Genomic DNA, 57191 nt, shown 5'->3' with positions numbered 1-57191 from the left:
CAACTGCTCAAAGCGCACATCGGCCCGCAGAGACACCTGGCCGTGCACATGGATTTCAAAGGGAGCGTTGTAACTTGACATGATTTTCACCCTGGTGCCCCGAGCCGGGATCGAACCGGCACGCCCCTTATGCAGGTAAGCGGCGGATTTTAAGTCCGCTGTGTCTACCAATTTCACCATCGGGGCTCAGGCCGACAGCCACTGGCCATGGCCCAAGAAAAAAGGGAAGCCTGGGCTTCCCTTGCGATATTGGAGCGGGAAACGAGGCTCGAACTCGCGACCTCAACCTTGGCAAGGTTGCGCTCTACCAACTGAGCTATTCCCGCATGGTTTCCGGTGCACTCCGCCTGATCTTCTTTGCACACCTGGAACTCAAAATTATACTGCCATTTTCACGCCCTTGGACGCTGAAGTCCCTGGTCAGGCATCTTTCCGAACACCAATACCAGTGGAGGCGCGGGCCGGAGTCGAACCGACCTACACGGATTTGCAATCCGGTGCATAACCGCTTTGCTACCGCGCCCTGGGCTTTTGTGCAAAGAAACCCTGTCTCTTTTGCAGCATCTGGAGCGGGAAACGAGGCTCGAACTCGCGACCTCAACCTTGGCAAGGTTGCGCTCTACCAACTGAGCTATTCCCGCATTTAACCGAAGCCCGCCATTATATGCCGTTTGCTCCGTTGCGCCAGATTCTAACGTATTTGATGCTCAAAAAAGAAAAGGGCCGCACTCTCGCGGCCCTTTTCTATGCTTGACAACGCTGCAGACTCAATGCTTCAAGGCATCAGCCGTTCCCGTCACTGCTGCCGTTCCTGCCGCTGGCGCAATCAACGCGGCCTCCTCTTCGGGCAGAGGGCTGGGCTTGCGCTCCAAGGCCACCTCGAGCACCTTGTCAATCCAGCGCACCGGAACGATTTCCAGGCCGCTCTTGACGTTGTCTGGAATTTCCTGCAAGTCCTTCACGTTTTCTTCGGGAATCAGCACCGTCTTGATGCCCCCGCGCAAGGCTGCGAGCAGCTTTTCCTTGAGGCCACCAATGGCCGTGACTTCGCCGCGCAGGGTGATTTCCCCCGTCATGGCCACGTCACCGCGCACAGGAATCCCCGTGAGCGCCGAGACGAGCGCCGTGGTCATGGCGATGCCTGCACTCGGGCCGTCCTTGGGCGTGGCGCCATCGGGCACGTGGATGTGCACATCGCGCTTTTCGAAGGCTTCGTCACTGATTCCGAGCTTGCGCGCGCGGCTGCGCACCACGGTGCGCGCGGCTTCGACGGACTCCTTCATGACGTCCCCGAGCGAACCGGTACGGATGATGTTGCCTTTGCCCCGCATGGTCGCTGCCTCTATGGTCAGCAGATCGCCGCCGACCTCCGTCCAGGCCAACCCCACGACCTGCCCCACCTGGTTTTGCTCCTCGGCACGGCCATACGTGTATTTGCGCACGCCAAGATATTCGGGCAACTCATCGGGGCCGACCACGACCTGCGGCGTCAGCTTCTTGAGCAGCAAGCCCTTGACCACCTTGCGGCAGATTTTCGAGAGCTCGCGCTCGAGCGAGCGCACACCGGCCTCGCGTGTGTAGTACCGCACGATGTCGCGCACGGCCGCCTCGGTGATGAGCAACTCCTCTTCCTTGAGGCCATTGTTCTTGAGCTGCTTGGGCAGCAGGTAGCGCATCGCGATGTTGACCTTTTCGTCTTCGGTGTAGCCCGACAGGCGAATCACCTCCATGCGGTCGAGCAAAGCGGGCGGGATGTTCATGGAGTTGGAAGTCGCCACGAACATCACGTCACTCAGGTCGAAGTCGACCTCTACATAGTGGTCGGAGAACGCGTGGTTCTGCTCGGGGTCGAGCACCTCGAGCAACGCACTCGATGGGTCACCGCGGAAGTCCATGCCGAGCTTGTCGATCTCGTCGAGCAGGAACAACGGATTGCGCGTTTTCACCTTGGAAAGGTTTTGCAGCACTTTGCCCGGCAGCGCGCCGATGTAAGTGCGGCGGTGGCCACGGATCTCGGCCTCGTCGCGCATGCCACCCAGGGCCATGCGCACGTATTTGCGCCCCGTCGCCTTGGCGATCGATTGACCGAGCGAGGTCTTGCCCACGCCCGGTGGGCCGACGAGGCACAGAATGGGTGCCTTGACCTTGTCCACGCGCTGCTGCACGGCAAGGTACTCGAGGATGCGATCCTTGACCTTGTCGAGACCATAATGGTCTTGGTTGAGCACATCTTCTGCATACCCGAGATCGTGCTTGATCTTGGTCTTTTTGCTCCAGGGCATGCCTATGAGCACGTCGATGTAGTTGCGCACCACCGTGGCCTCGGCGGACATGGGCGACATGAGCTTGAGCTTCTTGAGCTCGCCCTCGGCCTTTTTGCGTGCCTCGGCAGGCATCTTGGCGCCCTTGATCTTTTTCTCGAGTTCTTCGAGGTCTGCGCCCTCTTCGCCTTCGCCGAGTTCTTTCTGGATGGCCTTGACCTGCTCGTTGAGGTAGAAATCGCGCTGGTTTTTCTCCATCTGGCGCTTGACGCGGCCACGGATGCGCTTGTCCACGTTCAGGATTTCGACCTCGCGGTGCAACTGCTCGAACAGGTTTTCGAGCCGCTCCTTGACGTCGGCAAGGTCAAGCACCGCCTGCTTGTTTTCGAGCTTGAGCGGCAGGTGGGCGGCAATCGTGTCGGCGAGGCGACCAGCATCGTCAATGCTCGCGATGGACGTCAAAATCTCCGGCGGAATCTTCTTGTTGAGCTTGACGTACTGATCGAACTCTTGCAGCAAGGCGCGCCGCAGGGCCTCAAGTTCGCTCGAATCCAGCGTCTCTTGCAGCTCGACTGGGGACACGGTAGCGACGAAATGGGTTTGCTCATCCGCGATGGAGTCAACCCTTGCCCGCTGCTGCCCTTCGACGAGCACTTTGACGGTGCCATCGGGCAGTTTGAGCATTTGCAAAATGGTGGAAACGGCGCCCATGTCGAACATGTCGCCCACCGCAGGCTCATCCTTGGCTGCGGCCTTTTGCGCGACCAGCATGATGCGCCGGTCGGACTCCATGGCCAGCTCGAGTGCTTTGATGCTCTTGGGGCGGCCCACGAAGAGCGGGATCACCATGTGAGGAAAAACCACCACGTCACGCAAGGGCAGAAGTGGCAGGTCCAGGGGTGTGGCGGGGAGCTGTTTGTATCCGGACATATGAATCCTTATCGAATGTGATCGAATATGGCCTGGGCCTGGGGATTTTCAATCCCCTGCGCAACCTGCCACTGAACGCAAACCAGCCCAAAGAACCAAGGTCGCCTGCTTGTCAGCGGCCAGGGCCGCTCTCAGGCCTTTTTCGCAGCCTCGCGATAAACGAGCAGAGGCGGCTTGTTTTCTTCGATCGTGTTCTCATCAACCACTACCTTCTCGACATTGCTCATGTTGGGCAATTCGAACATGGTGTTCATGAGCGCCTGCTCGAGAATGGAGCGCAGGCCACGTGCGCCGGTCTTGCGCGCGAGGGCCTTGCGGGCGATGGCCTTCAGGGCGGTGGGGCGCACCTCGAGCTCCACCCCCTCCATGGAGAGCAATTGGCTGTATTGCTTGACCAGCGCATTCTTGGGCTCGGTCAGGATGCGCACGAGCGCGTCTTCGTTGAGTTCGGCGAGCGCGGCCACTACGGGCATGCGGCCCACGAGTTCGGGGATCAGGCCGAACTTGATCAGGTCTTCAGGCTCGATTTCGGTGAACACCTCGCTCAGGGAGCGCTGCTTCTTGCTCTTGACCGTGGCACCAAAGCCTATGCCGGAAGCCTCGGTGCGGCTTTCGATGACTTTTTCCAGCCCGGCAAACGCGCCACCGCAGATGAACAGGATATTGGTCGTGTCGATCTGCAAAAAATCCTGGTTCGGATGCTTGCGCCCGCCTTGCGGAGGCACGCTCGCCATCGTGCCCTCGATGAGCTTGAGCAGTGCCTGCTGCACGCCCTCGCCCGAAACGTCGCGTGTGATGGAAGGATTGTCGGATTTGCGCGAAATTTTGTCGATTTCGTCGATATAGACGATGCCGCGCTGGGCGCGCTCGACGTCGTAGTTGCAGCTTTGCAAAAGCTTTTGGATGATGTTTTCCACATCTTCGCCGACGTAGCCCGCCTCGGTGAGCGTGGTCGCGTCGGCCATCACGAAGGGAACGTCGAGCACGCGCGCCAACGTCTGCGCCAGCAGCGTCTTGCCCGAGCCCGTGGGGCCGATCAGCAGGATGTTGCTCTTGGCCAGCTCCACCGCATCCTTGCGCGCTTTGTCCTTGTGGCGCAGGCGCTTGTAGTGGTTGTAAACGGCCACGGCCAGGGTGCGCTTGGCGATGTCCTGGTCGATGACGTACTGGTCCAGGTTGGCCTTGATTTCGGCCGGCGTGGGCAAGTCCTTGCGCCCTTCGCGCGCAAGCTCGTCCACGGGCAGTTCATCGCGAATGATCTCGTTGCACAGGTCTATGCACTCGTCGCAGATGAAGACCGACGGGCCGGCAATGAGCTTTTTCACTTCATGCTGACTCTTGCCGCAGAAAGAGCAGTAAAGCGTTTTTTCGCTGGAAACGCCTTTTTTATCGGCCATGGAACGATGCCTTGTAACAAAATCTTGGAATGATGATAACCAAAACGAAGCGGCTACTCCCAAGGGAAATGCCGCAGTTCAAGCTTAGCCGCGCTTGCTGATGACCTGGTCCACAAGCCCATAGTCCTTGGCCTCATCGGCCGTGAGGAAATAGTCGCGCTCGGTGTCGCGCTCGATTTTTTCGAGCGGCTGGCCGGTGCGCTCGGCCAGGATGTTGTTGAGTTGCTCGCGCGTCTTGAGGATTTCGCGGGCGTGGATCTCGATCTCGGTCGCCTGGCCTTGCATGCCACCCAAGGGCTGGTGGATCATGACCTTGGAATTCGGGAGCGTGAAGCGCTTTCCCTTGGCACCAGCAGTCAGCAAAAAGGCCCCCATGCTTGCCGCAAGGCCTATGCACAGCGTGGAAACATCCGGCTTGATGAAATTCATGGTGTCGAAAATTGCCAAACCGGCACTCACCGAGCCGCCCGGGGAATTGATGTAGAGGGAAATGTCCTTTTCCGGGTTTTCGCTCTCGAGGAACAGCAGCTGCGCCACCACCAGATTGGCCGTCTGGTCATTCACCGGACCCACCAAAAAAATGACGCGCTCCTTGAGCAGACGAGAATAAATATCGTAGGCGCGCTCGCCCCGGCCAGATTGCTCTATGACCATGGGGACCATGCCCAAACCTTGTGTGTCCAACGCGCTCATGTGTTCTCCTGTGATAGAGGCATACTGTACCCAGAAAATGAATTGGGGCTTGTGCCAGCTTGCACAAGCCCCACGCAAAAATCAAACCAGGATCAGCCCTGCTGCCCCATCAGGTCGTCGAAGGACAGCGTTTTTTCCGTGACCTGCGCCTTGCCGAGCACGAAATCCGTCACGTTGTTTTCGAGCACCAAAGCCTCGACGGTGGTCATACGCTCAGGATTCGAGTAATACCAGCGCACGACCTCTTCGGGGTGCTCGTAGCTCGAGGCCAGCTCTTCGACATGGGCCTTGACCTGCTCGGGCTTGGGATCGAGCTGGTTGGCTCGCACCAGTTCAACCACGATCAGCCCGAGGCGCACGCGGCGCTCGGCTTGCTCACGAAAGATGTCGTCGGGCAGTTGGGCCTGGAACTTTTCGACGTCCTTCATGCCGCGCTGTTTGAGGTCGGCCAGCATGTCTTCGCGCAGGCGGGCGATTTCGGCATCTACGCTGGCTTTGGGCAAGTCGAGCTCGGCCTGCGTCACCAGCAGGTCCATCACGGCCTGCTTGTTGCGCGCCTGCAGCCGCGCCTTGACTTCGCGCTCGAGATTTTTGCGGATGTCGGCGCGCAGACCCTCGATACTGCCGTCGGCAATGCCCAGCGAACGCACGAAGGCTTCATCGATCTCGGGCAGGTGCCCGGCCTCCATCTTTTTGACCGTGACCAGGAAGTCGGCCGTCTTGCCGGCCACGTCCTTGCCGTGGTAGTCCTCGGGGAAGGCAAGCGGGAAGGTCTTGCTTTCGCCGACCTTCATGCCGCGCACGGCGTCTTCGAATTCCTTGAGCATCTGGCCTTCGCCGATGATGAATTGGAAGTCTTCGGCCTTGCCACCTTCGAAGGGTTCGCCGTCGATCTTGCCTTCGAAGTCGACCGTGACGCGGTCGCCATCCTGCGCTACAGCATCGAGTGCGCGCTCGGCAAAGCTGCGCCGCTGCTTGCGCAGAATGTCTATGGTGCGGTCGATCGCGGCTTCGTCCACTGCGGCGGTGAACTTCTCGAGCTGCGCTGCGGACAGGTCGGCGATTTGAACTTCAGGGAACACTTCGAACACGGCGTCGAACGCAACTTCGCCCTCAGGGGCGCCTTCTTTTTCGGTGATGCGCGGCTGGCCGGCGACGCGCAGGTTGGCCTCGTTGGCGGCGCTGGTGAAGGCCTCGCCGACCTTGTCGTTGATGACTTCGTACTGCACCGAGTAGCCGTAGCGCTGCGACACCACGCTCAGCGGCACCTTGCCGGGGCGAAAGCCGTCCATCTTCACGGTGCGCGCCAAGCGCTTGAGGCGGTTTTCGACTTCGGACTGGATGCTGCTCATGGGCAGGCTGAGCGTGATCTTGCGCTCGAGCTTTTCAAGGGTTTCGACGGTGACGGCCATTTTTATTCCTCGTGGGGCTGTGCAAGTGCAGCGGCTTCGCAGTGCATGGAAAATGCCGCAGATCACACATGGATGGTGCGCGGGGGGGGACTCGAACCCCCACACCATTGCTGGCGTCAGGACCTAAACCTGGTGCGTCTACCAATTTCGCCACCCGCGCGGTTTACAAACGAACAGGCGGCAGGCAATGCCAGCCGCCTCTCTGTGAATCGGTCAACTGGATATTTTAGCCTGAGCGCGCATGCAGCTTATCCCTCAGCGCAGGCCCCCGATGCTTTGGCGGACAATCGCCGCGTGCCTCCCCCTTCAGCGCCCATCACCCACTACGAGAACTTCCCCGTCGCCTCGCTGCTGTGCCCGCCGCGGCTGCGACCGGCGATTGCGGCGATCTACCACTTCGCGCGCACGGCCGACGATATTGCCGATGAAGGCCACACCTCGGCCGCCGAGCGCCTTGCCGACCTGTCCGCCTATGCCGCCGAGCTGCACGCCGTGGCTGCGGGCCAGCCGCCGGCGCCGCGCTGGGCGGCGGTGTTCGGCCCGCTGCAGTGGGCATTGCAACGCCACCAGCTGCCCGTGCCCCTGCTGGCGGACTTGCTCGACGCCTTTCGCCAGGACGTGGAAAAAACCCGTGCCGGCACCGGCTACGCCAACCGCGCCGAACTGCTCGATTACTGCCGCCGCTCGGCCAACCCGATTGGGCGGCTGCTGCTGCACCTCTACGACGTGCACGACGCCGCGGCCCAGCAAGAGAGCGACGCCATCTGCACGGCGCTGCAGCTCATCAACTTCTGGCAGGACTTGAGCGTCGATATTCCGCGCGGGCGCTACTACCTTTGCGCCGCAGACTGCGCGCGCCACAGCGTGCAGCAGGCGGATGTGCTGGCCCTGCGCCTGACGCCGGAAATATCGAATTTGATAGCTGATTACGCAGACTGGACGGGCGCTATCATGCAAAAAGGCATGAAACTCGTGCACCGTGTGCCGGGGCGCATGGGCTGGGAGCTGCGCCTGGTGGTGCAAGGCGGCCTGCGCGTGCTGGGCAAGGTGCAGGCGCTGCGCGGCGCAAGCTTGCACACCCGCCCGCGCCTGCGTGCCTGGGATGCCGCGCCGCTGGCGTGGCGCGCGCTGCGCATGTGAACCGCGCCGCGCCGCACTTTGCGCTTGGCGGCTTATTGCAAGCGCGGATGCTCGGTCGCAGCGTGCAGTGCCGCAGGAGCCGGGGAGGCGGCACGGGGAATGGATCCTGCAGAAAGCCGGCCAGTTGCCCGGGCCGCCATACCCTCGGCCCAGCCCCCGCCTTGCGCTTCGAGCTTGAACGCCGCCGCGAGCGCCGCGAGCTGGCGCGCCTGTTCCTGCAGAGCGTTCGACGCGGCCGAAGTCTGCTCGACCAGCGCGGCGTTTTGCTGCGTCACGCTGTCGAGGTGCGTCACGGCCTGGTTGATCTGCGCGATGCCACCCGATTGCTCGCGGCTCGCCGCGGCGATCTCGCCCACGATGTCGGACACGCGCTGTATGCCCGCGACGATCTCCTGCATGGTCTGGCCGGCCACGCTGACCTGCTCATTGCCGGCGCCGACCTTTTCGACCGATTCGGAAATGAGCGCGCGCACCTCTTTGGCCGCTTCGGCGCTGCGGCCTGCCAGATTGCGCACCTCACTGGCCACCACGGCAAAGCCGCGCCCCTGCTCACCCGCGCGTGCGGCCTCGACCGCGGCGTTGAGCGCGAGGATGTTGGTCTGGAACGCGATGCCGTCGATCACGCCGATGATGTCGGCGATCTTGCGCGAGGAATCACTGATGGCTTCCATGGTGTCCACCACCTGCGCCACGACCTGGCCGCCGCGCCGGGCCGCGTCGGTGGCCGAGGCGGCGAGCTGGCTCGCCTGCTGCGCGTTGTCGGCGTTGTGCTGCACGGTGCTCGCGAGCTCTTCGGTCGCGGCGGCCGTTTGTTCGAGCGAGCTCGCCTGCGCTTCGGTGCGGCTGGACAAGTCCTGCGTGCCCGCCGCGACCTGCGACGCGGCGCTTGCCACCGCGTCCGAGCCAACGCGCACCTGGCCGATCACACCGCCAAGGTTGCGGCGCATGGTCTCTATGTGGCGCAAAAGCACGCCGATTTCGTCCTTGCTGTCGTCATCCACCGCATGCGTGAGGTCGTTACGCGCAATCGCACCGGCCACGTCGCCCGCCTGGCGAAAGCCCGAGCGCAGACGACCAAGTGTCGTCAGCGACAGGTAGGAGGCAGCGCTACCACCCAACACCGTGGCCAGAGCAAAAAAGATCAGTGAGAATTCAAACCGATCCTGTGCGCGCTGGGCCGCCTTTTGCGCGCGCGCTGTCTGGTAATCGCGCAAGGCCCTCAGAGTTTGCCCCACCGCCTCACCCTCGTTGCGTCCCGCTGCAAGAAACTTCGCCATGACCTGCGGACTGAAGTCACCCGCGGCGATGGCGCGTATGGCTTCATCGAGTTTGTCTCGCCAAGCCGCGCGCGGGCCTTGCGTGGCCGCAAAAAGCTGTTGTTCCTGCGGGTCGCTGATACCTGCCTCCAGCGCCTTGATCTCCTCATTGGCCTTGGCGCGCGTCGCCGCGATCGCATCAAGGTGCTCATTCACGGGATGGTCATGCACGGCGGCCAAAGGACTGTCGGGTGCATGCTGGAAGGCAAGCAGCACCTGCAGGCGGTTTTGCACCGTGTAGGCAATCGATCCCTCAGCCAGCAAGGCCCGTCGCATGGCCTGCTCGTGCACCTCCTTGAGGCTGTCGCGTGCATTTATTAACCCCCAAAGACTCACAGCCAAAACCAGAACGAAAGAGACCCAATAAATGGCAATGAAGGAAGCAAACCTGGTGGTGATGCGGATGTTATTGAGCATGGTTCCTCACAAGAAATATTCATGACACATTTTTTTACCAACACCACATCCTAGCCCACTGGGGCGGCCTGCGCCATAGGACTATCCCAAAAAAACATATCCGTGATGGTTCATGAAGACGCGGCACGATGGCGCGGCAACTGGCGCGGCCGTTAGGCTGCTGCTGAGAGCGCATGGGACAATCCCCAGCCCATGACGCCGCAGCAATACGTCCAACAGCAGGCCCTGGCCTCGGGCAGCAGTTTTTACTACGCTTTTTTGTTTCTACCCCGCCCGCGGCGCGCGGCGATCACGGCGTTTTATGCGTTTTGCCGCGCGGTCGATGACGTGGTCGATGAGGTTTCGGACGCGGGTGTGGCGCAGACCAAGCTCGCGTGGTGGGAGGGCGAGGTCGCGCGCACTTTTGCGGGCCAGCCCAGCCACCCGGTGATGCAGGCGCTGCTACCCCACTGCAGCGTGTACGGCATAGAACCGCGCCACCTGCAGGCCGTGATCGAGGGCTGCCGCATGGACCTGGAGCAAACGCGCTACCTCGACTTTGCGGGCCTGGCGCGCTACTGCCACCTCGTGGCCGGCGTGGTGGGCGAGGTGGCGGCGCGCATCTTCGGCCAGACCGAAGCGCGCACCACCGAATATGCGCACCAGCTGGGGCTGGCGCTGCAGCTCACGAACATCATCCGCGACGTGGGCGAGGACGCGCGGCGCGGGCGCATCTACCTGCCCGTGGCCGAGTTGCAGCAGTTCGACGTGAAGGCGCACGAGATTTTGCAGGGCCGGTACTCGGAGCGCTTCACGGCGCTGATGCGCTTTCAGGCCGAGCGCGCCGAGCGCTGCTACGCCGAGGCGCTGGCGCTGCTGCCCGCGGCCGACCGCGCCACGCAAAAGCCCGGCCTGATGATGGCCAGCATCTACCGCACGCTGCTGCGCGAGATCGCCCATGAAAACTTTCAGGTGCTGCACCAGCGCATCCAGCTCACGCCGCTGCGCAAGTTCTGGCTCGCCTGGAAGGTGCAGGCGCTCGGGCGCATGTGAGCCCGATGGCAAAGCCTGTGGGTCCGATCGCAAAGCCCGTGCGCCGCAAGATTGCCATCGTCGGCGCCGGCTGGGCCGGCATGGCCGCGGCCCTGGCCGTGGCGCAGGCCGGGCATGAAGCTATCGTTCTGGAAGCTGCTCAGGCAATCGGTGGAAGGGCTAGATCCCTATTTGACCCCAAAAACCCAGGCTGGCCGCTGGACAACGGCCAGCACATTCTGATCGGCGCCTACGGCGAGTGCCTGCGCCTCATGCGCCTCGTGGGCGTGGCGCCCGAATCCGCACTGCTGCGCCTGCCGCTCGCGCTGCGCTTTGCCGACGGCAGCGGCCTGCAGCTGCCCGACCTGCCGCCGCCCTGGGACGCGCTCGCGGGCATCGCCACGGCGCGCGGCTGGCGCTGGCGCGACAAGTGGGCGCTGCTGCGCCTGGCCGCCGCGTGGCAGCGCCGCGGTTTTGCCTGCGCGCCGCACGCCACGGTGGCGCAGCTGTGCGCAGGGCTGCCGCAGCAGCTGCGGGAAGACTTCATCGCACCGCTGTGCGTGTCGGCGCTCAACACGCCCGTGCACGAAGCCAGCGGCGCAGTGTTTTTGCGCGTGCTGCACGACAGCCTGCTGGGCGGCCGCGGCGGCTCGCACCTGCTGCTGCCGCGCACCGACCTCGGCAGCCTGTTCCCCGAGCCCGCGGCGCGCTGGCTGCGCGCGCACGGCGGCGCGCTGCACACGGGGCGGCGCGTGCAGCGGCTCGTGCGCGAGGATGCAAGCGGCATGGGTGCCAGCGTGGCCGCAGGCTGGCTGCTCGACGGCGAACGCTTCGACGCCGTGGTGCTGGCCACCTCGGCGGGCGCGGCGGCGCGGCTCGTGCATGCTTGTGCGGACACGGCCCCCGCCGCCGAGCGCCCCGCGCTGCACGCCTGGGCAGCCTGCGCGCAGGCGCTGCGCCACACCGCCATCGCTACCGTGTATGCGCAATGCACCGCGCCGGACGGCAAATTTGTATCCACCGCATCCGCGCGCACCACCGGCCGGGGCGTGCTGCCGCAGCCGCTGCTCGCCCTGCGCAGCAGCGCCGCGCAGCCCGCGCAGTTCGTGTTCGACCGCGGCGCGCTCGGCGGGCCGCCGGGCTTGCTGGCTTTCGTCGTGAGCGCGGCGGACACGTCCGACACCACGCGCGTTGAAATGGAACGGCAAGTGCTCGCACAGGCGCAGGCGCAACTCGCACACCTCCTGCCGGGCCCGCTGCACGCCGTGCAGACTGTGGTCGAAAAACGCGCCACCTTCGCCTGCACGCCCGCCTTGCAGCGCCCGCCCGCGTGCGTGCTGCCGGGCTTGTGGGCCTGCGGGGACTACGTTGCAGGCCCCTACCCCGCCACGCTCGAAGGGGCTGTGCGCAGCGGCACGGCGGCGGGGCGGCAAGCCGTTGCGTGCTTGCATGGAGTTAGCGCTGAAACCACCACTGAATGATGAACTTGGCCACAAAGCCGACGAAACCCAGGCCCAGCCCCAGAAACAGCACGAACGTGCCAAAGCGCCCGGCCTTGGACTCCCAGGCCAGGTGGCCGATGATGAACAGCATGAACAGGATGAACGCCCCCACCCCGTAGGTGAGGAAGAAGCTCGCGAGCTGCTCCTCGGTATAGCCAAAGATCACGCGCGCACCTCCTGCCCGCCGTTTGCGGGAGCGTTCAAGGAAGCGCGCGGCGGCAGGCTGGACGCATCCACCAAATCGCGGTACGCATGCCAGCTCGCATGTCCGAGCATCGGAATGACCGCGATCAGGCCCAGCATCAGCGAGCCCATCCCAAGCAAGGTGAAGCCCACGATCAGCACCGCCCAAAACGCCATGGGGCCGGGGTTCGCGACCACCACCTGCCAGCTCGTGAGCACGGCCTGCGGCAGGCTCGCGCGGCGGTCGAGCAGCAGCGGCATGGACACCACGCTGGAGGCAAAAATCGGCGCCGCGAGCAGGCTGCCGAGCGCAAGCCAGAGCGCAAACAGCGTGCCATCGGGTGCGAGCACCACGTGGCGCATGAAGTCCATGGGCGTGTGTATGGGCACAGGCGCCAGCAAAGTGATGAGCGCCGCCGAAACCAGCACCCAGCCCGTAGCCGCGAGCGACAGCAAAATACCGAAGCGCACCAGGCACCAGTAACTGCCATCCCACACGCCGCGGTGGCTGCGCTGCCAGCTCAGCCAGATCGCGCGCACGGTGGCAAAGTGGGCCGGCTCGCCCCGCTCGAGCGCGCGGCTCAGCGCATAAAGGCTGGTTGCCAGCATGGGCGCGACGAGCAAGAAGCCCGACAAGGCCCCGGCCAGCAGCCAAAAACGGTCGTGCGCCACGGCCACGATGAGCGCGCCGAACAAAGCCAGCGCCAGCCCGTGCGCAAAGCTCACCCAGCCCGCACGCGCCATGTCGCGCCAGCCGAGCGCGAGCCACTGCAATGGCTGCATCCAGCCAATGGTGCGCACGGCGGGCAAAGGAGGCGGGTGGAACAAAGGCATGGCGACCTCATTGCAAACGGGGCAAAAATAAACACGACTTACGCAAATCGGGCTCAGGCAAGGCGCTCGCCCCATGGCAAAACACTTTATTGCATCCTTGTTTGCGTAAGTCCAGAAATCAGGACGAAACACCGTGGAGCGCTGGCACCGCCACGGGCACCCCCGCGAGCAGCCGGCACAGCGCCGTCAGGTCGGGCACGCTGGCGTGCGGCGCGTGCTCGGGGCCGTGCGGCCAGGGTGCGCCGCTGCGGTTGAGCCACACCGCCTGCATGCCCGCGCGCAAGGCGCCGAGTGCGTCCAGCGTGGCGTCGTCGCCCACGTGCAGCACGGCGGCGGGCGGCACGTCCAGCGCCTGCGCGGCGGCGTGGAAGATGCGCGCATCGGGCTTGGCCACGCCCACCGTTCCCGCGGCGATGGCTGCACGAAAGTGCCGGCCCACGCCCGTGCGGTGCACGTCGGCGTTGCCGTTCGACACCGCAACGACGGCAAAGCGCGCCGACAAGAATTCCAGCGCCGCATGCGCATCGTCGTAAAGCTGCACGCGCTGGCGCGCCAGGTAAAACACCTCGAAGGCCGGCTCGGCCAGGGCCGAGTCATCGCCCGCGGCCAGAAAAGCGCGGCGCAAAGTCTCGCGCCGCAGGCCGCCGAGGTCGTGGCGCAGGTCGGGGCGATCCTGCTCCACCTGCGCGCGCAAGGCTTGCGCGGCCGCAGGGCGCGCGTGCAGCGCGGCGGTGGCCGGCGCATGTTCGGCGAGCCAGGCGCGCAGCGCCGCCTCGGCCCCCGCGATGGTGGGCGCCACGGGCCAGAGGGTGTCGTCGAGGTCGAGCGAGACGGCGCGGATGCGGGAAGGGTCGAGGGCGGCAGGCATGGGCGGACAGGCTGGGGCAGGCGGAGGATAACGCAGCCGCCGGCGCAGCAACAGCGCCTTTGCCCTTGCCGGCGCCATAGCGACGGACGCCGGGACTGCACCAACGCGAGCCGCGGCGCTACCGCAATGGAAGCAGCCATTTCTTTGCCGCAGCTTCAGATTCGCTTCATGCCCACGGCGTATCCTTTGCCTTGCCATCAAGGAGTTGCCATGAAGAACATCCAACGCCTGTACGCCGCCGTGCTGCTGATTTTGCTGGCGCTGTGGCTCATTGCCGACCCGCTGCTCGTGCAGCCTTACAGCTTTTTCGGCCTGCGCGGCTCGCTCGTGCAGGGCACGGGCATCGTGGCCCTGGGCGTGATGAGCGTGGGCATGATGCTTGCACTGCGGCCCGTGCGCATAGAGCCCTTTCTGGGCGGGCTGGACAAAACCTACCGGCTGCACAAGTGGCTGGGCATCACCGCGCTGGTGGTGGCCGTGCTGCACTGGCTCTGGGCCAAGGCGCCGAAGTGGCTGGTCGGCTGGGGCCTGCTGGAGCGGCCCGCACGCCAGCCGCGGCCTGAGCCGGCCAGCGAGTTGCTGCGCTGGATGCAGGCACAGCGCCACCTGGCCGAGTCGCTGGGCGAATGGGCGTTTTACGCGGCCGTGATCCTGATCGGGCTGGCGCTGGTCAAGCGCTTTCCGTACCGCTATTTCTACCAAACGCACCGGCTGATGGCCGTGGTCTATCTGGTGCTGGTGTTCCACGGCCTCATCTTGCTCGACACGGGCTTTTGGCGCTCGCCGCTCGGGCCCGTGATGGCGCTGCTCATGGCGGGCGGCACGGTGGCCGCCTGCGTCTCGCTGCTGCGCCGCGTGGGGCTACGCCGCCGGGCCGTGGGCGAGGTGGCGCAGCTCGTGCGCCACACCGACAACCAGGTGCTGCAGGTGGCCATCCAGCTCAAAGACCGCTGGGCCGGGCACGAGGCCGGGCAGTTTGCCTTCGTGACCTTCGACGACGCCGAAGGCGCGCACCCCTTCACCATCTCCTCGAGCTGGCGCGGCGACGGCCGGCTGGTGTTCCTCATCAAAGGTCTGGGTGACTACACCAGCAAGCTGCCAGACACCGTGAAAGTGGGCGACGTGGTCAAGGTCGAAGGGCCTTACGGACGCTTCAAATTCGAGTGCAGCCACCCGCGCCAGATCTGGGTCGCGGGCGGCATAGGCGTCACGCCCTTCATCGCCCGGCTGCTGGCGCTGGCCGACGCGCCCGCGCTGCGCACCAAGACCGTGGACCTTTTTTACAGCACCAGCGCGCCCGATGAGAACTTTTTGGCCAAACTGCGCCAGGCCGCAGCAGCCGCCCAGGTGCAGCTGCACATCCTGATCAGCCCGCGCGACGGCCGGCTGGACGCCGAGCGCATCTGCCAAACCGTGCCCGACTGGCAAAACGCCAGCATCTGGTTCTGCGGCCCGGCGGGCTTCGGTGCAGCGCTGCGCAGCGGCTTCACGGAGCGCGGGCTTGCGCCCGACGACTTTCACCAGGAATTGTTCGAGATGCGCTGAGCGCAGCCTGCTCCCCGCACCACACCGGCCCTGCCCGCCCAAACCCAGGCAGCGCAAGGCCATTACCCGCCCCGCGGCTGGGCCCGGCGCGCCATGCCACAAAATACCCGCATGGCACGCTTTCAACCCGAACCTGCTTACACCCACGGCCAGGCTGCGCGCACGGCCGTTTTGCTGTGCAACCTGGGCACGCCCGACGCGCCCACGGCGCCCGCGGTGCGGCGCTACCTTGCGCAATTCTTGAGCGACCCGCGCGTGGTCGAGATTCCGCGCTTCGTCTGGTGGCCCATCCTGCACAGCATCATCCTGCGCACGCGGCCGGCCAAGTCGGCCGCCAAATACGCGAGCATCTGGACGCCCGAGGGCTCGCCACTGCGCGTGTGGTCAGACAAGCAGGCCACGCTGCTGCGCGGCTGGCTGGGCGAGCGCAGCAGCCAGGTACTGGTGCGCGCGGCGATGCGCTACGGCAACCCCTCGATTGCCAGCCAGCTCGACGCACTCAAGGCCGAAGGCGCCACGCGCATCCTGATCTTGCCGCTGTACCCGCAGTACGCGGGCAGCACCACGGCCAGCGTGTTCGACGCCGTGCACGCCTGGGCCGCGCGCACGCGCTGGGTGCCCGAGCTGCGCCTGGTGCAGCACTACCACGACCACCCTGCCTACATCGAAGCGCTCGCGCGCCAGGTCGAAGCGCACTGGAAAAGAGAAGGCCGCGGCGAAAAACTCGTGTTGAGCTTTCACGGCGTGCCCGAGCGCACGCTGCACCTGGGCGACCCCTACCACTGCGAAGCGCGCAAGACCGCGCGGCTGCTGGCCGAGCGCCTCGCGCTGCGCGCCGAGCAGTACCAAGTCACCTTCCAATCGCGCTTTGGCCGCGCGCGCTGGCTCGAACCCGCCACCGAGCCCACGCTGATCGCACTCGCGCAAGGCGGCGTGCGCCGCGTCGATGTGCTGTGCCCCGGCTTCACCAGCGACTGCCTCGAGACGCTCGAAGAAATCAACCAGGAAGCGCGCGCCGCCTTCCTGCAGGCCGGCGGCCAGGAATTCCACTACATCCCCTGCCTCAACGACAGCCCGCCCTGGATCGCCGCCCTCGGCCAGATCGCCGAGCAGCACCTGAGCGGCTGGCCCACGCAAGCGCCAGACGCCGAACACCAAGCCCAGTCCCGCGCGCACGCCCGCGCCGGAGGCGCCCCCGAAGGGCCTTGCGCTGGCAAGCCTTGAAAAACGGCCTTCTCGCTAATGTATTGATAGCTGCTAGCGCTTGACAGATAAGGGCAAAGTGCCAATTTGACTCAAAATTTACGGCAAGCGCCCAAGCGGCGCCGGCCACGCGGGACAATGCGGGCCTGTGCGCAGGATTACGCCATGACCGCCCATGACCACTGAACAGCAAATCGAGCAAGCGTTCATCGCCACGCTCGGCGACCTCAAATACACCTATCGCCCCGACATCCGCGACCGCGCCGCGCTGGAAGCCAACTTTCGCGCCAAATTCGAGGCGCTCAACCGCGTCAAACTCAGCGACGGCGAATTCGCCCGCCTGCTCGATAGCATCGTCACCCCCGACGTCTACAGCGCCTCCCAGACCCTGCGCAGCATCAACAGCTTCGAGCGCGACGACGGCACGCCGCTCAACTACACGCTGGTCAATATCAAGGACTGGTGCAAGAACGACTTCGAAGTCATCCACCAGCTGCGCATCAACACCCACAGCAGCCACCACCGCTACGACGTGATCCTGCTCATCAACGGCGTGCCGGTGGTGCAGATCGAGCTGAAGACGCTGGCCGTCAGCCCGCGCCGCGCCATAGAGCAAATCGTCGATTACAAAAACGACCCCGGCAACGGCTACGCCAATACGCTGCTCGCCTTCATCCAGCTCTTCATCGTCAGCAACCGCGCGGATACCTGGTACTTCGCCAACAACAACGCCCGGCACTTCAGCTTCAACGCCGACGAGCGCTTTTTGCCCATCTACCAGTTTGCCGCCCCCGACAACAAAAAGATCACCCAGCTCGACGCCTTCGCCGCCAAATTCCTCGCCAAATGCACGCTCGGCGAAATGATCAGCCGCTACATGGTGCTGGTGGCCAGCGAGCAAAAGCTCCTGATGATGCGGCCCTACCAGATCTATGCCGTCAAGGCCATCGTGGACTGCATCCACCAGAACTGCGGCAACGGCTACATCTGGCACACCACCGGCTCGGGCAAGACGCTCACCTCGTTCAAGGCGTCCACGCTGCTCAAAGACAACCCCGACATCGACAAATGCCTGTTCGTGGTCGACCGCAAAGACCTCGACCGCCAGACGCGCGAGGAATTCAACCGCTTTCAGGAAGGCTGCGTCGAAGAGAACACCAACACCGAAACCCTGGTGCGCCGCCTGCTCTCGGACGACTACGCCGACAAGGTCATCGTCACCACCATCCAGAAGCTCGGCCTCGCGCTCGACCCCTCATCTGCCAACAATGCCAAGCGCAACTACAAAGCGCGGCTCGAACCGCTGCGCAAGCGGCGCATGGTGTTCATCTTCGACGAATGCCACCGCTCGCAGTTTGGCGAGAACCACAAGGCCATCAAGGAATTCTTCCCCAACGCGCAGCTCTTCGGCTTCACCGGCACGCCCATCTTCGAGCAGAACGCCAGTTATCAGCAGATCGAAGGCCAGGAGGCCCGCTACCGCACCACCGAGGATATCTTCCAGCGCTGCCTGCACCAATACACCATCACACACGCCATCGAAGACCACAACGTCCTCAGGTTTCACGTCGATTACTACAAGCCCGAGGGCCAGCATGCGCCCAAGCCCGGCGAGGCGCTGACCAAGCAAAAGGTGGTCGAAACCATCCTCGCCAAGCACGACGCCGCCACCAATGGCCGCAAGTTCAACGCCGTGCTCGCCACCGCCAGCATCAACGACGCCATCGAATACTTCGAGACCTTCGGGCGCATCCAGGCCGAACGGCAGGCGCAAGACCCCGACTTCAAACCGCTCCACATCGCCTGCGTGTTCTCGCCGCCTGCCGAAGGCAACAAAGACGTGGCGCAGATTCAGGAAGACCTGCCGCAAGAAAAGGCCGACAACCAGCAAGACCCCGAAGGCAAAAAAGCCGCGCTCACGCGCATCATCGCCGACTACAACGCGCGCTTTGGCACCAACCACCGCCTGGCCGACTTCGATCTCTACTATCAGGACGTGCAAAAGCGCATCAAAGACCAGCAGTGGCCCAACGCCGACCTGCCGGCCGCGCAAAAGATCGACATCACCCTCGTCGTGGACATGCTGCTCACCGGTTTCGACTCCAAGTACCTCAACACCCTGTACGTGGACAAAAACCTCAAGTACCACGGCCTGATCCAGGCGTTTTCGCGCACCAACCGCGTCTTGAACGACAGCAAGCCCTACGGCAACATCCTCGACTTTCGCCAGCAGCAGGGGCCGGTCGAAGAAGCCATCGCGCTCTTCTCGGGCGAAAAAATCGACAACCCGCGCGAAATCTGGCTCGTCGAACCCGCGCCCCAGGTCATCGAAAAACTGCAGGCCGCCACGCAGCAGCTCGCCGAATTTTTGCGCTCGCAGGGGCTGGAGCCCACGCCCGAGGCCGTGCCCAACCTCAAGGGCGACGCCGCGCGCGCCCAATTCATCAGCCTGTTCAAGGAAGTGCAGCGCCTCAAAACCCAGCTCGACCAATACACCGACCTGGAGCCCGAGCAAAAAATCCAGATCGAGGCCATCATCCCGCCCGACACGCAGCAGAGCTTTCGCGCCCACTACCTCGAAACCGCGCGCCAGCTGCGCCAAAAGCAGAGCCAGGACACCGCCCCGCCCGAGGTGCAGCAGCTCGACTTCGAATTCGTGCTCTTTGCCAGCGCCGTCATTGACTACGACTACATCATGGCGCTCATCGCCCGGCTCACCGGGCAAAAGCCCGGCAAGCTCACGCTGAACCGCGAGCAGCTCATCGGCCTGATCCAGTCCGACGCCAAATTCCTCGACGAGCGCGACGACCTCGCCGACTACATCCGCAGCCTGCCCGTCGGTGAGGCGCTCGACGAAAACGCCATCCGCGCCGGCTTCGAGCGCTTCAAGGCCGAGAAAAAAACCCGTGAACTCGCCGAACTGGCCGCGCGCCACGGCCTGCCCGCGCCCGCGCTGCAAGCCTTCGTGGACGAAGTGCTGCGCCGGCGCATCTTCGACGGCGAGCGCCTGTCTGAACTCTTCGCCGCGCAGAATCTCGGCTGGAAGGCGCGCACCCAGGCCGAACTCAAATTGATGGCCGAACTCGCGCCGCTGTTGCGCAAACTCGCGCAAGGGCGCGAGATTTCGGGGCTGAGTGCGTATGAGCAGTGAGGAGGCGGGCGCGATGAGCGAAGAAAACACCCAAAAGTCGGCGCTGGTGCCGCGGCTAAGGTTTCCGGAGTTTCGGGAGGCGGGGGAGTGGGAGGAGAAGAGTATTGGTGATTCGTGCGAATCATTTAGCGGTGGTACGCCAAGCACAATAAATAAGGATTTTTATGGTGGCGATATTCCATTTATTAGATCAGCAGAAATCGATAAGAATAAAACAGAGCTTTTCTTGACCATTGAAGGACTGAACAATTCCGCAGCAAAAATGGTTAAAGTGGGCGACATACTCATCGCCTTGTATGGAGCTAACAGTGGCGATGTTGCTTTGGCAAGAATAAATGGAGCCATCAATCAAGCCATTCTTTGCTTGAGGCACGAAACTAACAATATTTTCGTTTACCAATACTTGTCGATCAAGAAAGAATGGATTATCACAACCTTTCTCCAAGGCGGACAAGGAAACCTTTCAGGCGACATCATCAAGGGAATTAAATTATTTTTCCCGCTGCCTGACGAGCAACAAAAAATCGCCGATTGCCTGTCGTCGCTGGACGAACTGATCGCGGCGGAGGCGAACAAGCTCGACGCCCTCAAGACCCACAAAAAGGGCCTGATGCAGCAGCTTTTCCCCGCCGAAGGCGAAACCCTCCCCCGCCTGCGCTTCCCCGAGTTTCGGGAGGCGGGGGAGTGGGAGAGTAAGCCACTAGGCAAAGTGTGTGCCGTTCTTCAGGGATACGGATTTCCTGAGGCATTGCAGGGCAGGAATCACGGGAAATATCCATTCTGCAAAGTGAGTGATGTTTCGCGGGCCGTCGCCGAGAACGGAGGATTGCTCACGACAGCAGTCAACTATGTAGATGAAGATGATTTATCGACATTAAAAGCAAAATGCGTCCCGATGGGCGCGACCGTATTTGCCAAAATTGGTGAAGCACTTAGGCTAAATCGACGTGCCTTCGTTCAAAAGGAGTGTTTGATCGACAATAACGTCGTTGGGCTGAAAGCCATTTATGGTATTGCGGACGACCATTTTGTCTATATCTTGAGCCAACTAATTGACCTTAATAAACATTGCGGTGGTGCAGTTCCATCCGTTAATAAATCCACCTTGGAAGCGATAGAGGTCATTATTCCCGCACCCCCCGAGCAAAAGCGTATCGCCGACTGCCTCGCCGCCCTCGACGACCTCATCGCCGCCCAAACGCAAAAAATCGAGCTGCTCAAGCGCTTCAAAAAGGGCCTGATGCAGCAGCTCTTCCCGGTGCTGGACGAGGCGCCGGCATGACGGACAAAAACCGAAAACGGCAGGGATCGGTCGAGAAAACCACCCCGGCTCAGCCGGCCCAACTAGAAGGCTTTGCGCCTCTGCTGGGCACCCTGCGCCAGCTCATTACCGATGCGCGCGTGCAAGTGCTGCGGGCGGTGGATGCGGCACAGGTGCAAACCTATTGGCACATTGGGCGACACATCGTGGAGTACGAGCAAAGCGGTGCGCAGCGGGCAGCCTATGGGCAGCGCGTGTTGCCGCGGCTGGGGCAGGCCCTGTCGGCCGAATTCGGGCGGGGATTCGATGCGACGAATTTGCGGCACATGCGGGGGTTCTATCTGGCGTTTCCCATTCGCGACGCACTGCGTCGCGAATTGAGCTGGACGCACTATCGCCTGTTGCTGCGGGTGGATAGCGCCGAGGCCCGCCAGTGGTATGCGCAAGAGGCCGCCGCCCAGAACTGGAGCACGCGGACGCTGGAGCGGCAAATCGGCAGCCTGTATTACGAGCGCCTGTTGCTGAGCCAGGACAAGGCGGCGGTGCGTGCCGAGGTGCAGGCAAATCTGGAGGCGCTGGCGCCCTCGCCCCGTGCCTTTGTGCGCGACCCGGTGATGTTGGAGTTCCTGGGTCTGCCCAACACCGGGCGCCTGCTGGAAGCCACGCTGGAAACGGCGTTGATGGACAAGCTGCAACAGTTTTTGATGGAGCTGGGCAAGGGCTTTGCTTTTGTGGCCCGGCAACAGCGCATCAGCACCGAGACACAGGACTTCTACATCGACCTGGTGTTCTACAACTATCTGCTCAAGTGCTTTGTGCTGATTGACCTGAAAACCGGCCCGCTCACCCACCAGGATGTGGGGCAGATGGACATGTATGTGCGCATGTACGACGAGCTGCGCCGAGGCGAGGGCGACAACCCCACGGTGGGCATTTTGCTGTGCGGCAGCAAAGACCAGTCGGTGGTGCGCTATTCCGTGCTCCACGGCAGCGAACAGCTCTTTGCGAGCAAATACCGCTTGGTGTTGCCCAGCGAGGAAGATCTACGCCTGGAGCTGGAGCGTGACCGTGAAGCCCTCGAAATTCAAAACAGCCTTCGTGACGAAGACGAGAAACCATGACCGATCTCGAAAAACAAAAGCTGGGCAAGACCCTGTGGGCCATCGCCGACCAACTGCGCGGCGCGATGAACGCAGACGACTTCCGCGATTACATGCTGGCCTTTCTGTTCCTGCGCTATCTGTCGGACAACTACGAGGCCGCGGCGCAGAAAGAGCTGGGGCCGGACTATCCCGTTTTGCCCGAGGGCGAGCGGCGCGCGCCGCTCGCCGTGTGGTATGCGCAAAACCCCGGCGACACGGCGGCGTTCGAGAAGCAGATGCGCCGCAAGGTGCATTACGTGATTCGGCCCGAATACCTGTGGTCGAGCCTGGCCGAGATGGCGCGCACGCAGGATGCCGAATTGCTGCACACCTTGCAAAAGGGCTTCGATTACATCGAGAACGAATCGTTTGCCAGCACCTTTCGCGGGCTGTTTTCAGAGATCAATCTGGGCTCGGACAAGCTGGGCAAAACCTACGCCGAGCGCAACGCGCAGCTGTGCAAGATCATCAGCGAGATCGCCAAGGGGCTGGCGGAGTTTTCCAAGGGCAGCGACACGCTGGGCGATGCGTATGAATACCTGATCGGCCAGTTTGCCGCCGGCAGCGGCAAGAAGGCGGGCGAGTTCTACACGCCGCAGCCGATCTCGAGCATTCTCTCGGCCATCGTCACGCTGGACGGGCAGGCGCCGGAAACCGGCCCGCGCCCGCACCTGGAAAGCGTGTACGACTTTGCCTGCGGCTCGGGCTCGCTGCTCTTGAACGTGCGCCACCGCATGGGGCCCCAAGGTCACGGAGGCATCGGCAAGATTTACGGGCAGGAGAAGAACATCACCACCTACAACCTCGCGCGCATGAACATGCTGCTGCACGGGGTGAAGGATTCGGAGTTCGAGATTTTTCACGGCGACACGCTGACCAACGAGTGGGACTGGCTGCGCGAGACCAACCCGGCCAGGCAGCCGAAGTTCGACGCGGTGGTGGCCAATCCGCCTTTCAGCTACCGCTGGGAGCCGACCGACGCGCTCGCCGAGGACATGCGCTTCAAGAACTACGGGCTGGCGCCCAAGTCCGCCGCCGACTTTGCCTTTTTGCTGCACGGCTTTCATTACCTCAAGCCCGACGGCGTGATGGCCATCATCCTGCCGCACGGCGTGCTGTTTCGCGGCGGGGTCGAGGCGCGCATCCGCACCAAGCTGCTCAAGGACGGCCACATCGACACGGTGATCGGCCTGCCGGCGAATCTGTTTTTCTCCACCGGCATTCCGGTGTGCGTTCTGGTGTTGAAGAAGTGCAAGAAGCCGGACGACGTGCTGTTCATCAACGCGGCGGAGCACTTCGAGAAGGGCAAGCGGCAAAACCAGCTTTTGCCCGAGCACATCGACAAGATCGTGGACACCTACCGCTACCGCAAGGAGGAGCCGCGCTACGCGCGCCGGGTGGGCATGGCGGAGATCGAGAAGAACGATTTCAACCTCAACATCTCGCGCTACGTGAGCACATCCGTGGCGGAGGAAGCCATCGACCTGGCAGGAGTGCACGCCGAGCTGCTGGCCGTCGAAGAAAAAATCGGCGCTGCGCGGCAGCGGCATAACCAGTTTTTGGCCGAGCTGGGTTTGCCGCCGCTACCTTGAGGCGCAAACTGGGCCTCCGCAGCGCGCCTTCCGGCCGCCCGGCAGACGGCGCACGCGCTGCCAGGCCCCTGCGCCACACTCCCAAAATGCTATTTATTACGTAGCTGCTTGCCATGTATTCATAAGCACTACAAGCCAATTTGTTCATCATTTTCTGCTGCCCCGCAGCCAGCTCCACCCCATGACCACCCGCCTTCTCGCCCCCCATGAACTGCGCCTGCGCATCGCCCCCGAGTCGCTCGGCTTTGCCAGCACTGCCGAGTTGCAAGACCAGCCCCTGCCCTGGATCGGCCAGGAGCGCGCGCAGGCGGCGGCGGCGTTTGGGCTGGCGATGGAGCAGCCCGACTACCACCTGTTTGTGCTGGGCGAAACGGGCAGCGGGCGCAGTACCTTGCTGCGCCAGGCCATGCAGGACGCGGCGGCCAAGCGCCCGGTGCCACCCGACTTGTGTTACTTGCACGACTTCGACGCGCCCGAGCATCCGCGCGCGCTGCGCCTGCCTGCGGGCCAGGGGCGGCAGCTGCGCCAGGCCATGGCCGAGATGACCAAGGCGCTGCAGACCGAAATCCCCAAGCGCCTTGCGGCGGCCGACTACAAAGCCGAGGTGGAGCGCATCGAACGCGACTGGCACGCGCAGGAGGCGCAGGCTTTTGCCGCGCTCGATGCCTTTGCCGAGGCGCGGCACTTTCGCCTCACGCGCGAGGACGGGCGCATGGTGTTCACGCTGCTGAGTGCGCGCGGCCAGCCGCTCACCGAAGAGGAGGCCCACGCCCTGCCGCGCGAGCGCCGCGCCGCGATCGAGGCCACCGAGCAGGAGCTGCGCGCCGAAATCGCGCGCTTTCTCGACACCATGCGTCCGCTCGAACTCGCGCGCGACGAGGCGCTGGCCAAGCTGCGGCGCCAGACCATCGCGCCCGTGGTCGAGCGCCACCTGCAAGACATCCGCCGCGACCTCAAAAAGCAGATCAAGGACGCGGTCAAGCTCGGCCGCTGGTTTGACCAGATCGAGCGTGAGCTGCTGGCCGAGCTCGACCTGTTCGAGCCGGCGCAAGCCGGCGCCGAGCCTGGCAGCGCCGAGGAGGAGCGCAAGGCCGCGCTCGAAGACCTGCTCGCGCACTGCCGCGTGAACCTTGCCGTCGATAACGCAGACCGCAGCGGCGCCCCCGTGATCGTCGAGGACAACCCGCAACTGCGCAGCCTTTTTGGTAGCGTCGAGTACCAGGCCGAATCGGAAATGCTGGTGGCCGACTTTTCCAACATCCGCGCGGGCAGCCTGCTGCAGGCGCACGGCGGCTTCTTGCTGCTGCACCTGCGCGACCTGCTCGGCGACGAGGGCCTGTGGGAGCGGCTGCGCCGCTTTTTGCGCAGCAGCCGCCTGCAGCTCGAGGAAGGCGGCGCGACCGTGCCCGGCCCGCTGGTGGCGATTGCGCTGCAGCCCGAGCCGGTCGATGTGGAAGTGAAGATCGTGCTGATCGGCTCGGTCGAGGAGTATTACGCGCTGCAGGAGGGCGACCCCGAAACTTCGCGCCGCTTTCGCGTGAAGGTGGACTTTGCCGAGCGCTTTGCCGCCACGCCCGAAACCTACCGCGCGAGCAGCATCTTCGTCGCGCGCAGCTGCCAAAAGCACGGCCTGCCGCACTTTGGCGCGCCGGCCGTGGCGCTGCTGCTCGAACAAAGCCACCGCGAGGCCGAAGACCAGCGCTACCAGAGCGCGCTGTTTGCGCACACCGAGGCGCTGGTGCTCGAAAGCGCGGCGCTGTGCCGCGCGCGCAGCAGCACCCTGGTCGAGCCGCCTGACGTGCTGGCCGCGCTGCAGACGCGCACGCTGCGCCACAACTACCCCGAGCAGCAGATGCACGAGTCGATCGCCGATGGCGAGCGCCTCATCAGCGTGCAAGGCGCGACGCTGGGGCAGGTCAACGCGCTCACGCAGATCGACCTGGGTGACTACCGCTTCGGCTTTCCGGTGCGCATCACGGCGCGCACCTATGCGGGCCACGAGGGGCTGCTGAACATCGAGCGCGAGGTGGACATGTCCGGCCCCATCCACGACAAGGGCGTGCTGATCCTGCACAGCTACCTGATGGCGCTGTTCAGCCACATGGCACCGCTGGCGCTGCACGCCTCCATCGTGTTCGAGCAGGAATACGGCGGCATCGAGGGCGATTCGGCCTCGTGCGCGGAGCTGTACGCGCTGCTTTCGGCGCTCTCGGGCCTGCCGCTGCGCCAGGGTATCGCCGTGACGGGCGCGCTGAACCAGCGCGGCGAGGTGCTGCCCGTGGGCGGCATCAACGAAAAGATCGAGGGCTGGTTTCGCACCTGCGCGCACGCCGGGCTCGACGGCACGCAGGGCGTGCTGATCCCGGCGCGCAACCAGCGCCACCTGATGCTCGATCATGAAGTGCTGCAGGCCGTGGAGCGCGGGCAGTTCCACATCCACACCGTAGAGCACGTGAGCGCCGGCATCGCGCTGCTGACCGGCGTGCCCTCGGGCATGGAGCCGAGCGTGGGGCCAGACGCAGGGCCAGGCGCAAGGACGGAAATGGAGCCGGGCCTGGAACCCGGCGGCGCCGCCACCGTGCTCGCGCGCGCCGAACAGACCTTGCTGGCCTACCGGCGCGCCTGCCGCCAGGCCATGACGGCGCTGCGGCCGCGGCGGGGCGCAAACCCACGGGCGCAGCAACGTGACCAAGGGTAAACCCTAGGTTTGCGCACTCAGGCTGATAGACTCGCGCGGCCATGGCGCGGCACGCAACGAATCGTCGGCAAGGCGGCGCACAGTCCGTGGCCTCTTCTACTCCAGGACCCCAACCCATGAGCCCCACCGACCGCATCCAATGCCCTGCCCTGCAAGCCAAACTCATGAACGCCCGCGAAGCCGCTGCGCTGATCCCCTCGGGGGCCAACGTGGGCATGAGCGGCTTTACGGGCGCGGGCTACCCCAAGGCCGTGCCGCAGGCGCTGGCCGAACTCATGGCCGAGCGCCGCGCCGCGGGTGATGCGCAGTTTCGCATCGGCCTGTGGACGGGTGCCTCCACCGCCCCCGAGCTCGACGGCGCGCTCGCGCGTGTCGAAGGCATAGACCGGCGCCTGCCCTACCAGTCCGACCCGACCTGCCGCAAGCTCATCAACGCGGGCAAGATGTATTACACCGACATGCACCTGTCGCACGTGGCGCAGGCGGCGTGGTTTGGTTTTCTGGGCAAGCTCGACGTGGCCGTGGTCGAGGTCGCGGGCATCCTGCCCGACGGGCGGCTGGTGCCGTCCTCTTCGGTGGGCAACAACAAAACCTGGCTCGACCAGGCGGACAAGATCATCCTCGAGGTCAACACCTGGCAAAGCGCCGGCCTCGCGGGCATGCATGACATTTACTACGGCACGCGGCTGCCGCCGCACCGCAAACCCATCCCGCTGACCGACCCGAGCGACCGCATCGGCGAACCCTACCTGCGCTGTGACCCTTCCAAGGTGATCGCCGTGGTGCACACGCACCAGGCCGACCGCAACACGAGCTTCAGCGCGCCCGACCCCGTGTCGGAGCAGATCGCGGGCCACATCATCGACTTCCTGCAGCACGAGGTCGCCCAGGGCCGCCTGCCCAAGGAACTGCTGCCGCTGCAGTCGGGCGTGGGCAACATCGCCAACGCCGTGCTTGCGGGGCTCAACCGCGGACCGTTCGAGCAGCTCACGGCCTACACCGAGGTGCTGCAGGACGGCATGCTCGACATGCTGCGCTCGGGCAAGCTGCGCTTTGCCTCGGCCACGGCGCTGTCGCTGAGCGCCGAGGCTGCGGCCGACTTCAACGCAAACATCGACCACTACCGCGAGCGCATCGTGCTGCGTCCGCAAGAGATCAGCAACCACCCCGAACTCGTGCGCCGCCTGGGCGTGATCGCCATGAACGGCATGATCGAGGCCGACATCTACGGCAACGTGAACTCCACGCACATCATGGGCTCGGGCATCATGAACGGCATCGGCGGCTCGGGCGACTTCGCGCGCAACGGCTACCTGTCGATCTTCATGACGCCCTCGCTGGCCAAGGACGGCGCGATCTCGTGCATCGTGCCCATGGTCTCGCACGTGGACCACACCGAGCACGACGTGCAGATCATCGTGACCGAGCAAGGCCTGGCCGACCTGCGCGGCCTCGCCCCGCGCCAGCGCGCCACGCTGATCGTCGAGCGCTGCGCGCACCCGAGCTTCCGCCCGCAGCTGCTCGACTACATCGAACGCGCCAACAAAGGGGCGCCGAGCCTGCACACGCCGCATCTGCTCGAAGAAGCGCTGAGCTGGCACGTGCGCTACCTGCGCACCGGGCACATGTGAGTGCGCAGCCAAATTTTGAGCAAAAATGGCTTCAAGCCAAGATTCCATAAGCGCTAGCAGCTTCTTTTTTAGAAGCATTTTGCGGCCGCCGAACGAGCGCGACACGTGCCCATGTGCGCAGCCGCCAGCGCAAAACCCGTGCTTGCCGCACAATTCGCAACACATCGCCGCCCCGCGCGGCCAGAGCCCGCGGTGCAACAGGGCAGTTCGTCACGTGCAAGGTCTTGGGGCAGAGGGTCTGCGGCTTTTTTGCTTCAGCGGTTCCCGGCATCTCCTTGCGCCGCGGCCTTGGGGTTGGCGCAACGCGCTGTGCCGTGATGCCACCCGCACCCCCGCCCCGCACGCGCTGTCCGCCTTTCAATTGCCGAATCGAAACCGTTTGCCATGCCTTTGAGCCCTCCTTCCTGCCCCCGTACCCTGCAACACACCCGCACCGTCGTCTACCACGGCTACCAGCGCGAAGATGGCCTGTGGGACATCGAAGGCGAACTGCAGGACGTCAAACCCATCGCCACGCGCAACCTGCGCACGGGCGGCATGCGCCCTGCCGGCACGCCCATTCACCACATGTGGCTGCGCGTGACGGTGAACAACCAACTGATCGTGCAAGCCATCGAAGCCTCCATGGACAGCGTGCCGGTGGCCGAATGTCCGCAGGCCGCCGCGGCGCTGCAGAAAATGGTGGGCTGCAGCATGGGGCGCGGCTGGCGCCAGGCGATCCAGCACAACCTTGGCGGCGTGGCCAGCTGCACGCACCTGCGCGAGCTGCTGTTCAATCTCGCCACGGCGACCTTCCAGAGCATCTCCGAGAGCTTTGCCACCACCCACCCCGACGAGCCGCCGCGCTTTCTCGACCAATGCGTAGGCTGGGACCGGCGCGGCAGCACCGTGCGCGAGCACTATCCGCGCTTTTATATCCAGCCAGAGCACGCCGCGGAAGTATCCACACCAGAACGTGCCGACGTGAATGCCGTGGCGCCCGCGCCGCAATGACCAGACAAAAGCCGCACGAGCCGGGAAAACCCTCACTGATGCCCTGAAAGGAGACAGACTGATGAAAAAACACCTCTTAGGCCTGGCGGCCATGTTGCCCCTGCTGGCACTGGCGGCAGATGGAATGGACATCATGCAAAAAGGTGGCGCCAACCCGGCAGCCCCACCATGTATGACCTGCCACGGCGCCGACGGCAAAGGCATGGCTGCCAGCGGCTTTCCACGCCTGGCTGGGCTGCCCGAAGCCTACATCACCAAGCAGTTGGCTGATTTCAAGGCAGGCCGGCGTAAAAACCCCGTCATGCAACCCGTTGCCGAGGCACTGACTGATGCAGAAGTCGCCGCCGTTGCTCGGGCCTACGCCGATATGTCAAAGATCAATGTCAAAGCCGAACCAGTCGCACGGCCCGAACCCGGCACAGGTGCTTGGCTCGCCCTGCGCGGCGCCTGGGAACGGAACATTCCCGAATGCGTGCTGTGCCACGGCCCCAATGGCGTGGGCGTAGGCAGCGTGTTCCCGCCGCTGGCAGGGCAATCAGCGCTTTACATTGAGAATCAGCTCAACGCTTGGCGCGGCACGCCGGCCACGCCTGCCACGCGCAAGACCAAAGCCGTGCCCGCAGTGCCTCCCGCGCGCGCGAACGACCCTAATGGTCTGATGGCTCACATTGCACAAAGCCTGACATCGGCCGAAGTCAAAGCCGTCGCGGAATTTTTCGCCGGACTCGGCGAAACCGAAGAGCCCTTCGACGCCAGCCAGCACCACCGCCTGCGCTGAACATGTCGGCGCCTGATTGCAAAAAAGGATTCCAGCCATGAGACAACCATTTTCCTGCCTGCCCATGCTCCGCCAATGGGGCCTTCATCGGCGTTTTCATGCACCCTTGCTGCTCATGCTGGCCGTTGGCATTGCACACGCGGCAGACAGCACCCATGCGAATCGTCCTGCCAGCAAGACGGCCTCAGCACCGGCCCCATCCGCCAGCACCAAGGCCCCCGCGAGCACGCCTTATTTCCAGCCGCCTCCAGAGTCGAGCATCCCTTCGAATGCCTTTGGTGACCTGGTGCGGCATGGGCAGGACTTGTTCATGAACACCAAGGCTTTGCTGCCCAATTACGTGGGCAATGACCTGAATTGCGTCAACTGCCATCTCGACCGCGGCCGCAAACCCAATTCGTCGCCACTTTGGGCCGCCTACAACATGTACCCCGCCTATCGCAAGAAAAACAACAAGGTCAATACGTTCGTCGAGCGCATGCAGGGCTGCTTCGAGTTCAGCATGAACGGCAAGGTGCCCGCGGCCGACAGTGAGGTCCTCGCCGCCCTGGCGACCTATGCCTATTGGCTCTCCACCAACGCTCCCATTGGCAAGCCTCTGGAGGGGCGCGGATTCTCCGAGCCGCCCCCACCCAAAGGCGGATACGACATCGCGCGTGGCAAGCTCGTCTATGAAAAACAATGTGCGCTGTGCCATGGCGCCAACGGTGAAGGGCAAAAAGTGGGCGGCACAACGGTGTTTCCGCCACTGTGGGGGGCGCACTCCTACAACTGGGGGGCAGGCATGCACCGCATCAACACGGCAGCAGGCTTCATCCAGCACAACATGCCCCTGGGCAAGGGTGAGACTTTGAGCGGCCAGGAGGCCTGGGACGTGGCCGCCTACATCAACTCGCACGAGCGCCCGCAAGACCCGCGCCTGGTCAATGGCGACATCGATGAAACACGCAAACGCTTTCATGCTGACGACGGCATCAACTTGTACGGCGTGGAAGTCAATGGCCACAAGTTAGGCCAAGGCGTGAAATAGCCCACGACTTACGCAAATCGAGGTTAGGCAAGGCGCTCGCCGCATGGCAGAACACCTCGCTGCATCCTTGTTTTCGTAAGTTCCATCAGCCATCACCCGCGCATCGGCATCGTGTAGTCTCGATGCGCCATCGAGGCGCGACAGATAGCCCGTCGGCAGCGGGGCGACTGGAGCCCCACATTCGTCCCCTCGTCTGTCTCAGCGCTGCAAGTCCGCCGTGAGCTCACGCAAGGCGGCTTCGTCCAGCGTTTCGCGCTTGAGCAGCTCGTGCGCGCAGCGCTCGAGCACGGGGCGGTTGCGCGTGAGGAGGTCGGTGGCCGCATCGAACGCCTGCATCACGATGGCGCGGATTGCTTCGTCGATCTGCTGCAGGGTCGCCTGGCTCGCCTGCGGGCCGCTCGGGCCAAATTGCGGCAGGTCGAGGAACTGCGCGCGCGGCGGCTCCCAGGCGACGTAGCCTAGCGATTCGACCATGCCGTAGCGCGTGACCATGTCGCGCGCGATGTCGGTGGCCTTGGCCAGGTCATCCGAGGCGCCCGTGGAGAGCTGCCCGAACACCAGCTTTTCTGCCGCGCGCCCGCCCAGCAGCACCGAAATCTTGTGCTCCAGCTCGGGGCGCGTCATCAAGAAGCGATCCTCCGTGGGCCGCTGCAGGGTGTAGCCCAGGGCGCCAATGCCGCGCGGGATGATGGACACCTTGTGGATCGCCTGATCCTGCACCAGCGCCAGCGACACCAGCGCATGCCCCATTTCGTGCCAGGCCACGACTTCACGCTCGTGCGGGTTGAGCACGCGGTTTTTCTTTTCGAGCCCGGCGACGATGCGCTCGATCGCGGCCGTGAAGTCGGCCAGCGTGACGAGCTCGGCGCCGCGCCGCGTCGCACAGAGTGCGGCCTCGTTGCACAGATTGGCCAGGTCGGCGCCAGAAAAGCCCGTGGTCAGCGCCGCCACCTGCTCCAGGTCGAGCGCCGGATCGAGCTTGATCTTGCGCACGTGCACCTGGAGGATTTGCACGCGCCCGTTTTTATCCGGCCGATCGACGAGCACCTGCCGGTCGAAGCGGCCCGCGCGCAGCAGCGCCGGGTCGAGGATTTCGGGGCGGTTGGTCGCGGCCAGCAGCACCAGGCCCGAGGAGCTGTCGAAGCCGTCGAGCTCGACGAGCAGCTGGTTCAGCGTCTGCTCGCGCTCGTCGTGCCCGCCCACGAGGCCCGCGGCGCCGCGCGCGCGGCCCAGCGCGTCGAGCTCGTCGATGAAGATGATGGCCGGCGCCTTGGCCCGCCCCTGCTCGAACAGGTCGCGCACGCGCGCCGCGCCCACGCCCACGAACATTTCGACGAATTCCGAGCCCGAGATCGAGAAAAACGGCACCCCGGCCTCGCCCGCGACGGCCTTGGCGAGCAGCGTCTTGCCCGTGCCCGGCGGACCCACGAGCAAAATGCCCTTGGGCAGGCGCGCGCCCAGCCGCCCGTAGCCCTTGGGGTCTTTGAGAAAGGCCACGACCTCCTGCAGCTCGGCCTTGGCCTCATCGACGCCGGCCACGTCGGAAAAATGCACGCCCGTGTCCTGCTCCACGTACACCTTGGCGCGGCTCTTGCCGATGCTCATGAAGCCACCCATGCCGCCCTGCTTTTCGGCAATGCGCCGGAACACGAAGTACCACAGCGCCAGAAACACCGCCGCGGGCGCCACCCAGCTGATGATGTCGCGCAGCAGCGTGCTTTCGACCACGCGCGTGTAGGGCACGTCGTACTTCGACAGGCGCGCCGCCAGGTCGGGCTCGACGCGCGTGGCCACGAGCACCGTCTTGCCGTTCGCCTCGGGCTGCTTGAGCCGCCCCGTGAGCGTGCGCTCACCGATCACCACCTCGGCCACCTTGCCATCGGCAAGCGCCTTTTCAAACTCGCTGTAGGGCACGGGCTCGATCTGGCGCGTCTGCCAGATCGACTGCAGCGCAAACATGGCCAGCAGGGCGATCAGCCAATAGGTCGCATTCCAACGGTGTTTGGAATCCATGGTTCGCTCCTCTTTGTGGTTTTTCGCCCCGAAAAAATGGAGGCCGGTCATCGTAACTGCAAGGCAGGTCGCCCTCGATAGCGCGCTTCCCCACCATGAGACAGTACCACCGGCATGCCTCAGCACCCTACAGAAACATGTGGATATTGGGTTTTTTCATCCGCCAAAGCTCCCCGCCTGCTGCTATGGTTCGCCACTTGCCGCGTGTTTGACCAGCCTTCTTCAGACGCCGCCGCCCTTCCTCCTCGCCTCGCACCCCCCCATGACAGCCCCCACCACGATCCAGCTCATAGGCGCCGCCCTGTTCGGCCTGGCCGTGCTGCACACGTTTTCGACCAAGCTCTTCGAGCACCTTGCGCACACGCAGCCGCGGCATGCGGGCATCTGGCATCTGCTGGGTGAGGTCGAGGTGGTGTTCGGCTTCTGGGCCATGGTGTTGATGCTGTGCATGTATGCCCTGCTGGGCACGCACGAGGCCACGGCCTACCTGGAGTCGCGCAATTTCACCGAGTCCATGTTCGTCTTTGCCATCATGGTGATCGCGGGCACGCGGCCGGTGCTGGAGCTTGCCGGGGCCAGCGTGCGCCTGGTGGCGCGCTTTGTGCCGCTGCCCGATGGCATGGCGATGTATTTCCTCGTGCTGGCCTTCGTGCCGCTGCTGGGCTCGTTCATCACCGAGCCCGCTGCCATGACGCTGGCGGCGTTGATGCTGCGCGACCTGCTGTTTGCGCGCGAGGTGTCGTCCAAGCTGAAATACGTGACGGTGGGCGTGCTGTTCGTGAACGTCTCCATCGGCGGCACGCTCACGCCGTTTGCCGCGCCGCCCGTGCTCATGGTGGCCACACCCTGGAACTGGGACTTGTGGTTCATGCTGGGCCACTTCGGCTGGAAGGCGGCGCTGGCCGTGGTGTTCAACGCCGCTTCGGCGATGCTGCTGTTTCGCGCCGAGGTCGCGCACATGTCCGCCAAGCCTGCGCGCAAGCAAGCCCGCGTGCCGCTGTCCGTGGTGCTGGTGCACTTGCTGTTTCTGGCGCTGGTGGTGGTGTTTGCGCACCACCCCACCGTATTCATGGGCCTGTTTCTGTTTTTTCTGGGCTTTACTGCGGCGTACCCGCAGCACCAAAACCCGCTGATCCTGCGCGAAGCCCTGCTCGTGGCCTTTTTCCTTGCGGGGCTGGTGGTGCTGGGCGGCTTGCAGCAATGGTGGTTGCAACCCGTGCTCACAAGCCTGGACTCGGATACCGTGTTCTTCGCAGCGGCGGCGCTCACGGCCATCACCGACAACGCTGCGCTGACCTATCTGGCCACCTTGGTCGAAGGGCTGAGCCAGGACTTCAAAATCTCGCTGGTTGCCGGGGCCGTCACGGGCGGTGGCCTGACGTTGATTGCCAACGCCCCCAACCCCGCCGGCGCCGCCATCCTCAAGGAAAAGTTCGCCGACAACGCCATCCACCCGCTGGGCCTGCTGATCGCCGCCCTGCCGCCCACGCTCGTGGCCGTGCTGGCGTTCCAGGTGCTGTGAGCCCAGATTGTTCATGAGGAAATTGGGGTCAGATTCCAATTATTCCTTCGCCCCATCACCTCCGCCAATAATTGGAATCTGACCCCAATTACTCCCAATTACTCAAGTTCTGCCCTTATGCCGAAGGCCGAGCACAGCGAAGGCCTGTGTGGTATCCCCGCCCTTCTGTATGCGCCGAGGAGCGCAGCGCCCGGCGGGAAAAGGCGCGCGATTGTTTGAGCGAAGCGAGTTTCGCGCGACCCCGCCGGGTGCGAGCACCGCAGGTTGCCCTGACCGCCACCAGGCGGGCAGGGACGCAGACAGCAGGGTCGCCTTCTTTTGCCTTCTTTTCTTGGCGAGACAAGAAAAAAAGAAGGTGCGCCGCCGGGCGCACATCCCGGCACCCGCCCTGTGCCCCATCCCCCGTGCCCGAAATTGGAATCTGACCCCAATTTCCTATGACCCCAATTTCCTACAGTGCCTCGTCCACACGGTCATTGGCCGTGCGAATACTGCAGCAGGGCGTTGATCAGGTACAGACCGAGCAGCGCGATGCTGGCCCAGCTGCCCAGGTGCAGCACGCGCGAGACAGGCCGGTACGCCAGCGCCACCACCACGGCGCCGCTCATCACGCAGGCGCACAGCGCAGACAGCACGTGGATGGGCGCCACGTGCAGATACAGCACCCCGGGGCGAAAGGCGATGTCGTCTATGGCCAGGATCAAGATGTCGAACAAATTGCTGCCGAGCAGGTTGCCCACGGCCAGGTCGATGGCACCTATGCGCACGGCCCCCCAGGTGGTGGCAAGCTCCGGCACCGAGGTCGCCATTGCCACGAACAAGGTGCCCACGAAGGAATCCGACCAGCCCATGATCCGCGCCAGCTCCACGCCGATCAGGGGCAGCCAGATGCCGCTGCCCACGATCACCATGGCCGCGAGCGCATAGCCGGTCAACGCCACTTTGAGGGATATGGCGGGGCGCTGCGCCTCGGCCGCAGGGCGATTGCGCTGCTCTGCGAGGTACATGGTGCGCATGGCCAGGGCATACAGTGCCAGCAGCACCAGACTGCCCCAGCTGACATGGCCCGCGCTGGGCAGAAAGCCTTGGGTGCTGGCCAACATCACCAGCGCTGCCATGGCCAGCAGAATGGCGCCAAACCCCGCCGACAAAATGTGCCCGCCACTGGCCACGGCGTACAGGGCGCCGCGGCGATAGACCACATCCGCCAGCGCCAGGATGGCCAGGTTGAACACGCAACTGCCCAGGACGTCGCCCGCCGCCATGTTGGGAGATTGCGCCACCGTGACTGCGCTCAGGCCCGTCACCAGCTCCGGCAACGAGGTCACAGTGCCTACCAGAATCACGCCCACCCAGCTGCGCGACAGGCCCGTCCACGCCGCGATCGCATCGCCATAGCGGATCAGGCGCACACCGGCAAAGCCGATCACGACCACGCACAACGCGAATTGCAGCCACACTTCCAACCATGCAGGCATGACGTCTCCTCTCTCGGCCAATGCCGGGGGAGTTTAGAGCCTGCACCATTGCCTGACCGATTCGCTTGCCCCTGCGCGCAGCAGCGCGCTCCGGATCAGCATCAAATCGGGACTTTGTGCAGAGATCACGTAGGCTATCAGCTATCTATTCAATAGTGCACCACAAACGCCGCCATGATGCTGCGCTGCACCGGCGCGCCGTAGGACTGGATCACGGGGCTTTGGCGCGCGCTGCTCGCGAGCTTGCCCCATGAGAAGTCGAGCGCCACGCCGGTGTGTGCGCTCGTGGGCACGAAGGCCTGGTAGTCGAGCGTGTATTGGCTGGCTCCGCGCCCCGGCGCGTAAGGGCTCTGGCCCAGCGCCGCGGCGCTGGCCGCATCGAGCCCGAAAAAGCGCCGCATGCCCCGGCCGTTCATGCCCTCCACGCTGCCTTTGATGCTGTGCTCGACGTAGCCCAGGCGCGGCAAGTCCCATTCGGCATACAGGTCGCCATAGACCACGCCCGTGGCCTGGAGGTCGCGGCGCCAGCGCAGGCCCAGGCTCAAGGGCTCCATGGGGGCGTATTCGAGATAGACGCCGGCCTGAGCCGTGGTGTCGAACGTAGGCAGTTGGGACGCGGCGCTGCCCAGGTCGTGGCGCGAGCGGCCCCAGGTCAGCGTGCCGACCAGGCCGCCGTGCCAGTGCTGGCCGTGCAGCAAATCCACGCGCAGGCCGTCGGTGGTGGAAAGCTCGACGCGGTCCTGCCAGTTCAGGTCCACGTAGGGAATGGGGATGGTGCGCTGGCTCTTCGCGCCCAGCCAGCGCGGGTAGCGCTGCGCGCCCAGGCCCAGCGTGTAAGCAAACGGCTCGGTTGGCGGCTCGGCTGCCTGCGCGGTGGTGGCGGGTTCGCTGCCGGACTTGGTCTCGTCGGCCGCTGCGGCACCGTCGGCGCGCGCTGGAACTTGTAAAAGAATAGCTGCCAGCGCAAGTCCGGCCTGCGTTACGGCACTAAATGACTGTAAACGGGCAAGCATGGGCAGGGTTGACTTGGCGGCGCAGGCGGTGAAGAAACACAAAAACGGATGCAGCACACTAACTGTGCCCAGCCTTCAAAATGCCTACGGGCGCAGGGTCTGCGGGGGCATTGGGGACTTTGGGCACGTCGGCGGCCCTGCGCGCGATACTCGCCGGCCATGTGTGCCGCCCTGCCCTGCGCGCCGTCCGTGCCGTCTGCATCTGCCGAGGCGCCCGCCGACGCACCCACCTACGCCTGCGCGCTCGAGCCGCCGGGGCTGCTCGGGCATTTTCTGGCGCACCCGCCCGAGGGCTTTTCAGCGCGAACGTTTGCGGGCGGCGTGCCCGGCTTCGTCGCCGACTTCGACTTGCTCACCACGGCCGACGAACAGCTGCTCGCCACCTTGGCCCAATGGCCGGGCCAGCGCGCACTGCGGCGCCTGCTGACCTGGCGCACCTGCTTTGCGGGCAGCACGGTGAGCGAGTATCTGCCCCTGCCCGCGCACACCACACAGCACACCGCGCCCGCGGCGCTGGTCAGCGCCCTGCTGCAAGACTGGCAGCGCAGCACGCGCCTGCTGATCCTCAAGGACATCGCGCTGCCCACCGAGTTGCTGCCCGAAGACGAAGCCCGCTACGCCGGCGCCTTGCTGCAGGCCTGTGCCGCGCAGGGCTTCGTGATCGTCGAGGGCCAAGCGCTGGCTTATGTGCCCATCGACTTTGCGAGCGAGGACGAATACCTCGCGCGCCTCTCGAGCGGCCGGCGCAAGAACATCCGCCGCAAACTGCGCGCGCGCCAGGGGCTGCACGTGCAGGTGCTGACCACGGGCGATGCCTGCTTTGCCGACGAAACTTTGCTCGCGCGCCTGTACGCGCTGTACCAGCAGGTCTATGCGCAAAGCGAGCTGCACTTCGACCGCCTCAGCGCCGGGTTTTTCCGCGCCGTGCTGCAGGATGCGGCGCTCGACGGGCGCATGTTTTTGTACGCCACGGCAGCGGGCGAGCTCGTGGGCTTCAACCTGTGCTTCGTGCACCGCGGCATGCTGATCGACAAATACATTGGGCTCGATTACGCCTTGTCGCGCCAGCACAACCTGTATTTCGTGAGCTGGATGGAAAACCTGGCCTACGCGCGCACGCACGGCCTGCGCCACTACGTCGCAGGCTGGACCGATCCGCAGATCAAAGCCTACCTGGGCGCGCGCTTTGCGCTCACGCAGCACGCCGTGTACGTGCGCAACCCGCTGCTGCGCGCCGCGCTCGCGCGCCTCGCCCACTGGTTCGAGCGCGACCACGCCTGGTTTGCCGATGAAGGCCATGAGCTCCACGAACGCCGATGACCACCGATGACCGCAACCACCGCCCTGACCGCTCCCGCGCCGCTGGTGCTTGACCTCGACGGCTCGGTGCAGGGCATCGACGGTGTGGCCGGCATGGGGCCGGCACTGCGCGTGCCGCTAGGAGCCTGGCAAGAGGCAATGCGCTTTGGCTGCGGCTGGCGCTGCTGGGCAGCCTTCTGCGCGCACGCCGAGGCACTGCTTGACGCGCTCGTGCCTGCAGCGCACGGTACGGTGCTGCTGGGCAGCGGTGACTTTCACCACCTGAGCCACTGGCTGCTGCAGCGCGTGCCTGGCAGCGCACCCTTCGACGTGGTGGTGCTGGACAACCACCCCGACAACATGCGCTTTCCGTGGGGCATCCACTGCGGCTCGTGGGTGCACCACGCAGCGCGCCTGCCGCGCGTGCGCCGCATCGACGTACTCGGCATCGGCTCGGGCGACGTGGGCTGGCGCCACGCCTGGGAAAACCACCTGCTGCCGCTCGCGCGCGGCAAAGTGCGCTACTGGAGCGTGGGCGTGGACCTGCGCTGGACGCGCGCGCTCGGCCCCGGCGCGGCCTGCCGCAGCTTTGCCACGCCCGCGCAGCTGCTCGACGCCTTTTGCATGGAACTGCACGCGGGTGACGCGCCCGTGTACCTCTCCATAGACAAGGACGTGTTCAGCCCCACGGTGGCGCACACCAACTGGGACCAGGGCTGCTTCGACCTGCCCGCAGCCCTGCGCGTGATCGCGGCGCTGCGCGGGCGTATCGTGGGCTCGGACATCACGGGCGAGGTCTCGATCCACCCCTACCGCACGCGCTGGAAGCGCTGGCTCAGCGCGCTGGACGCACAGCCGGCCATCAGCGCGGCGCAGCTGCAGACTTGGCAGGAGGAGCAGGCGCAGGTGAATCAAAGCTTGCTCGCGGCGCTCGCGCAAAGCCGCATAAGCTATTGACAAAATAGCTGCCAGCGCTTGATATACCTACCTTGGAGGGCGATTTGGCCAAATTTTTGGGTACATGCACCTTTCGCTGCCGACCCCAAGCTTTTCTTAAGTATCCGTCCCTAGCATGACCTTCAACCCAGATTGTCCATGAGGCGGTGCTTCGCACCTACGCGGGCACTGGCGGACGTCTGACGGTCATTTTGGCCGCGGCTTCGGCGTCCATGGCACCGGCCATGGACTTCTCACCCGCGACCAAACTGCCTCGCCAGCCGCCTCGCCATCGTCCCGCGTCCTCATGAACGATCTGGGTTCAACGCAACGATGTTCGGAGGTCAACCATGCCAACCACCCTGTGTCCTCAGCGGCGCAAACCTGAAACCATGTCCACGCAGGAGCTCGTCGAAGTGGCCTGGGTGCGCAAAGACGAGCCGGGTGCCGAAGCTGTGGGGCGCTTCGTGCAGGCCATTTACCTCGAGCGCTATGGCGCGCGCATCGCCTTGCCGGCGGGGCCTTTTCTGGTGCTGCGTGACCCGCACGGCCGCGTGCGCGCCGCATTGGCACTGCGGCGCGGACAGGCGCCGTTTTTTCTCGAACACTACCTGGACGCACCGGTCGAAACCGTTTTGCCCGGCGCCAGCGCAGCGCGCGAGACCATCGTCGAAGTCGGCAGCCTGGCGGCGGACATCACCGGCGGCGCGCGTGCGCTGGTGGTGACGCTGACGGCCTTTCTTGCCGCGTGCGGCATGCAGTGGGTGGTGTTCACGGCGCGGCGTGAGCTGCGCAACACCTTTGCACGGCTGGGCATTGAGCTGCATGCACTGGCGCCGGCGCAGGCCGAACGGCTGCCCGGCGGCGGGCGCGATTGGGGCACGTACTACGCGGACGACGGCGCGCCGCAGGTCATGGCCGGCGCCGTGCCGCAGGGCGCGATGGCGGTGCGCAAGGCGGTGGGCGACGTGCCGGCGCCTTTGCTTGCGCTGTGGCTGCGCGGGCTGGCGCTGGGCTGCGGCCTGGGTGCGCAAGACCTCGCGCGGAGAGCCCAATGTCCGCATTGATCGACGCCTTGCAGCACTGGGCGCGCGTGCAGCCGCATGCGGCGGCGTGGGAAGGCGCGGCGCTCACGCTCGACTTCGCTGCGGCTGCGCAGCAGGTTGCCGCATGGCAGGAAAAGCTGCTGCCCCTGCGCGGGCGCGGCATCGCGCTCGCGCTCGACAATTCACCGGCCTGGGCCGTGTGCGATCTGGCGGCGCTCGCGGCGCAAGTGCCCGTCGTGCCGCTGCCGGGGTTTTTCTCGGCGCAACAGCTGGGCCACGTGCTCGCCGACTCCGGCGTCGAAGCCGTCGTGACGGACAGGCCACAAGCCTTCGCCGCCTTTGGTACGGGCGCGCCGATCGTCGCGCTGGGCGAAGTGGCCGGCGTGCCCTTGTGGGCCGTGCCTTTGCAACCCACGGCGCCGCCCTTGCCGGCAGGCGTTGCCAAAGTGACCTACACCTCGGGCACCACGGGCACGCCCAAAGGCGTGTTGCTGCGCCGCGAGGCCCTGGAGGCGGTGGCCCGGTCGCTGGTGTGGGCCGCAGGCGTCGGCGCGCAGGACCGGCACCTTGCCGTGCTGCCGCTGGCCGTGCTGCTGGAAAACGTGGCCGGCCTGTACGCCCCTTTGCTCGCGGGCATGACGACGGCGCTCTGGCCGCTGGCCGACGTGGGTTTGCGCGGCGCGGCCGAGGTGGACGCCGCGCAGCTGTGGCAGGCGCTGCAGCGCGCGCGCCCCGGCACCGTGGTGCTCACGCCGCAGCTGCTCGCCGCGCTGGTGGCGCAAGTCGAGCAGCGCGGCCTGCCCACCCAAGCGCTGCACTTCGTGGCCGTGGGCGGGGCCAAGGTGCCGCTGCGCCTGCTCGAGCGCGCGCAGGCCGCGGGCCTGCCGGTGTTCGAAGGTTATGGCCTGTCGGAATCGGCCTCGGTGGTGGCCGTGAACCGGCCCGGCGCCGCGCGCATGGGCAGCGTAGGCCAGCCCTTGCCGCACGCCCAGGTGCGCGTGGCTGCGGACGGCGAGCTGTGGGTGCGCGGGGCGGTGTGTGCCGGCTATTTGCGGCAGGCCGCACCAGCGCTGGACGCCGGCTTCTGGCCCACGGGCGACATCGGCGCTTTTGATGAGGATGGTTTCCTGTTCCTCACGGGGCGCAAGAAAGACATTTACATCACGGCCTTCGGGCGCAACGTGGCCCCCGAATGGGTCGAGGGCGAGCTCACGCAGGTGCCCGGCATCGTGCAGGCGGCCATGTTTGGCGAAGGACGTGCGCGCAACGCCGCAGTGCTGCACACGAGCCTGGAAGACGCGGCGCTCGCCAAGGCGCTTGCCGCGGTGAATGCCCAGCTGCCAGATTACGCCCAAGTGCACGCCTGGGTGCGGGCGCAAGCACCTTTTTCCATAGCAAACGGGCAGCTCACGCCCAACGGCCGCCTGCGCAGGCCGCAGATTCAGCAAGCCTACGCCGCGCAGCTGGCGCAGGCATGGTCTGACGATGAAGGAGCACTCTGACATGGGTTTTTATGCCGAACTGCTGGCCGGTACCGAGGCCGAACGCGCGGAATTCCTCGCGATCCCGCTCTTTTCCGCCGCCGTCGCGGGCCAGGTGAGCCTGGCCACGTACCAGGCGTTTTTGACGCAGGCCTACCACCACGTCAAGCACACCGTGCCCTTGCTGATGGCCGTGGGCGCGCGCCTGCCGGAGCGCCTCGAATGGCTGCGTGAAGCGGTGGCTGAATACGTGCGCGAAGAATACGGCCACCAGGAATGGGTGCTGGACGACATCCGCGCCTGCGGCGGCGACCCCGAAGCCGTGCGCCACGGCGCGCCGGCGCTCGCCACCGACCGCATGGTGGCCTACGCCTGGGACACGGTGATGCGGCGCAACCCGGCGGGCTTTTTCGGCATGGTGCTGGTGCTCGAAGGCACGAGCGTCAACCTCGCCACGCGCGCTGCGCGGGCCATCCAATCGGCCCTGCAGCTGCCCGATGCAGCGTTTTCGTACCTCACGAGCCACGGCGAGCTGGACCAGAGCCACATCGGCTACTTCGAGCACCTGATGGAGCGCCTCGACGACCCAGGCGACCAAAGCGCGGTGCTGTGGTGCGCGCGGCAGATGTACGGTTTGTATGGCGACGTGTTTCGCAGCGTGCTGCAGGCGCCGCAGGCATGAAAACCTTTTTTTGAGGAGGCCCCATGGAATTGCGCAACAGACGGATATTGCTCACGGGCGCGAGCGGCGGCATAGGCTCGGCGCTGGCGCAGCGCCTCGCGGCAGCGGGCGCGCGCCTGGCGCTGGTCGGGCGGCGGCACGAGGCCCTGGCGCGGCTCGCGTCCGGCCTGCCGGGGGCGAGCATCGTGGTGGCCGATCTCGCCACGGCGGCCGGCTGCCGCGCCGCGGTCGAACAGGCCAAGGCGTCGCTCAGCGGCGTCGATGTGCTGGTGCACCTCGCAGGCCAGGGGAGTTTTCGCTGCTTCATCGACGAAGACGCCGACGCCATGGAGCAGATGCTGCGCACCAATTGCGCCTCGGCGATGTGGCTCGCGCAGGCCGTGCTGCCGCAGATGACGGCACGCGGCGACGGCCAGCTGGTTTTTTGCGGCTCGGTGCTGGGTGCGCTCGCGTTGCCGGGCTACACCGTGTATGCGGCGAGCAAGTTTGCGCTGCGCGGCTTCAGCGAAGGTCTGCGGCGCGAGCTTGCCGACAGCGGCGTCAGCGTGACTTACGTGGCCCCACGCGCGGTGCGCACGGCACTCAACCCGCCCGAGGTTTACGAGATGGCCAAGGCCACCAGGATGGCGGTCGATACGCCCGAGGCCGTGGCCGAGCAAATCCTCGCCGCAATGCGCCGCGACGCCCGCGAGGCGGTGCTCGGCTGGCCCGAATCCTGGTTCGTGCGCCTCAATGCGCTGTGGCCCGCGCTGGTGGACAGGGCCATGCGCAAGCAGGCCGAGGTGGTGCGGCGTTTTGCCAAACCGCACCCCACGCAGCAAGCGCAGCCAGAGCAGCAAACGTCGTAACCCATTGCAAAGGAGCAAAACATGCCATCCAAACGCCACGCCATCGGGGCATCGCTCATGGTAGCCCTGTGTCTGGGGCTTTCCACTGCGGGCCACGCCGAAGACACCGCAGCCAGTCCGACAGCGGCAGCGGCGATAGCGGCCGCCACGACGCCCGAGCAGGCCGTGCGAACCCTGCAGCAGCAATGGGCCGTGGCCAACTACCAGCGCCAGGGCAAGGAGCGCGTCAAGGCGCTCGAAGCGCTGGCCGAGCAGGCGCGTGAAGCCGCAAAGCGCTTTCCAGACCGCGCCGGCGTGCTTACCTGGGAGGCCATCTGCCTGGCCACCTACGCGGGCTCCTTGCAGGGCTTGAGCCAGTTGCGCGCCATCGGCCTGGCCAAGGAAGCGCGCGACCGCCTGCTCGAAGCCGAGGTGCTCGACCCGAGCGGCTTTGGCGGATCGATTCCGACCTCGCTGGGCAGCCTGTACTTCCAGGTGCCCGGCTGGCCGCTTGGTTTTGGCGACGATGAAAAAGCCGAGCAATACCTGAAGAAAGCCCTCGCGATCGACCCGAACGGCATCGACGCGAATTATTTCTACGGCCTGTTCTTGATGAAGAAAAAGTCCTACCCCGAAGCCAAGGCCGCGCTCGAAAAGGCGCTCGCCGCGCCGCCGCGCCCCGACCGCGCACTGGCCGACGAAGGGCGCCGCAAAGAGATCAAGGCCGCCTTGGCAGACTTGGCGCAAAAAACAGGCGCCAGCGCAAACTGAAGCCATGCGTTTGCTGCTCGTCGAAGACGACGCCATGCTGGGCGCGGCCGTGCAGACCGGGCTGCAGCAGGAGGGCTACGCGGTCGATTGGGCGCGTGACGGCGCGGCGGCCCAGGCCGCGCTGCGCAAGGAGCGCTTCGACCTGGTGGTGCTCGACCTCGGGCTGCCGGCCATCAGCGGCATCGACGTGCTGCGCTACGCGCGCAGCATCGGCATGACGGCGCCCGTGTTGATCCTGACGGCGCGCGACGCCGTGGCCGACCGCGTCGCGGGGCTGGACGCGGGTGGCGACGACTACCTGACCAAGCCCTTCGACCTCGAAGAGCTGGCCGCGCGCCTGCGCGCCCTGCTGCGGCGCGCAAGCGGACGCTCGGACAACGTGATCCAGTACGGCGATCTGGTGCTCAATCCGGTGGCCTGGACGGTGCACCTGGCCGGCGAGCCGGTCGATCTGTCGAGCAAGGAATTTTCCTTGCTGCATCTGCTGCTGCAAAACATGGGCAAGGTGCTGACGCGCGAGCGCATGGAGAAAGGCCTTTACGGCTGGCAAAGCGACATCGACAGCAATACCATCGAAGTCCACGTGCACCACCTGCGCCGCAAGCTGCGGCGCGAATACATCGTCACGGTGCGCGGCGTGGGTTACATGATTCCACTGCAAGTTCCCCAGCCTACCCCATGATTTCGATCCGCCGCCGCCTCACGCTGGCCATGCTGGGCGTGTTTTTGCTTGCATGGCTGCTGCTGATCGGCATCGTGTTCTGGAACGCCCGCGCCGAGATCGAAGACCTCTACGATGACCGCCTGAGCAAGATCGCGGGCGTGATCACGGGGCTGGCCTACCACGAGCTCAGCGACGAAGAAGAGCCGCCAGAGAAGGTGTTGCAAGGAGTTTTCAGCGAGCGCCTGGTGCGCCTGTACGACGGAGAGGCCGCTTTTCAGCTGTGGTACCGCGGGCGCCTGCTGGTGCGCTCTTCCGCAGCGCCGCAGGAGCGCTTCAGCGATGCCCCCGGCTTCGCCAGCGTCATGCTGCAGGGCACACCCTGGCGCGTGTTGCAGCAGGCGCACCCTTCGGGGCTCATCACGGTGTATGTGGGCGAACCCATGGCCGGGCGCGTCGCCCTGGTGCGGCATGTGCTGGGCGAGCTCGTGGGGCCGCTGGCCCTGGCGCTGCCCGTGCTCGCGGTGCTGGTCTGGGTGGGCATACGGCGCGGCCTCGCGCCGCTCGCGCAGACCGAGTGCGAAATCGTGCACCGCACGCCCGCGCAGCTCACGCCCATATCGCTGACGCGGGTGCCGCAGGAAATCCACGGCGTCGTCGGCGCGCTCAACCAACTGCTCGAAGCCCTGCAGGCCGCCATGGCGCGCGAGCGGCGCTTCACCTCGCACGCCGCGCACGAGTTGCGCACGCCGCTCGCGGTACTCAAAACGCAGGCCCAGCTGGCCTTGCGCGCCGACGAGGGCGCGCCGCGCGAGCACGCCTTGCAACAGCTCTTGCAGGGCGTGGACCGCGCCACGCGCGTGGTGTCGCAGCTGCTCACGCTGACGCGGCTCGACCCCGAGGCCACCGGCGCGCTGCGCGCGCGGGTCGATCTGCGCGCCGTCGCCACAGACGTGGTGGCCGAACTGGCCCCTTTGGCGGTGGCCAAACACGTGGAGCTGGGCGTGGATGGCGAGGGCGAAATGCCGGTGCATGGCATCGCCCTGGGCTTGACGATCCTGGTGCGCAATCTGGTGGACAACGCGATCCGCTATTCGCCTGCGGGCGCCAGGGTGGACGTCGCGCTCAGCGCCGACGCGCACGCGGTTCACTTGATGGTTTCCAACCAGGGGCCAGGCATCCCGCCCGAAGAACGCACGCGCATTTTCGAGCCGTTTTACCGCCCGGCCGCCAGCCCGCCCGGCGGTGCAGGGCTGGGGTTGACCATCGTGCAGCGCGTTGCCACCTTCCACGAGGCGCGCATCCACGTAGGTGCCGGCCCCCACGGGCAGGGGACGCGTTTCACGGTGGTGTTTCCGCGCCCAAGCGGGCACACCGATCAGGCAAACCGCTAACCCAGGCGCGCAAACTCCACCCGCACGCGAATGCCGCGGCCACTTGCAGTGTCGAGCAACTGCAGGCGCGCGTGGTGGCGCTTGGCGACTTCTCGCACGATCGCCAGGCCCAGGCCCGAGCCGGTGGCCTGCACGCCGCGGCCGCGAAAGTACGGATCGCCCACGCGCGTGCGCTCTTCGGGCGGGATGCCGGGCCCCTCGTCCTCGACCTCCAAAAAGGCTGCGCCGCTCGCGGCGTCGGTGCCGCAGCGCACCGTCACGCGCCCGCCTGCGGGGCTGTATTTGATGGCGTTGTCGATCAGATTGCCCAGCAGCTCCTGCAGCATCCAGCGCGAGCCCAGGCACTGCACCGGGGCCAGCTCGAAGTCCAGTTCCACACCGTGGCGCAGCGCGTGGTCGAGCCAGTTCGAGGCCGCATCTTCGAGCAGTTCACCCAGGTCCACGGGGTGAAAGTCGTGCACCGAGCTCGCCTGTTCGGACGAGCGTGCAAGCGTGAGCATCTGCTGCGTGCAATGCGCGAGATCGTCGATCGCCGCGTGCATGCGTTCGAGCCGCTCGCGCACTGCGGGGCCCGCGTCCATCGCGGCGAGTTCGAGCTGCGCCTGGATGCCCGCGAGCGGCGTACGCAGCTGGTGCGCCGCGCCCGAGAGGAACACCTGCTGCTCGGCCACGGCGCGCTCGAGGCGCTCGAGCATACGGTTGATCGCCGTGACCAAGGGCAGGATGTCGGCCGGCGCGCCATCTTGCGGCACGGGGGTCAGGTCGGCCATTTCGCGCTGGTCGATGGCCGCGCTCAGCGTGCCCAGCGGCTGCAGCGCCCGGGTGATGCCGCGGCGCATGAGCCAGGTCATGACCACGAGCAGCAGCACGTTGGGCCACAGCGTGTCGAACAGAATGCTCAGCGTGTTGGCGCTGCGCTTGTGGTTGGTTTCGGTCACGAGCACGCGGTTTTCGAAGCCCTTGGCGCGGTGGCGCAGGTCGATCAGCCGCACCTCCTGCCCCGCCACCACGGCATCGTCGAAGTCGGGGTCGGGGTCGTCGAGGTCGGGCGGCGCGCGCTGCGCCAGCAGCGGCAGCAGCGCCGGGTCGCCGACCAGCAAACGGCCCTGCGCATCGACGACGAGGAAGTGCACCTCGTCTTCGGGGTCGGCCTTGAGCAGGGCTTCGGCCTCGGGGTCGATGTGCTTGACCAGGGCCTCACGGCTTTCATCCTCCTCGTCGGGCGTCATGCGCGTGGCCAGCGCGATCGCGGTCTTGTAGAGCACGTTGTCTTGTGCCTGCTGCGCCAGATCGAGCGCGTTGTAATAGTCGAACACCGCGCTGATGGCCACCAGCACGAGCGCCGGCACCAGCGCCGAGCGCGTGAGCCGGCTGCGCAGTGTTTCACGCTTTTTCGGTTGCATCTTGTTCGATTTCCAGGCGGTAGCCTATGCCGCGCACGGTGCGCAGCAGCACGCCGCTGCCGTCGAGCTTGGCGCGCAGGCGGCTCACGTAGATTTCCACCGCGTTGCTGGTGATTTCCTTGTCCCACTCGCTCAGGCTCTCGGCGAGCTTGTTTTTGCTCACCACGCGCGGCGCGGCCAGCAGCAGCGTCTCGAGCACGGCCCATTCGCGCCCCGTGAGGTGCAGCGGCGCATCGGCGAGCGTGGCCTCGTGCGTGGCAGTGTCGAGCACCAGCGCGCCCAGGCGCAGGGCCGATTGCGCATTGGCCTGGCTGCGGCGGATCAGCGCCTGCGCGCGCGCGATCAGCTCGGGCATGGCAAAGGGTTTGACCAGGTAGTCGTCGGCACCCAGGTTGAGCCCCTTGACGCGGTCTTCGAGTGCGTCGCGCGCGGTCAGCATCAGCACCGGCACCTTGTTGCCCGTGGTGCGCAGGCGGCGCACCATCTCGAGCCCGTCGATGCCGGGCAGACCGATGTCGGCCACCACCAGGTCGAACGGCGTCAAGCGCAGTGCGTGCAAGGCCGGCTCGGCCGCCGTGAGGTGGTCCAGCGCGTAGCCCGCGCGGTGGAACACCTCGCGCAGGCCGTCGGCCAGCATGGCATCGTCTTCGACCAGCAGGATTCTCATGGTGATTCTCGTCTTCGTGGTGCAGGTGAGGATAGGGGCTGATAGTGGCTGCGATAGTGGCTGCGCACATCAGCCTAGACAGCGCTCGAGCTCGGCCATGATGCACGCAAAGCCTGCATCGTCCAGCCAGGGGCTGTTGCTGATGGTCAGCATGCGCGCGGCCAGGTCGCGCGCGTGAGGGCAATGCTGCGCAGGTAGCCAGGGGCGCAGGTAAGCGTAGTCGGGCAGCGCGTGGATGAACAGGCGCGTCACGCCGAGCCCGCGCGGCCACAGCGCCGCGAGGGCCACGTCGCGCTGCGCGGGCGTGGGCAAAAGCAGCATGAAAAACGGCCAGAGGCCTTGCGCGGAATCGCCCGCCACCGTGCCGCGCTGCGCCGTGTCATCCCCTGCAGCGTCGGCCGGCGCAACCCCCAGCACCGTCACGCCCGGCAGGCGCGCGAGCTGCGGCAGCCGCCGCTGCGCCTGGCGCGCCAAAGCCGCTTGAAACGCCGGCAGCCGGCGCAGCGCCCGCGCGCCCACCGCGCGCCGCCACGCGCCCACGGGGTGCAGCGGAATCGGCAAGTCGAACACGTCGCCCACGGCCTGCGCGAGCTGCCCGCGGCGCACGGCGCGGCGCAATGGCAGGCCATAGACGTAGGGCAACATGCGCGGCCGGTAGCACAGCGCCAGCCCCAGCAGCTGCAGGCTGCGCCAGGCCTCGAAACCCCAGGCCGGCGTCTGCAACTGGCGCGCGGTGGCGGCAATCTCGGCGCGCAGCGCGGCATCGCGTGCAAGCCAGGCGCCGCCCTCGTACAAACTCAAACCCTTGCCCGCGGCAAAGCTGAAAAAGCCCGCATCACCGGCCAGCCCGACGCTTTGCGTGCCTTCGGGCGCCTCCACAAGCGCCTGAGCATACGCCTGCGCCTGCACGCGCGCCCCGAAGGCCTGCGCTGCGTCTTCGACGACGAAAGCGCCCGCCGCGCGCGCCACGGCCAGCACCGGATCGAGCCGCGCCACACGCCCGCCCAGGTGCGTGGGCAGCACGGCCAGCGTGTCGGGGCCGCACAACGCCGCGAGATGATCGAGATCGAGCTCGAAGCTGCCCGGCGCCACGTCGCACACCACCGGTTGCAGGCCGCACTGCACCACCGCCAGCACCACGAGCGGGCAGGTGTAGGCCGGCACGATGACCTGCCGGCGTGCACGCAGGCGCCGCAAGGTCTGCAGGATGAGCACCAGCGCCGCACTGCCAGAGGCGCTGATGCCGACTTCTTCAACTCCTAAAAACTGAGCTGCCAGCGCAGGTAGATCGGTCACTAGGAGCCTATCGGACTTTGGAATCGTCGGCTGCGAATGCGCCGCAGCGGCCCATTTTTTGCCGTCTTCTTGCCCCATAGTCCCGCTATGGGGCGGCGAATCCGGCAAAAACTGGTCACGCTGGGGCACCTTCTCGCTTTCGACGCCCAAAGTCCGACAGGCTCCTAGCGGCCCAAAAAGCTCTGAAACACGCAAAGGCAGCCCGGCCGTGGGCGGCACCTCGCGCGGCAAAAAACCAGGCTCAAGGCCGGGCCGGCGCATGCGTGCTCTCCCCGAGCGCGAGGCACACCACGCCCGCGATGATCAGCCCCGCACCGAGCAGCTGCAGCGCGCTGAGCGCCTCGCCAAACACCGGCACCGAGAGGATCATCACGCCGATGACTTCGAGGTGCGAGGCGGCGAACGCCGGGCCTATGGGCGCGTGGCGCAGCAGCGTCATCCACGTGACGAAGGCGCCCAGGTAGCCCACGATGGCTCCGTACACCCAGGGCTGCAGCAGCACGCGCAGCACCCAGGCCGCATCGGGCGCAAACGGCGCCGCGTGCAGCGCCGTGAGCTTGAAGCACACCTGCGAAAAGGTGTCGAACGCGATCAGCGCCACAAAGCCCAGCAGATAAAAGCGCTTGAGCGACATCAGCCCAGCCCCACCACGGCCACACCGGCGGCGATCAACCCTATGCCCAGCAGGCGCAAGCGCGTGAAGTGCTCGTGAAACAGCCAGCGCCCGCCCAGCATCACGACCACGATGCTGACCATGCCCAAAAGCACGCCCTGCGCGAGCGGCACCACGGACAGGAATGCGAGCCACACCAAAAACTCGCCCGCGAAGCAGACCACGCCCAGCCAGATCCAGGGCCGCGCGAGCATGTGCCGCCAGCGCGCCCAGCCGTCGGCCGCGCCGGGCTCTACGGCCGCCCGCTTGAAGGCGAGCTGCCCGCCCGCGTCGAGCACGGTGTTCGCCACCCACAACAAAAAGACCTGCATGCGCGCCCACATTTCCCGTTGCAAAACCCCGCCATTGTGGGCAGCGCGCGCAGGCGCGCCAAGGCAATCCAGTACGCAGCCACAGGGCTCTGGCGCCGTCAGGCAAATGAAGGCGCGACCTTTTTACGCTGCCTCCCCTGACACACAGGAAACGCAGGAGAGCGAATGATTTTCGTGATCGACTTCGATGGCACCGTGTCCACGCAGGACACGGTGGACCAACTGCTCGCGCAGCACGCAGACCCAGCCTGGCAGGAGCTGGAAGACGCCTGGCTGCAAGACCGCATCAGCGCCGTGGAGTGCATGCAGGGCCAGATCCGCCTGGTGCGCGCCGACGCCCGCACGCTCGCGGCGTTTTACCGCAGCATGCGCATAGACCCGAACTTTCGCGCGTTCAGCGAGCATGTGCGCAGTTTCGCGGCGCTGGCCATCGTGAGCGACGGGCTCGACCAGGCCATCCACGCCTGCCTGGGCCGCCACGGCATCTCCGAGCTGCCCGTGTACGCGAACCACCTCGAGCGCATCCTGCCCGACCGGCTTGAGCTGCACTTTCCGCTGCGCCAAAGCAGCTGCCAGGCGGGCAATGGCGTGTGCAAGTGCGCCGTGGCGCAAGACCTTGCGGCGCAGCACGGCGGGCCCACTGTGCCCATCGTGCTCGTGGGCGACGGCAAGTCCGACGCCTGCCTGGCGGCGCGCGCCGACATCGTCTTTGCCAAGGGCTCGCTGATCGAACACTGCCGCGCGCAGCAGATCGCGCACACCCCGTTCGAGACCTTTGCCGACGTGCTGCGCGTGGTGCGCGGCTGGCCGCAGGCCCGGCCCTTGCCCGTGGCGGCGTGACGTCTTCATGGTTTCACGGCTGCGTCAGCCTCCCAGCCACGTCCTGACCTTCATTTTTGATAGCACATTCCGTATGAAAAACCCCGCCCCGATGACCGAAAAGCCCCTGACCCTGCTCGAAAAAGACGCCCTTTACTGCTCCTGGGGCGACACCGTGCACTACGCCGACCCGCCCAAGGTGTTCAGCTCGTGCGAAGGCTCGTACCTCTACGACGAACAAAACACACCCTACCTCGACCTGCAGATGTGGTATTCGGCCGTGAACTTCGGCTACCGCAACCCGCGCCTGAACGAAGTGCTCAAGCGCCAGATCGACACGCTGCCGCAGCTTGCCTGCCAGTACCTGCACGCCGAAAAGGTCGAGCTCGCCGAGACGATCTGCCAGTACGTGGAGCAAAAATACGGCGTCAAAGGCCGCGTGCACTTCAACGTGGGCGGCGCGCAGGCGGTGGAGGATTCGCTCAAGATCGTGCGCAACGCCACCGGCAAGAATTTGATGTTCGCCTTCATGGGCGGCTACCACGGCCGCACGCTGGGCGCCTCGGCCATCACCTCGAGCTACCGCTACCGCCGCCGCTTCGGGCATTTCTCCGACCGCGCGCAGTTCATCCCCTTCCCCTACTGCTTTCGCTGCCCCTACGGCATGAAGCAGGAAAGCTGCGGTATGTATTGCCACAACGAATTCGAAAAGCTGTTCGAGACCGAATACAACGGCGTCTGGGACGACAAGGCCAAGCAGGCCGAATATGGCGCGTTCTACGTCGAAACCATCCAGGGCACGGGCGGCTACGTGATCCCGCCCGAGGGTTACTTTCCAAAGCTCGCCAAAACGCTCAAGGAGCGCAACATCCTGCTCGTGGTCGATGAAATCCAGATGGGCGTGTACCGCACGGGCAAGCTCTGGTCGTGGGAAAACTTCGGCATCGTGCCCGACGTGTTCATTTTCGGCAAGGCGATCACCAACGGGCTCAACCCGATCTCGGGCATCTGGGCGCGCGAAGAGCTCATCAACCCGCAGGTCTTTCCGCCCGGCTCCACGCACTCGACCTTTTCATCGAACCCGCTGGGCACGGCCGCGGCGCTCGAAGTGCTGCGCATGACGCAGGAAAAAGAGCTCGAACCCGAGCTGCGCGCCAAGGGCGCCTACTTTCTGCAAAAGCTGCAGGAACTCAAAGCGCGCTGGAAGATGATCGGCGACGTCAGCGGCATGGGCATGGCGCTGCGCATGGAAATGTGCACGGCCGACGGCTACACGCCCAACCGCCAGCTTGCCGACCGCATCTTCAACGAGGGGCTCAAGGGCGACCTGTCGCTCGACGGCAAAACCTACGGGCTGGTCCTGGACATCGGCGGCTACTCCAAAAACGTGTTCACCCTCGCGCCCAGCCTCACCATCACGCGCGCAGAAATCGACCTGGGCCTCGCGCTGTTCGAGCAACTGCTGCAGCGCTGCGGCGCGCAATGACCATGGGGACTATCGGGCTGATTTGCTGAGGAGACCCCCATGACCGACGCCGCACTCCAAACCCTGCTCGGGCCCAACGGCTTTTATTTGCCACGCGGCAGCAGCGCTGTGCTGCTGGTGCACGGGCTGACCGGCACGCCGGCCGAAATGCGCGACTTTGGCCGCCAGCTCGCGCGCCAGGGCTTGTCGGTGGCCTGCCCGCAACTGGCCGGGCACTGCGACAGCGTGGCCGCGCTCAAGGCGAGCCGCTGGGAAGACTGGTACGACAGCGTGGAGCGCTGCTTCGAGGCGCTCGCGCAGCGCCATGCACAGGTGTATGTGGCGGGCCTGTCGATGGGCGCGCTGCTGTGCCTGCTGCTCGCGCAGCGCCAGCGCACGCGCGTGGCGGGCCTTGCGCTGCTCTCGCCCACGTTTTTCTACGACGGCTGGAACATGCCCAAGCTGCGCCAGACGCTGTTTTTGCCGCTCATCCTCTACAGCCCGCTGCGCTACGTGTTTGCCTGGCAAGAGCCGCCGCCCTACGGCATCAAGGACGAGCGCGTGCGCGCCATGGTCACGGCCGTGCTGCAAAAGCGCGACAGCCAGGCCGCCGACAAGGTGGGCCACTTCAAAACCCCCGCCACCGTGATCTGGCAAAGCCGGCGCCTGATCCGCGCCGCGCGCCGCTGCCTGCCGCAGGTGCAGCAGCCCACGCTGATCGTGCACTCCACCGAAGACGACATGGCCAGCATCCGCAACGCCTACCTCGTGCGCGACGAAATCGGCGCGCGTCGGGTGGAAACCTGCTTCGTCGATGACTGCTACCACGTGCTCACGCTGGACAAGCGCAAGCACGAAGTCGCCACGCGCGTGGCCGGCTTTTGCCACGGTGCGCGGCCCGCCAGCGAACACCTGCCGCAGTACCTGTATCCCCTGCACGCCAAGGCCGCGTAGGTAAGATGCGCGGCTTTGCACTCAACCCAGGTTGTTCATGAGGACGCGGGATGATGGCGAGGCGGCTGGCGAGGCAGTTTGGTCGCGGGTGAGCAGTCCATGGCCGCAGCCATGGACGCCGAAGCCGCAGCCCAAATGACCGGCAGACGTCCGCCAGCGCCCGCGTAGGTGCGCAGCACCGCCTCATGGACAATCTGGGTTCACCGCCGCCCATGACCCCAGCCATCGAATTCGCCCCCGGCCTCACCGTGCGCGGCATCCAGCCGCCGCTGCGTCTGGCCAACTACCGGCTCATCGCCTTTGACATGGATTCCACGCTGATCAACATCGAATGCGTGGACGAGATCGCCGACGCCGTGGGCCGCAAGGCGGAAGTCGCAGCGATCACCGAAGCCGCCATGCGCGGCGAGATTGCCGACTTCAAAGAGAGCCTGCGCCGGCGCGTGGCCCTGCTGCGCGGGGTGCGCGTGGCCGACATGGAACGCATCTACGTCGAGCGCCTGCGCCTGAACCCGGGTGCCCAGGAACTCATCGCCGCCGCCAAAGCTGCGGGGCTCAAAACCTTGCTGGTCTCGGGCGGCTTCACATTTTTCGCCGAGCGCGTGGCTGCACGGCTGGGCATGGACTATGTGCGCGCCAACGTGCTCGAAGTCGAAGACGGCCAGCTCACGGGGCGCATGGTCGATCAGCCCTGGGGCGACATCGTCGATGGCGCCATGAAGCGCGACACCCTGCTGGCCACCTGCGCGCAGCTGGGTTGCACAGGCGCGCAGGCCATTGCCGTGGGCGACGGCGCCAACGACCTGCCCATGATGGCCGCCGCGGGCCTGGCCGTGGCCTACCACGCCAAGCCCGTGGTGCGCGCGCAGGCCCACGTGGCCATAGACGAAGGCGGGCTGGACCGATTGCTCGAAGTCGTGCGGCCTTGAATTGCTTCTTTTTCGATAGCTTCTAGCGCTTGTCCATCAATCGTTAGAGGCCAATTTCATTCAACCCAGATTGTTCATTAGGACGCGGGATGATGGCGAGGCGGCTGGCGAGGCAGTTTGGTCGCGGGTGAGAAGTCCATAGCCGGTGCCATGGACGCCGAAGCCGCGGCCAAAATGACCGGCAGACGTCCGCCAGCGCCCGCGTAGGTGCGCAGCACCGCCTAATGGACAATCTGGGTTCAAATCTTCTCCGCAGGGCATCCATCTGCCTTCCGCCCTGCCGCACCGGCTCCGCTCGTGAACGGCATCGGCAAGGCTTGCACGCCCTGCCACACTTGCGGCTCGGCCACCAGGTCGGCCAGCGTCACGCCGTCGAGCACGGCCAGGTAGGCGGCAAGCGCCTGCTCGAGCACGCCTTGCAGGCGGCAGCGCCCGCGCAGGCGGCACTGGTTGCGCTCTGCGTCGAAGCATTCCACCAGCGCAAAATCCGTCTCGGTGGCGCGCGCCACGGCGCCCACCGTGATCACCTGCGCCGGCTGCAGCAGGCGCACCCCGCCGCCGCGTCCGCGCGTGGTGTCGAGCAGCCCGCGCGCCGACAGCTCCTGCACGATCTTCATGAGGTGGCTGCGCGAAATGCCATGCACCTCGGCGATCTCGGTGATGGTCACGGGCTGCGCGCGCTCGGCATGGATGGCGCAGTACATGAGCACACGCAGGCTGTAGTCGGTCCACTGGGTCAGGCGCATAAAACTTTAGGGTGCGTCAAGCAAAAGATGAACATTGCATGAATTTTATGGCATAAAATATTCACACATCGTGCATCTTTAGGAGTTCATCCATGCAAGCCACCCTCTCCAGCACCACCACCGCAAGCGCTCCCGCGCTCAGTGCCGACCTGCCGATCGGCCAGATCGCCGTGCAGTGGCCCGGCGCGACCGCGATCTTTCGCCGGCTCAAGCTCGATTTTTGCTGCGGCGGCCAGCAAAGCCTGCGCAGCGCCGCTGCGGGCAAAGGGCTGGACGCCGAGGCCGTGCTGGCCGAAATCGCCCCGCTGCAGCGCAGCAACGCATTGCCCGAAGCCACGGCGCCCGGCGCGCTCATAGACCACATCCTCGCGCGCTACCATGAAGTGCACCGCGCGCAGCTGCCCGAGCTGATCCGCATGGCGCGCCGCGTGGAGGCCGTGCACCGCGCGCACCCGCAGGTGCCCGCGGGCCTGGCCGACCTGCTCGAAGCCATGGAGGCAGAATTGCTCTCACACATGCAAAAAGAAGAGCAAATTCTTTTCCCCATGCTGCGCGCAGGCGGCGCGCCCTTCGTCGGCCAGCCGATCAGCATGATGCGCAGCGAGCACGTGGAGCACGGCGCGGCGCTGCAAAAGCTCGCCGCGCTCACCAACGACGCCACGCCGCCTGCAGCCGCCTGCAACACCTGGCGCGCGCTGTATGCGGGCATCGCCCAGCTCGGCGAAGACCTGGTGGCGCACATCCACCTCGAAAACAACGTGCTGTTCCCGCAGTTCGAAGCCGCTGCCGCGCCGGGCTGCGCCTGCCATTGAAATTCTTTCACCATGTCCGCGACCGCCTCGCCACCCACACCCCCCACGCAAACCGCCGACATCCGCAGCCTGGTGCACGGCTTTTACGCCGAGGCGCGCCAGGACCCGCTGCTCGGGCCGGTTTTCGAGAGCGCGTTGAAAGACCGCTGGGACGCACACCTCGCACGCATGGTGGACTTCTGGAGCACGGTGCTGCTCGGCAGCAAAAGCTTTCGCGGCGACGTGTTCAAAAAACACATGGCCCTGCGCGGCCTGACACCCGCGCATTTCGCCGCCTGGACGCGGCTGTGGCAGCAGCACACCGCGCGCTGCCTGCCCCCGGCCCTCGCCGAGCAGGCCCAGCGCGCGGCGCACGGCATCGCGTGCCAGCTTTATACGGGCTACTTCAACGAGCGCCCCGCCTTTGCTCCGCCGCCGCACAGCCATGGCGGGGACGAGGCAGCCCACTCAATGCGCTAACCGCCCCGCCTCCAGCCGCAGCACGCGCTCGCAGCGCGCCGCGAGGCTTTCGTCGTGCGTGACCACGATGAAGGCCGTGCCCTGTTCGCGCGCCAGGTGCAGCATGAGTTCGAACACGGTGTGCGCCGTGGCGCGGTCCAGGTTGCCGGTGGGCTCGTCGGCCAGCACGCAGGCCGGGCGCATGACGAGCGCGCGCGCGATGGCCACGCGCTGGCGCTCGCCGCCCGACAACTCCGCGGGCCGGTGCCGCAGGCGCTCCTGCAGGCCCACGGCGGCCAGCACCTGCGCCGCCTGCTGCTGGCTCGCTGCCACGGGCTGGCGCCGGATGCGCAGCGGCATGGCGACGTTTTCGAGCGCGCTGAATTCGGGCAGCAGGTGGTGGAACTGGTAGATGAAGCCCAGGTAGCGGTTGCGCAGCTGCCCCTGGCGCTCGGGTGTGAGTGTGGCCAGGTCGTGCCCCAGCAGCTCGACGCGGCCCGCCGTGGGCGCGTCCAGCCCGCCGAGCAGGTGCAGCAGCGTGCTTTTGCCCGAGCCCGAGGCGCCGAC

General features: G+C 65.6%; 49 protein-coding genes and 5 tRNA genes (2 of these 54 running past the window's edge). 30 read left to right on the top strand and 24 right to left on the bottom strand.

The annotated features are described in order from the left end of the window. From PYV55_RS06470 to PYV55_RS06425, 10 genes are all read right to left on the bottom strand, one after another. On the bottom strand, positions 1-81 hold the 5' portion of the coding sequence (locus PYV55_RS06470; RefSeq protein ID WP_275849850.1) for a DUF6806 family protein. It extends 537 nt beyond the left edge of the window; 81 of the gene's 618 nt are visible here — the first part of the coding sequence; its start codon is at positions 79-81; the stop codon falls past the left edge of the window. 11 nt (positions 82-92) lie between these two features. Beyond that, positions 93-186 (bottom strand) — tRNA-Leu (locus tag PYV55_RS06465). 64 nt (positions 187-250) lie between these two features. After that, a tRNA-Gly gene (locus tag PYV55_RS06460) sits at positions 251-326 on the bottom strand. 123 nt (positions 327-449) lie between these two features. After that, a tRNA-Cys gene (locus tag PYV55_RS06455) sits at positions 450-523 on the bottom strand. Positions 524-565: 42 nt separating this feature from the next. Further along, a tRNA-Gly gene (locus PYV55_RS06450) sits at positions 566-641 on the bottom strand. A 126-nt stretch (positions 642-767) separates the two neighbouring features. Beyond that, on the bottom strand, positions 768-3191 hold the full coding sequence (gene lon / locus PYV55_RS06445; protein ID WP_275849849.1) for an endopeptidase La: 2424 nt from the start codon (positions 3189-3191) through the stop codon (positions 768-770). Between the two features lie 131 nt (positions 3192-3322). Beyond that, positions 3323-4588 (bottom strand): ATP-dependent Clp protease ATP-binding subunit ClpX, encoded by a 1266-nt coding sequence (gene clpX / locus PYV55_RS06440; RefSeq protein ID WP_275849848.1) that lies wholly within the window; start codon positions 4586-4588, stop codon positions 3323-3325. A gap of 84 nt (positions 4589-4672) precedes the next feature. Further along, positions 4673-5281 (bottom strand): ATP-dependent Clp endopeptidase proteolytic subunit ClpP, encoded by a 609-nt coding sequence (gene clpP / locus PYV55_RS06435; protein WP_275849847.1) that lies wholly within the window; start codon positions 5279-5281, stop codon positions 4673-4675. A 92-nt stretch (positions 5282-5373) separates the two neighbouring features. Next, positions 5374-6693, bottom strand: coding sequence for a trigger factor (tig, locus tag PYV55_RS06430; RefSeq protein ID WP_275849846.1), 1320 nt, complete (start codon positions 6691-6693; stop codon positions 5374-5376). A 73-nt stretch (positions 6694-6766) separates the two neighbouring features. Next, a tRNA-Leu gene (locus PYV55_RS06425) sits at positions 6767-6853 on the bottom strand. 134 nt (positions 6854-6987) lie between these two features. On the opposite strand from PYV55_RS06425, the gene hpnC reads away from it, so the two are divergent. After that, positions 6988-7833, top strand: a complete 846-nt coding sequence (gene hpnC, locus PYV55_RS06420) for a squalene synthase HpnC (protein WP_275849845.1) — start codon at positions 6988-6990, stop codon at positions 7831-7833. Between the two features lie 32 nt (positions 7834-7865). Here hpnC and PYV55_RS06415 read toward each other — a convergent pair whose 3' ends face one another. Further along, on the bottom strand, positions 7866-9566 hold the full coding sequence (locus PYV55_RS06415; protein WP_275849844.1) for a methyl-accepting chemotaxis protein: 1701 nt from the start codon (positions 9564-9566) through the stop codon (positions 7866-7868). Between the two features lie 192 nt (positions 9567-9758). On the opposite strand from PYV55_RS06415, the gene hpnD reads away from it, so the two are divergent. Together hpnD and hpnE are read left to right on the top strand one after the other, a co-directional pair. Continuing rightward, positions 9759-10598 (top strand): presqualene diphosphate synthase HpnD, encoded by an 840-nt coding sequence (hpnD, locus tag PYV55_RS06410; RefSeq protein WP_275849843.1) that lies wholly within the window; start codon positions 9759-9761, stop codon positions 10596-10598. A gap of 26 nt (positions 10599-10624) precedes the next feature. Further along, a complete protein-coding gene (gene hpnE, locus PYV55_RS06405) occupies positions 10625-12058 on the top strand; it encodes a hydroxysqualene dehydroxylase HpnE (RefSeq protein ID WP_275849893.1) in 1434 nt (477 codons plus the stop codon). On the opposite strand, the gene PYV55_RS06400 is transcribed toward hpnE, so the two are convergent. The 3 genes from PYV55_RS06400 to PYV55_RS06390 all read right to left on the bottom strand — a co-directional run bounded on the left by PYV55_RS06400 (position 12033) and on the right by PYV55_RS06390 (position 13964). Then, positions 12033-12245, bottom strand: a complete 213-nt coding sequence (locus PYV55_RS06400; protein ID WP_275849842.1) for a DUF2788 domain-containing protein — start codon at positions 12243-12245, stop codon at positions 12033-12035. The two genes, hpnE and PYV55_RS06400, sit on opposite strands and share 26 nt — an antisense overlap. Then, positions 12242-13096 (bottom strand): DUF2189 domain-containing protein, encoded by an 855-nt coding sequence (locus PYV55_RS06395; RefSeq protein ID WP_275849841.1) that lies wholly within the window; start codon positions 13094-13096, stop codon positions 12242-12244. The genes PYV55_RS06400 and PYV55_RS06395 overlap by 4 nt, the downstream gene beginning before the upstream one ends. Positions 13097-13214: 118 nt before the next feature. After that, positions 13215-13964: an HAD family hydrolase gene (locus tag PYV55_RS06390; protein ID WP_275849840.1), complete on the bottom strand. Its 750-nt coding sequence runs from the start codon at positions 13962-13964 to the stop codon at positions 13215-13217. A gap of 210 nt (positions 13965-14174) precedes the next feature. On the opposite strand from PYV55_RS06390, the gene PYV55_RS06385 reads away from it, so the two are divergent. The 11 genes from PYV55_RS06385 to PYV55_RS06335 all read left to right on the top strand — a co-directional run bounded on the left by PYV55_RS06385 (position 14175) and on the right by PYV55_RS06335 (position 30988). Next, positions 14175-15509 carry a ferredoxin reductase family protein gene (locus tag PYV55_RS06385; protein ID WP_275849839.1) on the top strand — a complete coding sequence of 445 codons (1335 nt, stop codon included), beginning with the start codon at positions 14175-14177 and terminating at the stop codon, positions 15507-15509. Between the two features lie 111 nt (positions 15510-15620). Beyond that, positions 15621-16733, top strand: coding sequence for a ferrochelatase (gene hemH / locus PYV55_RS06380; RefSeq protein WP_275849838.1), 1113 nt, complete (start codon positions 15621-15623; stop codon positions 16731-16733). A 154-nt stretch (positions 16734-16887) separates the two neighbouring features. Then, complete coding sequence (locus PYV55_RS06375) at positions 16888-19863, top strand: type I restriction endonuclease subunit R (RefSeq protein ID WP_275849837.1); 2976 nt, start codon at positions 16888-16890, stop codon at positions 19861-19863. A gap of 13 nt (positions 19864-19876) precedes the next feature. Next, positions 19877-21145, top strand: coding sequence for a restriction endonuclease subunit S (locus PYV55_RS06370; RefSeq protein ID WP_275849836.1), 1269 nt, complete (start codon positions 19877-19879; stop codon positions 21143-21145). Continuing rightward, entirely contained in the window at positions 21142-22245 is a 1104-nt protein-coding gene (locus PYV55_RS06365; RefSeq protein ID WP_275849835.1) for a PDDEXK nuclease domain-containing protein, read from the top strand. The genes PYV55_RS06370 and PYV55_RS06365 overlap by 4 nt, the downstream gene beginning before the upstream one ends. Continuing rightward, the gene (locus PYV55_RS06360; RefSeq protein WP_275849834.1) at positions 22242-23858 is read left to right on the top strand and encodes a type I restriction-modification system subunit M; all 1617 of its coding nucleotides are present in this window, start codon (positions 22242-22244) and stop codon (positions 23856-23858) included. The genes PYV55_RS06365 and PYV55_RS06360 overlap by 4 nt, the downstream gene beginning before the upstream one ends. A 181-nt stretch (positions 23859-24039) precedes the next feature. Next, positions 24040-26556, top strand: a complete 2517-nt coding sequence (locus PYV55_RS06355) for a Lon protease family protein (RefSeq protein ID WP_275849833.1) — start codon at positions 24040-24042, stop codon at positions 26554-26556. Between the two features lie 116 nt (positions 26557-26672). Then, complete coding sequence (locus tag PYV55_RS06350) at positions 26673-28187, top strand: acetyl-CoA hydrolase/transferase family protein (RefSeq protein ID WP_275849832.1); 1515 nt, start codon at positions 26673-26675, stop codon at positions 28185-28187. A 384-nt stretch (positions 28188-28571) separates the two neighbouring features. Then, positions 28572-29180 (top strand): DUF2889 domain-containing protein, encoded by a 609-nt coding sequence (locus PYV55_RS06345; RefSeq protein WP_275849831.1) that lies wholly within the window; start codon positions 28572-28574, stop codon positions 29178-29180. Further along, positions 29155-29958 (top strand): c-type cytochrome, encoded by an 804-nt coding sequence (locus PYV55_RS06340; RefSeq protein WP_275849830.1) that lies wholly within the window; start codon positions 29155-29157, stop codon positions 29956-29958. Before PYV55_RS06345 ends, PYV55_RS06340 begins: the two co-directional genes overlap by 26 nt. 64 nt (positions 29959-30022) lie before the next feature. After that, positions 30023-30988: a c-type cytochrome gene (locus PYV55_RS06335; RefSeq protein WP_275849829.1), complete on the top strand. Its 966-nt coding sequence runs from the start codon at positions 30023-30025 to the stop codon at positions 30986-30988. A 198-nt stretch (positions 30989-31186) separates the two neighbouring features. Here the strand turns inward: PYV55_RS06335 and ftsH are convergent, their stop codons facing one another. Then, positions 31187-33001 (bottom strand): ATP-dependent zinc metalloprotease FtsH, encoded by a 1815-nt coding sequence (gene ftsH / locus PYV55_RS06330; protein ID WP_275849828.1) that lies wholly within the window; start codon positions 32999-33001, stop codon positions 31187-31189. Between the two features lie 262 nt (positions 33002-33263). On the opposite strand from ftsH, the gene PYV55_RS06325 reads away from it, so the two are divergent. Then, entirely contained in the window at positions 33264-34523 is a 1260-nt protein-coding gene (locus PYV55_RS06325) for a putative Na+/H+ antiporter (RefSeq protein WP_275849827.1), read from the top strand. Between the two features lie 473 nt (positions 34524-34996). Here PYV55_RS06325 and PYV55_RS06320 read toward each other — a convergent pair whose 3' ends face one another. After that, positions 34997-36001 (bottom strand): sodium:calcium antiporter, encoded by a 1005-nt coding sequence (locus tag PYV55_RS06320; protein WP_275849826.1) that lies wholly within the window; start codon positions 35999-36001, stop codon positions 34997-34999. Positions 36002-36150: 149 nt separating this feature from the next. Continuing rightward, the gene (locus PYV55_RS06315) at positions 36151-37014 is read right to left on the bottom strand and encodes a MipA/OmpV family protein (RefSeq protein WP_275849825.1); all 864 of its coding nucleotides are present in this window, start codon (positions 37012-37014) and stop codon (positions 36151-36153) included. 189 nt (positions 37015-37203) lie between these two features. Here PYV55_RS06315 and PYV55_RS06310 point away from each other — a divergent pair, with 189 nt between their 5' ends. The 9 genes from PYV55_RS06310 (at position 37204) to PYV55_RS06270 (ending at position 46111) form a co-directional block, all read left to right on the top strand. Further along, positions 37204-38334, top strand: coding sequence for a GNAT family N-acetyltransferase (locus PYV55_RS06310; RefSeq protein WP_275849824.1), 1131 nt, complete (start codon positions 37204-37206; stop codon positions 38332-38334). A gap of 6 nt (positions 38335-38340) precedes the next feature. Continuing rightward, a complete protein-coding gene (locus PYV55_RS06305; protein ID WP_275849823.1) occupies positions 38341-39270 on the top strand; it encodes an arginase family protein in 930 nt (309 codons plus the stop codon). A gap of 329 nt (positions 39271-39599) precedes the next feature. Next, on the top strand, positions 39600-40316 hold the full coding sequence (locus PYV55_RS06300; protein ID WP_275849822.1) for a thermostable hemolysin: 717 nt from the start codon (positions 39600-39602) through the stop codon (positions 40314-40316). Further along, positions 40304-41797 (top strand): AMP-binding protein, encoded by a 1494-nt coding sequence (locus PYV55_RS06295; RefSeq protein ID WP_275849821.1) that lies wholly within the window; start codon positions 40304-40306, stop codon positions 41795-41797. Before PYV55_RS06300 ends, PYV55_RS06295 begins: the two co-directional genes overlap by 13 nt. A gap of 1 nt (position 41798) precedes the next feature. Further along, a complete protein-coding gene (locus PYV55_RS06290) occupies positions 41799-42458 on the top strand; it encodes an iron-containing redox enzyme family protein (protein ID WP_275849820.1) in 660 nt (219 codons plus the stop codon). A 23-nt stretch (positions 42459-42481) separates the two neighbouring features. Then, the gene (locus tag PYV55_RS06285) at positions 42482-43306 is read left to right on the top strand and encodes an SDR family oxidoreductase (protein WP_275849819.1); all 825 of its coding nucleotides are present in this window, start codon (positions 42482-42484) and stop codon (positions 43304-43306) included. Between the two features lie 21 nt (positions 43307-43327). Continuing rightward, on the top strand, positions 43328-44056 hold the full coding sequence (locus PYV55_RS06280; RefSeq protein ID WP_275849818.1) for a tetratricopeptide repeat protein: 729 nt from the start codon (positions 43328-43330) through the stop codon (positions 44054-44056). Positions 44057-44060: 4 nt separating this feature from the next. Next, positions 44061-44738: a response regulator gene (locus PYV55_RS06275; protein ID WP_275849817.1), complete on the top strand. Its 678-nt coding sequence runs from the start codon at positions 44061-44063 to the stop codon at positions 44736-44738. Next, complete coding sequence (locus tag PYV55_RS06270; RefSeq protein WP_275849816.1) at positions 44735-46111, top strand: ATP-binding protein; 1377 nt, start codon at positions 44735-44737, stop codon at positions 46109-46111. The genes PYV55_RS06275 and PYV55_RS06270 overlap by 4 nt, the downstream gene beginning before the upstream one ends. Here the strand turns inward: PYV55_RS06270 and PYV55_RS06265 are convergent. From PYV55_RS06265 to PYV55_RS06245, 5 genes are all read right to left on the bottom strand, one after another. Next, entirely contained in the window at positions 46108-47514 is a 1407-nt protein-coding gene (locus tag PYV55_RS06265; RefSeq protein WP_275849815.1) for a sensor histidine kinase, read from the bottom strand. The two genes, PYV55_RS06270 and PYV55_RS06265, sit on opposite strands and share 4 nt — an antisense overlap. Next, positions 47495-48181, bottom strand: a complete 687-nt coding sequence (locus PYV55_RS06260; protein WP_275849814.1) for a response regulator — start codon at positions 48179-48181, stop codon at positions 47495-47497. The genes PYV55_RS06265 and PYV55_RS06260 overlap by 20 nt, the downstream gene beginning before the upstream one ends. Before the next feature lie 69 nt (positions 48182-48250). After that, positions 48251-49738, bottom strand: a complete 1488-nt coding sequence (locus PYV55_RS06255; protein WP_275849813.1) for a DegT/DnrJ/EryC1/StrS family aminotransferase — start codon at positions 49736-49738, stop codon at positions 48251-48253. Then, complete coding sequence (locus tag PYV55_RS06250) at positions 49719-50111, bottom strand: DMT family transporter (protein WP_114481704.1); 393 nt, start codon at positions 50109-50111, stop codon at positions 49719-49721. The genes PYV55_RS06255 and PYV55_RS06250 overlap by 20 nt, the downstream gene beginning before the upstream one ends. After that, on the bottom strand, positions 50111-50461 hold the full coding sequence (locus tag PYV55_RS06245) for an EamA family transporter (protein ID WP_275849812.1): 351 nt from the start codon (positions 50459-50461) through the stop codon (positions 50111-50113). The genes PYV55_RS06250 and PYV55_RS06245 overlap by 1 nt, the downstream gene beginning before the upstream one ends. Positions 50462-50626: 165 nt before the next feature. Here PYV55_RS06245 and PYV55_RS06240 point away from each other — a divergent pair, with 165 nt between their 5' ends. The 4 genes from PYV55_RS06240 to serB all read left to right on the top strand — a co-directional run bounded on the left by PYV55_RS06240 (position 50627) and on the right by serB (position 54628). After that, the gene (locus PYV55_RS06240; protein ID WP_275849811.1) at positions 50627-51301 is read left to right on the top strand and encodes an HAD-IB family phosphatase; all 675 of its coding nucleotides are present in this window, start codon (positions 50627-50629) and stop codon (positions 51299-51301) included. A gap of 73 nt (positions 51302-51374) precedes the next feature. Further along, positions 51375-52766 carry an aspartate aminotransferase family protein gene (locus PYV55_RS06235; RefSeq protein WP_275849810.1) on the top strand — a complete coding sequence of 464 codons (1392 nt, stop codon included), beginning with the start codon at positions 51375-51377 and terminating at the stop codon, positions 52764-52766. Between the two features lie 39 nt (positions 52767-52805). After that, positions 52806-53699 (top strand): alpha/beta hydrolase, encoded by an 894-nt coding sequence (locus PYV55_RS06230; RefSeq protein WP_275849809.1) that lies wholly within the window; start codon positions 52806-52808, stop codon positions 53697-53699. Positions 53700-53911: 212 nt separating this feature from the next. Then, positions 53912-54628: a phosphoserine phosphatase SerB gene (gene serB / locus PYV55_RS06225; RefSeq protein ID WP_275849808.1), complete on the top strand. Its 717-nt coding sequence runs from the start codon at positions 53912-53914 to the stop codon at positions 54626-54628. A 239-nt stretch (positions 54629-54867) separates the two neighbouring features. Here serB and PYV55_RS06220 read toward each other — a convergent pair whose 3' ends face one another. Then, on the bottom strand, positions 54868-55374 hold the full coding sequence (locus PYV55_RS06220; protein ID WP_275849807.1) for an RrF2 family transcriptional regulator: 507 nt from the start codon (positions 55372-55374) through the stop codon (positions 54868-54870). Between the two features lie 92 nt (positions 55375-55466). Between PYV55_RS06220 and ytfE the strand changes: the two genes are divergently transcribed. Both ytfE and PYV55_RS06210 read left to right on the top strand, forming a co-directional pair. Beyond that, a complete protein-coding gene (gene ytfE / locus PYV55_RS06215; protein ID WP_275849806.1) occupies positions 55467-56186 on the top strand; it encodes an iron-sulfur cluster repair protein YtfE in 720 nt (239 codons plus the stop codon). Between the two features lie 12 nt (positions 56187-56198). Continuing rightward, positions 56199-56645: a group III truncated hemoglobin gene (locus PYV55_RS06210; RefSeq protein ID WP_275849805.1), complete on the top strand. Its 447-nt coding sequence runs from the start codon at positions 56199-56201 to the stop codon at positions 56643-56645. Here the strand turns inward: PYV55_RS06210 and lolD are convergent. Next, positions 56634-57191, bottom strand: the 3' portion of a protein-coding gene (gene lolD, locus PYV55_RS06205; protein WP_275849804.1) for a lipoprotein-releasing ABC transporter ATP-binding protein LolD. It continues 159 nt past the right edge of the window; 558 of the gene's 717 nt are visible here — the last part of the coding sequence; its start codon lies off the right edge, out of view; its stop codon occupies positions 56634-56636. The genes PYV55_RS06210 and lolD overlap by 12 nt on opposite strands.

Source organism: Extensimonas soli (genome assembly GCF_029211265.1).
Lineage (GTDB): Bacteria > Pseudomonadota > Gammaproteobacteria > Burkholderiales > Burkholderiaceae_C > Extensimonas > Extensimonas soli.
Note: the sequence above shows the minus strand (reverse complement) of the source record. Positions and strands in the feature narration are given on the sequence as shown.

Excerpts from the sequence above, each read along its gene's own strand:
- PYV55_RS06300 (WP_275849822.1), top strand. The coding sequence starts at position 39,600 with ATGCCAACCACCCTGTGTCCTCAGCGGCGCAAACCTGAAACCATGTCC.
- PYV55_RS06335 (WP_275849829.1), top strand. The coding sequence starts at position 30,023 with ATGCTCCGCCAATGGGGCCTTCATCGGCGTTTTCATGCACCCTTGCTG.
- PYV55_RS06415 (WP_275849844.1), bottom strand. The coding sequence starts at position 9,566 with ATGCTCAATAACATCCGCATCACCACCAGGTTTGCTTCCTTCATTGCC.
- PYV55_RS06285 (WP_275849819.1), top strand. The coding sequence starts at position 42,482 with ATGGAATTGCGCAACAGACGGATATTGCTCACGGGCGCGAGCGGCGGC.
- PYV55_RS06235 (WP_275849810.1), top strand. The coding sequence starts at position 51,375 with ATGAAAAACCCCGCCCCGATGACCGAAAAGCCCCTGACCCTGCTCGAA.
- clpP (WP_275849847.1), bottom strand. The coding sequence starts at position 5,281 with ATGAGCGCGTTGGACACACAAGGTTTGGGCATGGTCCCCATGGTCATA.
- PYV55_RS06220 (WP_275849807.1), bottom strand. The coding sequence starts at position 55,374 with ATGCGCCTGACCCAGTGGACCGACTACAGCCTGCGTGTGCTCATGTAC.
- PYV55_RS06340 (WP_275849830.1), top strand. The coding sequence starts at position 29,155 with ATGCCGTGGCGCCCGCGCCGCAATGACCAGACAAAAGCCGCACGAGCC.
- PYV55_RS06260 (WP_275849814.1), bottom strand. The coding sequence starts at position 48,181 with ATGAGAATCCTGCTGGTCGAAGACGATGCCATGCTGGCCGACGGCCTG.
- lon (WP_275849849.1), bottom strand. The coding sequence starts at position 3,191 with ATGTCCGGATACAAACAGCTCCCCGCCACACCCCTGGACCTGCCACTT.
- PYV55_RS06210 (WP_275849805.1), top strand. The coding sequence starts at position 56,199 with ATGTCCGCGACCGCCTCGCCACCCACACCCCCCACGCAAACCGCCGAC.
- PYV55_RS06390 (WP_275849840.1), bottom strand. The coding sequence starts at position 13,964 with ATGCCTGCCGCCCTCGACCCTTCCCGCATCCGCGCCGTCTCGCTCGAC.
- PYV55_RS06295 (WP_275849821.1), top strand. The coding sequence starts at position 40,304 with ATGTCCGCATTGATCGACGCCTTGCAGCACTGGGCGCGCGTGCAGCCG.
- PYV55_RS06370 (WP_275849836.1), top strand. The coding sequence starts at position 19,877 with ATGAGCGAAGAAAACACCCAAAAGTCGGCGCTGGTGCCGCGGCTAAGG.
- ytfE (WP_275849806.1), top strand. The coding sequence starts at position 55,467 with ATGCAAGCCACCCTCTCCAGCACCACCACCGCAAGCGCTCCCGCGCTC.
- PYV55_RS06350 (WP_275849832.1), top strand. The coding sequence starts at position 26,673 with ATGAGCCCCACCGACCGCATCCAATGCCCTGCCCTGCAAGCCAAACTC.
- PYV55_RS06325 (WP_275849827.1), top strand. The coding sequence starts at position 33,264 with ATGACAGCCCCCACCACGATCCAGCTCATAGGCGCCGCCCTGTTCGGC.
- PYV55_RS06290 (WP_275849820.1), top strand. The coding sequence starts at position 41,799 with ATGGGTTTTTATGCCGAACTGCTGGCCGGTACCGAGGCCGAACGCGCG.
- tig (WP_275849846.1), bottom strand. The coding sequence starts at position 6,693 with ATGGCCGTCACCGTCGAAACCCTTGAAAAGCTCGAGCGCAAGATCACG.
- PYV55_RS06395 (WP_275849841.1), bottom strand. The coding sequence starts at position 13,096 with ATGCCTTTGTTCCACCCGCCTCCTTTGCCCGCCGTGCGCACCATTGGC.
- PYV55_RS06280 (WP_275849818.1), top strand. The coding sequence starts at position 43,328 with ATGCCATCCAAACGCCACGCCATCGGGGCATCGCTCATGGTAGCCCTG.
- PYV55_RS06365 (WP_275849835.1), top strand. The coding sequence starts at position 21,142 with ATGACGGACAAAAACCGAAAACGGCAGGGATCGGTCGAGAAAACCACC.
- PYV55_RS06360 (WP_275849834.1), top strand. The coding sequence starts at position 22,242 with ATGACCGATCTCGAAAAACAAAAGCTGGGCAAGACCCTGTGGGCCATC.
- PYV55_RS06250 (WP_114481704.1), bottom strand. The coding sequence starts at position 50,111 with ATGTCGCTCAAGCGCTTTTATCTGCTGGGCTTTGTGGCGCTGATCGCG.
- PYV55_RS06315 (WP_275849825.1), bottom strand. The coding sequence starts at position 37,014 with ATGCTTGCCCGTTTACAGTCATTTAGTGCCGTAACGCAGGCCGGACTT.
- PYV55_RS06345 (WP_275849831.1), top strand. The coding sequence starts at position 28,572 with ATGCCTTTGAGCCCTCCTTCCTGCCCCCGTACCCTGCAACACACCCGC.
- PYV55_RS06230 (WP_275849809.1), top strand. The coding sequence starts at position 52,806 with ATGACCGACGCCGCACTCCAAACCCTGCTCGGGCCCAACGGCTTTTAT.
- PYV55_RS06270 (WP_275849816.1), top strand. The coding sequence starts at position 44,735 with ATGATTTCGATCCGCCGCCGCCTCACGCTGGCCATGCTGGGCGTGTTT.
- PYV55_RS06265 (WP_275849815.1), bottom strand. The coding sequence starts at position 47,514 with ATGCAACCGAAAAAGCGTGAAACACTGCGCAGCCGGCTCACGCGCTCG.
- PYV55_RS06245 (WP_275849812.1), bottom strand. The coding sequence starts at position 50,461 with ATGCAGGTCTTTTTGTTGTGGGTGGCGAACACCGTGCTCGACGCGGGC.
- clpX (WP_275849848.1), bottom strand. The coding sequence starts at position 4,588 with ATGGCCGATAAAAAAGGCGTTTCCAGCGAAAAAACGCTTTACTGCTCT.
- PYV55_RS06355 (WP_275849833.1), top strand. The coding sequence starts at position 24,040 with ATGACCACCCGCCTTCTCGCCCCCCATGAACTGCGCCTGCGCATCGCC.
- ftsH (WP_275849828.1), bottom strand. The coding sequence starts at position 33,001 with ATGGATTCCAAACACCGTTGGAATGCGACCTATTGGCTGATCGCCCTG.
- PYV55_RS06385 (WP_275849839.1), top strand. The coding sequence starts at position 14,175 with ATGAAGAACATCCAACGCCTGTACGCCGCCGTGCTGCTGATTTTGCTG.
- PYV55_RS06375 (WP_275849837.1), top strand. The coding sequence starts at position 16,888 with ATGACCACTGAACAGCAAATCGAGCAAGCGTTCATCGCCACGCTCGGC.
- hemH (WP_275849838.1), top strand. The coding sequence starts at position 15,621 with ATGGCACGCTTTCAACCCGAACCTGCTTACACCCACGGCCAGGCTGCG.
- serB (WP_275849808.1), top strand. The coding sequence starts at position 53,912 with ATGACCCCAGCCATCGAATTCGCCCCCGGCCTCACCGTGCGCGGCATC.
- hpnD (WP_275849843.1), top strand. The coding sequence starts at position 9,759 with ATGACGCCGCAGCAATACGTCCAACAGCAGGCCCTGGCCTCGGGCAGC.
- PYV55_RS06240 (WP_275849811.1), top strand. The coding sequence starts at position 50,627 with ATGATTTTCGTGATCGACTTCGATGGCACCGTGTCCACGCAGGACACG.
- PYV55_RS06275 (WP_275849817.1), top strand. The coding sequence starts at position 44,061 with ATGCGTTTGCTGCTCGTCGAAGACGACGCCATGCTGGGCGCGGCCGTG.
- PYV55_RS06305 (WP_275849823.1), top strand. The coding sequence starts at position 38,341 with ATGACCGCAACCACCGCCCTGACCGCTCCCGCGCCGCTGGTGCTTGAC.
- PYV55_RS06320 (WP_275849826.1), bottom strand. The coding sequence starts at position 36,001 with ATGCCTGCATGGTTGGAAGTGTGGCTGCAATTCGCGTTGTGCGTGGTC.
- PYV55_RS06255 (WP_275849813.1), bottom strand. The coding sequence starts at position 49,738 with ATGCGCCGGCCCGGCCTTGAGCCTGGTTTTTTGCCGCGCGAGGTGCCG.